Here is a 54,774-nt window from a genome sequence, read left to right on the forward strand (position 1 = left end):
CCGACGAGCAGATCGACCAGGTTCTGGCGGTGTTCAAGCACGTCGGCACGGCCATGGGCCTTATCGAGAGCCCGCTGAAGCGCGTCTCGGCCTAGTTTTCTCGAGTTCAGGGGGCAGCAGCTCGGCGCCGGGCCCTCACCCCTTTTCCGTCTCCCCGGCGAAGGCCGGGGCCCAGGTGAAACCCACGAGCCGCTCCGGCTGAATCTGGGTCCCCTGAGTTCACAAACGAAGTGCAACACTCTCTGACCGAGGTGTTGCGATGGGACAAGCCTATGATCACCTCACGTTTGAGGAGCGGTGCACTTCAAGTGTGAATCCACATCCCGGCGTTCGCCGGGATGAACGGAATTTTACGACACCCGTGCTTTCAAAAACCCCACCATCTCCGCCAGCACCGGCGCCTTGCCGCGCAAGGGCTTGGAGAGGGCCAGCACCGTGTCGGCGTGATTCAGCCCCGCATAGTGACGCTCCTCCACCGCCACGCCCTTGGCCCGAAGACCGGCGGCCAAAGCCACGGTGTTGCCCGGTTTGACGGTGGTGTCGGCGTCGCCGGTGGCCAGGAAGGCCGGCGGCGATCCGGCCTTGGCGTAGCGCGCCGGCTGGGTGGCGGGCAGGTCGCGGGCCTCGCCGAAGGTCTGCCGGGTGATCGGCCCGTCCAGCGGCAGAAAGTCGTAGGGACCAGACAGGCCAGCGAGCGCCTTCACGGCCTTGGGATCGACGCCGGCGGTCTTCAGGTAGCGGTCATCGAGCGCCAGCATGGCGGCGATATAGGCGCCGGCCGAATGGCCGACCAGCACGAGCCGGTCCGGATCGCCGCCCAGCGCCCGGGCATGCTCGATGGCCCAGCGCACGGCCAAGGCCCCGTCCGCGATGAAGCTGGGATAGCGCACGGCCGGATAGAGCCGATAGTCAGGCACGATTGTCAGGAAGCCCTGGGCCGCCAGGGCCCGGCCCACCCAGCCGTAGTCCTGCCGACGTCCGGAATCCCAGGAACCGCCATAGAAGAACACCGCCACCGGGGCCGGGGCCGTCTCGCGCTTGGGCGCATAGACATCCAGCACCTGCCGCTCCAGGGTCCCATAGGCGGCGCCGTGCTCGCTGAGCTTGGCGGCGTCCTTGGGTGTGAAGGTGGCGAACAGCGACAGCGGCGAACAGGCCGAGGCCATAGACCCCGCCAGCGCGATCAGCCCGGCTCTCCGCGTCATCGATCCGACCATGCCCCGCTCCACCTCATGCGCCCCATGCCCACGCCGCTCAAGATACGGCGTTGCACGGAGCCCGGACGCCTACAGCCGGTAACCGCCCGCCAGAATCTTGGCGTGGACCGTCTTGGTCAGCTTCACATAGCCCTTGGCCTGATCGCGGAAATAGAGCGGATCCTTGGTGTTGGCGGGATCGAAGCCCTCCTTGACCAGGTCCATTTTGCGATATTTGAAGGTGCCGGTGGTCTCGATCTCGGGCTGCAGGCGCACGAAGATCGGACGGGCATAGGCCGGCATCTCGCGATCGACATAGTCGGCCAGGGCGTTAATGTCGAACTCCGGCCCGACCACCAAGGCGGCCATGCCGGCCTTGCCGTCCAGGTCGCCGACCGGCACGCCATAGACATTGACCTCCTTGACGCCCTCGACGCCGGACAGGCGCTCGGAGACCTCGCTGGTGGCGACGTTTTCGCCCTTCCAGCGGAAGGTGTCGCCGATCCGGTCGATGAAATAGAGGTAGCCGTCGCTGTCGCCGCGCATCAGGTCGCCGGTGCGGAACCAGGCGTCGCCCTTCTGGAAGGCGTCGTGCAGGATCTTCTTCTCGGTCGCGGCCTTGTCGGCGTAGCCGGTGAAGTTGGAGCGGGCGTCGCTGGCGATGTGGCCGATGCACTCGCCGATCTCGCCGGGCGCCGCCTCGATGCAGCAGCCGTCGGAGCCGCGCACCGGCATCTCGGTCTCGACGTCGAACTTGACGATGCGGATGTTGAACTTGCTGCGCAGATATTTCGGGATCCGGCCGATCGCCCCGCGCCGGCCGTCGAAGTTGAACAACGAGACGTTGCCCTCGGTCGCGCCATAGAACTCCAGCACACCACCCACCTTGAAGCGGTCGAGCATGGTGTCCCAGACGTCGGGGCGCAGGCCATTGCCGAAGATCAGCCGGATCTTGTGGGCCCGCTCGTTGGGGCCTTCGGGGTGGTTGGCCAGATAGCGGCACAGCTCGCCGATATAGACGAACATCGTGCAGCGCTCGTTGACGCAGTCGTCCCAGAACTGGCTGGCTGAAAACTTCTTGCGCAGCAGCACGCTGCCGCCGTTCAGCAGGGCCGCGCCCATGGCGCAGAGGCCGCCGGTGGCGTGATACAGCGGCAGGGTGACGTAGATGCGGTCGGTGGCGCGGGCGTCGGTCGAGCCCGCGAAGCCGCGCATATAGAGTTGAGCGCGCATGTGGGTGATGCGCGCGGCCTTGGGCAGACCCGTGGTGCCGCTGGTGAAGATGTAGAGGGCCGTGTCCTTGGCGGTGATGCCGTTGCGCGCCGTCAGGCGGTCTGGGCGTAGATGGCTGCAGCTCTTCAGGGCGTTGACCAAGTCGCGCTGGTCGCCGTGCGCCGGTCCCATCACCCACTGCTGGACGTGGCGGTCCAGCGCCCCCTTCGCCTGTTCGAAACAGGGCGAGGTCTCGGCGTCGACGATGCAGTGCAGGGCCTGGGAGATGTTCAGGCAGTGGGCCAGGGCGGGCCCGGTCAACTGGTTGTTGATCAGGGCGGTGGCGACCCCGACCTTGGACAGGCCATACCAGATGGCCAGATATTCCAGCCGGTTGGGCATGAACAGCGCCACGGTGGCGCCGCGCGTGATCCCCTGGCCCTTGGCCCAGTGGGCATAGCGGTTGGCGATGGCGTCTAGTTCGCCGTAGTTGACGGTCTTGCCTTCGAAGGTGATGGCCGGGCTGCCCGACCACTTGTCGACGGCGGCTTCCAGGTCATCGCAGATCAGGTTGCCGCTGTCGGGAGCGATGGACTTCACGCGCTTGAGGGTCCGCGTAAGCCCTTTCAGGAACCGCAGTTCACGCTTCAACCTGGCCGGCAAACTCATCGACGCACTCCGTTCAAACAACCATTGGAGAGCGGCGAGCGACCGGTCAAGACATGGCCGAGTCCACCGATGACCGCGACAGTTGAAAATGGACGGCGCCCCGCCGATAGTCGAGCAAAACGGTCTCGAAGATGCTCAAAACGTCCATGCCCAGCAGCAGGGCGGGCCGGTCGGAAGTCCCCCAATAATCGAAGGTATGAACCGGGCCAAAGACCAGGGGCAGGTTGATCAGGCTGATCGGATCCAGCTTCAGACGCTTGAGCGCGGCCAAGCGACCGTCCGGCATTTGTCCCGTCAGACTGACCAGTTGGGTTTCGGTCCAGGCGCTGGTGACGCCCCGTCGCTGAATGGCGATGTCCATCAAAGCCCCGTTGCCGACCGTGGTGGTGGAGCCTGTGTCCAGGAAGGCAAGGGTCGGGACCCCGGCGGCCAGGGCCTTGATCAAGGCCAACCCGCCGCGACGCAGCTTTGTGGGCGCCGTGACGCTGAGCTCATCGGTCTTGGGCAGGCTGGCCCGACGTGCAGCTGCTTGCCCGCCACGTCCAGTGTCAGCCCCCGCTCGCACAGCCAGTCCATGCCCAACAGGCCCGGCGCATTGAGATAGCGTTCCGGAAGGACCGACAGGTTCAGATGCCTGCGCTCGCGGCGGCTCACCCGGATGGTGTCGAGCGCCACGGTGCGCACCCTCTGGGCGCCGGCTATGCCGTGCAGGGTGACGTCCGGCCCTCGCGGCAGGGCCAGGCTGTCGGCCAGCACGGCGGAAATGACCGACGCGCTGGCGCCGGTGTCGACTAGGAAGGGATAGGGTCCCTGGCCATTCAGGAAGACCTGCACCGTCAACCGGCGCGCACCATCCAGCACGCGGGTCGGCGCGCTCGAGGGCGGCGTGGGCGCCTGCTGATCAGCCCAGCCAACGCCGAGCGCGGCAAGGGTGGCGAGCGCCGCCGCCATGTGGCGCCGGGATATCGAGACGTTAGCCATGGCGTCGCCTCCTTCTTGGAAGGACGCCTACACCCGCGAACCACCCATGGCCAAGACTAAGGTAACGCCGTTATCCCGTCGCCAGGCGTCGCTGATCCTCGCGCGCCGACTTCAGCTTTTCGGCCACCAGGAAGGCCAGTTCCAAGGCCTGCTCGCCGTTCAGCCGAGGGTCGCAATGGGTGTGGTAGCGGTCGGCGAGATCGCCCTCCGACACCGCCCGCGCGCCGCCGATGCACTCGGTGACGTTCTGGCCAGTCATTTCCAGATGCACGCCGCCGGGGTGGACCCCCTCGGCGTTGGCGATCTCGACGAACGACTTCACCTCGGCCAGGATTCGGTCGAACGGCCGGGTCTTGTAGCCGGTCGAGGCCTTCAGTGTGTTGCCGTGCATCGGGTCGGTGGCCCAGACGACAGAACGGCCGGCCGCCTTGGTGGCCCTCATCAGGCGCGGCAGGCGGTCGGCGATCTTGTCCGAGCCAAAGCGGCCGTACAGGGTCAGTCGGCCAGGCTCATTATGCGGGTTGAGCACGTCGATCAGCCGCAGCAGGTCGTCGCCCTCCATGGTCGGACCGCACTTCAGGCCGATCGGGTTCTTGACGCCCTTCATGAACTCGATGTGGGCGCCGTCCAGCTGGCGGGTGCGCTCGCCGATCCACAGCAGGTGGGCGCTGGTGTCGTACCAGTCGCCCGAGGTGCTATCGACGCGAGTCATGGCTTCCTCGAAGCCCAGCAGCAGGGCCTCGTGGCTGGTGAAGAACTCCACCTGATGCATACCCGGATGGCTTTCGGGAGTGACCCCGATCGCGGCCATGAAGGTCAGGCTCTCGCTGATCTTGTCCGACAGCTCGCGGTAGCGCGCACCCTGCGGGCTGTCGCCCACGAAGCCCAGGGTCCAGCGGTGGATGTTGTGCAGGTCGGCATAACCGCCGCTGGCGAAGGCGCGCAGCAGGTTCAGGGTCGCGGCCGACTGGCCATAGGCCTTTAGCAGGCGATCCGGATCGGGGATGCGCTCGGCGGCCGTGAAGTCCATGCCATTGATGTTGTCGCCGCGATAGGACGGCAGGGTGACGCCGTCGATCGTCTCGATCGGTTCCGAGCGTGGCTTGGCGAACTGGCCGGCGATGCGCCCAACCTTCACCACGGGCTTGCCGCCGGCGAAGGTCAGCACCACCGCCATCTGCAGGATCAGGCGGAAGGTGTCGCGGATGTTGTCGGCGTGGAATTCCTTGAAGCTCTCGGCGCAGTCGCCGCCCTGCAGCAGGAAGGCGCGGCCCTCGGCCACGTCGCCCAGCAGGCTCTTCAAGCGGCGCGCTTCACCGGCGAAGACCAGCGGCGGCATCTGGCGCAGGGTCTGTTCCACGCGATCGACCGCACCCATGTCCGGGTAGTCGGTCGGGACGTGTTTCGCAGGCATGGCTCTCCACGACGACGGGGTCCAACGGCTGGTCATGACGGTCTCGAACTTCTCAAAAGGGAGCGGCTTCTATCCTGGCCGCGCGGCAAAAGCAAAATTATTGCGACGAAACCCCGTTATTTAGCCCAATGGGGTAAGTTCAACCAAATTCTCGCCATCCGGTTGGCTGCCGAACCGCATCAGGCCGCAGGCGATCAGGGTCAAGGCGCCCAGGGCGAGCCACCATTCCTGCCAGACCCCGAAGCTTAAGGCCCCGATCACCAGATAGCTGACCAGGGCCCCGGCCGCCGCTGCAGCCTCGCCCCGCGAGCGCTCGGCGGTCCGTACGACAGCGTAGGCCAACCAGCAGAAGAACACCCCCGCCAGGGCCGCGCCGATCGCCCCCAGCTCCAGCCACAACTGAAGTTGGGCGTTGTGAGTGTGCAGCGGAATGGCAGCGCCGAAGGTGCGGCTGGCGTCCAGGCCCCAGCCGCGAAACGGATGGGTCTGGATGTGGTCGGCGGCGAAGGTCCAGATGTTGAGCCGGGCGTCCCAGGAAGCCGGAACCAGTTTGTGCAGCCAGGCGATCACGCCGGTCTCCACCCCGACCAGCACGGCAAGGGGCGCGACAACGAACGGCAGGGCCACCAGGCCGACCAGGACCCGTGGTCCCAGCGCGCCGCCATAACGCACCATCAGCCAGGCCACGGAGCCCAGAACCAGCGCGACTAGGCAGGCGTCGGAACTGACGATCTTGGAGGCCACCAAGGTTGCGGCGACCAGCACCCAGATCGCGCGCGGGGCGTTGCGCCGCCACAGGATCAACGTCACCGGCCAGATCAGCAGGGCCAGGGCGTAGGTGGCGGTCGAGACCTTGACCAGGGCCAGGTCGGCGCGGATCGGAACTCCGGTGAGTTGGCGAAACTGCTGATAGATCGTCGCGCCGGCGAAGGCGTCGATCACCACCAGCAGGGCCAGGGCGGTCATGCCATAGGCCAGGATCATGCCGGCCCGCTCGGCCGACCTTTCCGAAAGGCCCCGCAGCGCGACCACGGCCGCGCCGTAGCTGGCCAGTTGCAACAGCAGCTTCAGGGCGGTCAGGGCCTCGATGTCGTCATAGTCCTTCAGCGTCGAAGGATCGATCGCCGCCGGGCTCCAGATCATGCTGGTCGCCGCCCAGAGGGCCAGAGCCACCAGGATCAGCAGAGGCGGGGCGGCGGCGCGGGTCAGCCTCAGGCCCGGCAGGCAAAGAAGGCCGGCCAGCGCCATCAGCGGCGCGAAACCCAGCGGCCCCAGATAGGCCAGCAGTGACGTCATCACGACCACGAAGATCGCCACGCCGCCCAGCCAGGGCGTGGGCCGCTCCGAGGCGCCGCCGACGATCGAGGCCTGTCTGATCATGTGCCGCCCATTTCCGACGGCATGTACTTCTCGCGCATCGTCACCAGCTCCTCGGCCAGGGTGGGGTGGACCGCGCAGGTCGAGTCCCACTGCGCCTTGGTGACACCCATCTTCACGGCGATCGCCGCCATCTGGATGATCTCCGGCGCGTCCGGGCTCACCACGTGTACGCCCACCACCCTCTGGTCGTCCTGCTTGACCACCAGCTTGAACAAACAGCGCTCCTGGCCGCCATAGAAGGTCACCTTCATCGGGCGGAACACGGCGCGATAGATGTCGACCTTGCCGAAGGCGTGGCGGGCCTGCGCCTCCGTCATGCCCACCGTCCCGACGGGTGGTTGCGAGAATACCGCCGAGGCGACCATGTCGTGGTCGAAGCTCGTCGGATTGTCGTGGAATTCGGTCTGGGCGAAGGCCGCGCCCTCGCGGATCGCCACCGGCGTCAGGTTGATGCGATCGGTCACGTCGCCGACGGCCCAGATGTTCTCGGCCGTGGTCTTGGAGAAGTCATCGACGACGATCGCCCCGCGTTCGTTAAGCGTCAAGCCGACCTTCTCCAGGCCCAGCCCCTCGACATAGGGGTCGCGGCCGGTGGCGAACATCACCACGTCGGTCTCGAAGGTCAGGTCGTTGCTGAGCGTGCTGACCAGGCCGGCTTCGGTCTTCTCTATCTTCTGGTGGTCACAGCCCAGCACCACCTTGATCCCGCGCTTCTCCAGCTCGTCGGCCAGGTGCGAGCGCACGTCGTCGTCGAAGCCGCGCAGCACATTGGCGCCGCGATAGAGCAGTGTCGTCTCCACGCCCAGGCCGTTGAAGATCGAGGCGAACTCCACGGCGATATAGCCACCGCCCACCACCATCACCCGCTTGGGCAGTTCGGCCAGGTGGAAGGCCTCGTCCGAGGTGATGCCCAGGTCAGCGCCCGGGAAGTCCGGACGCCAGGGCCTGCCGCCGGTGGCGATCAGGATTTTGTGGGCGGTATAGCGGCCGGCGTCCTCGGAGCCATCCTTGGGCAGCACCTCGACGGTGTGGGCGTCGACGATCAGGGCCCGGCCGTGCAGCAGGTGCGCGCCGGCCTTCTGCAGATTGGTGACATAGATCCCCGACAGCCGGGCGATCTCGACGTCCTTGTCCTGCAGGAAGGTCTTCCAGTCGAACTTGGCGCCCTCAATGGTCCAGCCATAGCCCTTGGCGGTCTTCAGCTGGCTGGTGACCTCGCTGGCATAGACCATGAACTTCTTGGGCACGCAGCCGCGGATCACGCAGGTTCCGCCGACCCGGTATTCCTCGGCCACGGCCACCTTGGCGCCGCTCATCGCCGCCACCCGCGCGGCCCGCACCCCGCCCGAACCGGCGCCGATGACAAAGAGGTCGAAGTCGTACTCAGCCATGACAGGCTCCGGGGTGCGTTCAGATCAGGGCGGCCTCGGCGAGACCGGAAGACGGCGGATATGGGTCTAGGGGACCAGCTTGACCACCCCTTGGTCGGTTCCCAGCAGGGCCTCGTCGGCCAGGTCGAGGAACAGGCCGTGATCGACGACGCCGGTCACGGTCTTCAGGGCGCCGGCCAGGGCCGCCGGCTCGGCGATCACGCCGGGCTGCATGTCGTAGATCACATTGCCGCCGTCGGTGACCACCAAGCCGCGATCGGCCATCCGCAGGCGCGGCGGCAGCAGGTCGAACTCGGCGGCGATGTCGGCCAGGCGCTGGCCGGTATGGAGGTGCCCAAAGCGCACCACCTCGATCGGCAGCGGGAACCGGCCCAGGGTCTTCACGTGTTTGGCGGCGTCGGCGATGACCACGCAGCGCTTGGACGCCTCCCAGACCAGCTTCTCGCGCAGCAGAGCCGCGCCGCCGCCCTTGATCAGGCTGAGGCCAGGACCGATCTCGTCGGCGCCATCGACGGTCAGGTCGATGCTCTTGACGTCGTCCAGCGCCACCAGGGCGATGCCGAGCTCGCGGGCCAGGCTGGCGGTGGCTTCCGAGGTCGGCACGCAGCGGACGTCCAGCTTGCGCGCCGCCAGGGCTTTCACGAACCAGACCGCCGTCGAGCCGGTGCCCAGGCCCACCACCATGCCGCTCTCGACGAGCTGCGCCGCCGCCTCACCCGAAATCCGCTTCTGATCTTCGGCGCTCATGCTTTCCCCCTCTTGGCCAGTTTCAGGGCCCGGAACCTGTCCGCCCAGCCCGGCTTGTCGCTCTGCGGCGCGCGGGCGACGGCCAGGGCGCCGGCCGCGACGTCGCGGGTGATCACCGAGCCGGAGCCCGTCATTGCCCCGTCGCCGACCCTTACGGGCGCCACGAGCGCTGTGTTGGAGCCGATGAAGGCCCCCTCGCCGACATGGGTCTCGAACTTTTCGAAGCCGTCATAGTTACAGAAGATCGTGCCGGCCCCGATATTGGCCTTCGCCCCGATCGAACCGTCGCCCAGATAGCTCAGGTGATTGGCCTTCGCGCCAGCCCCGACCTTGACCTTCTTGACCTCGACGAAATTGCCGATGTGGGCTTCCGGGCCGATCTCTGCGCCAGGCCGCAAGCGAGCATAGGGACCGATCAAGGCGCCCTCCCCCACGGTCGCGCCCTCGACATGGCTGAACGCCTTGATCACCGCGCCGCTCGCGACGCTGACGCCGGGACCGAACACCACGAAGGGCTCGACCGTGACGCCGGCCGCAAGCCTGGTGTCCCAGCTCAGATGCACCGTATCGGGCGCCGGCATGGTCACGCCCTCGACCAGCAGGGCTTGGCGGCGCGCCGCTTGCCAGACCGCCTCGGCGGCGGCCAGCTCGGCCTGGGAGTTGACGCCCTGCACGGCCGGTTCGGGCGCGAAGGCGGCGCGGGTGGCCAACTCCCGCTCATGGGCCAGGCCGACCACGTCGGTCAGGTAATATTCGCCCTTGGCGTTGTCGTTGCCGACCTGGGCCAACAGGTCGAAGAGTGTGGCGCGGTCGGCCGCCAGGACGCCGGAATTGCAGTGCTTGACCTGTTTGACGGTTTCGTCGGCGTCCTTCTCCTCGACGATGCGCAGCAGCACATGGCCGGGGGCCATGATCAACCGCCCGTAGCCGACGGGATTGGCGGCCTCGAAGCCCAGCACCGCGACGTCAGCGCCTCCCCCACGCGAAGAACCGCCGCGCAGAGCGAACAACGGCTCCACCACTGCGGCGGTCAGCAGCGGGCAGTCGGCATAGGTCACCACCACGTCGCCGTCGAAATCGGCCAAGGCGTCTCGCGCGGCCAGCACGGCGTGGCCGGTGCCCAGCGGCGGGTCCTGCAGAACGGTCGCGCCCTCGCCCAGGCGCTTGCGGACGTGCTCGCCAACCGCCGGGCTGTGGGCGCCGACCAACACGACGATCCGCTCACAGCCGAGGGTCTGGGCGGTGTCGATGGCGTGGTCCAGCAAGGTTCTTCCGCCGATCCGGTGCAGCACCTTGGGGGTCGGCGACTTCATCCGCGTGCCCTGGCCGGCGGCGAGAATGACGGCGGCGCGCGGGCGCACTGGAGGCGAAACGGCGTTGGTCATGGGCGAAGCGACTCCGAAGGCGCGGACCAAAGTTGCATTAGCCGCGCGTTTAGCCGAAAGGCCAGAGCCATGCATGCCCAGAACGACATTCTAACGACTGACGTTCTGCGCGGCGCGACGATCGCCTTCGACCTCGACGGCACCCTGGTCGACACCGCCCCCGACCTCGTTGCCTCGCTGAACATCATCCTTGGCGAAGAGGGCCTGCCACCCCTGCCCTTCGACGACGTGCGCAAGATGGTCGGGCGCGGGGCCAAGGCCCTATTGGAACGCGGTTTCGCCGCCGCCGGCGCGCCGCTGGACGCCGAGAGCGCGCCCGCCCTGGTCGAGCGCTTCATCGCCCTCTATTTGGGCCGGATCGCCCAGGAGAGCACGCCCTTTCCGGGCATGGTCGAGACCCTGGTGTCGTTGCGCACGGTCGGCGCCAGGCTGGCGGTCTGCACCAACAAGCTGACCCACCTGTCGATCGCCCTGCTCGACGCCCTGGACCTGACCCAATATTTCGACGCCGTGGTCGGGGCCGACCACGCCCCCGCCCCCAAGCCCGACCCGCGTCACGTGCTGGCGACGATCGCTGCGGTCGGCGGCGATCCGGCCCGCGCCGTGATGGTCGGCGACAGCATCAACGACGTGCTTTCGGCCAAGGCGGCCGGCGTGCCGACCCTGCTGGTGTCGTTCGGCTATACCGAAGCCCCGGTCGAAACCCTAGGCGGAGATCTGTTGATACACGCCTTCTCCGAGGTCCAGGAGGCCTGCGTCCGGCTTTTGACCTCTTGCGGTCGGGGAACGACCGGGCTATAGGCCCGTCCCTCTCGCGGCGAGGACTTCAAACCTCACCGACACGGCGGATGCTTAGCTCAGCGGGAGAGCACCTCGTTCACACCGAGGGGGTCGTAGGTTCAATCCCTACAGCATCCACCAACCCTTCCACCTTCTGCATCTGAACGCCGGTCGCCGGGCCCAGCCCGATTTGACATCGGCGGTCAGGCTCCCCATCTACCCGTTATCCAGCGGGCTTCGCGATCTCTTCGCACCCCGCCGGTCGCCTGATCGCAGGCCTCTGATCCCCAAAGCTCGCGCACCGCGCAAACCACGGCTTCGGCGACCCAGAATAAGCGGGATATCCGTTTTCCGGATCCGCCCGCCTTTCCTCAGAGCTCCGCGTCGCACCAGACGCTCGCGCCATAGGGCGCGCGCTCACCGAGCCTCCGCAGCTGCGCAACCTGAACGTCGCCGGCCGAGGCTCAAGCCACACTCCAGAAAGCCAATATGACTATCCTATCAACTCAAACCTTCTCCCCCCATGCCCTGCCCACGATCTACGTGACGCAGGCCGACCACGAGATCCTCACCAACCTGGCCGACGCCAACGGCGGTCGCGCCCTGGGCGGCCGCGTGCTGGCCGGCGAAATGGACCGCGCCCTTATCGTTGAACCCGGGCAAGCACCCCGCCCTTTTGCCGGCATCGGCTCGACCGTCCATTACCAAGACCTGACCAGCGGCCAGGACCGCACGGTGCGCCTTAGCCTGCCGCGCGACGCCAGCATCGACAACCATCGCGTCTCGGTGGTCGCCCCGGTCGGCGCTGCGCTGATCGGCATGACTGCCGGCGAGACCTTCCGCTGGACCGATGACGAGGGCCGAACGCGCGGCATCCGGGTGCTGGCCGTCGACAACTGATTGCGTGCGATCGCCACTAAATTTTCAATCAAGCGGAGCCATTCGCCGCCGGCCGCGTTTATCAACGGAACGGGGACCTAAGCCATGACTGATCAAACTTCGACCAAGCTGACCTTCGAGCGCGAGCTCGTCGCCCTGATCCCTCACCTGCGCGCCTTTGGCCGCTCGCTGTGCGGCAACGCCACCCACGGCGACGACCTGGCCCAGGACGCCCTGGCCAAGGCGCTGGCGTCGCGCGACTCCTATACGCCGGGCACCAACTTGAAGGCCTGGACCTTCATGATCCTGCGCAACGTCTTCTATTCCGAGAAGCGCCGTTCGTGGCGCTCGTGCTCGCTTGATCCGGAAGTGGCCGAGCGCACCCTGATCTCGGTGTCCAACCCGACCGCCGCGCTGGAGCTCGACGAACTGCGTCGCGCCCTGGACATGCTGCCTGCCGACCAGCGCGAGGCCCTGATCCTGATCGGCGCCGCAGGCATGTCGTATGAAGAAGTCAGCGACATCACCGGCGCGGCCCTGGGCACGATCAAGAGCCGGGTCAGCCGGGCCCGCGATCGCCTGGCCCTGATCTTCGCCGAGGGCGCGATCACCGAGGACCACCTACCGGCCCACACCGCCATGGCCGCGATTTTCCAGCGCATCGACACCTACCGCATGGCCCGCGCGGCTTAGACACCTTCAAGCCGGCCCATCAGAATGGCCGCCTGCCCCGTCCGGGACGGGCGGCCTTCTTGATTCCGGGGTGCGTCCCGCCACGGCGCCTCAACTTCCACTCACCCCGGCGAAAGCCGGGACCCAAACTGGGCGGGCCGTCTGGCACAGCGCAACCACCAGACTAGGCTTGGGTCCCGGCTTTCGCCGGGATGAAGAGAATTTGGGATGGCCTCCACCCCGCCAACCCTTAGCGCGAAGCCGGATCCCAGGCCGCCACCTTGTAGCCGTTCTCATCCAGGCACTTGTCCATCGCCATCTTGTGGGCGTTGTCCTGGGCCATGCGCGCGGCCTTTGACCCGCCCTTGGCCTTGTCATAGGGCACCTTGAGGATCAGTCCGGTCTGCCCGGGCTCGGCGTCACGCGCGGTGGCGCTGGACCGCGAGATCAGGAACCTGTCCGTCTTGCCGGCCCGCACCTGATCGCGACAGGCGGCGAAGGTGGTGGCGAAGGCCTTCTCGTCGGAGGCCTTGGTTTCCAGGCGCGGCGAATAGCCCATGCCGCCGCCGCCGCCCATCATCGAACAGGCGCCCAGCGACGTCACGCAGGCGATCGCTGAGGCGGCGACCAGGATCTTGCTACGCTTCATGTTTTCCACTCCCCAAACCGGGCGACCGGCTCGCCCGAGCTTGAGGAGCGCGCGTCTCAAGGTTCCGGTTCCCCGGCGCCTCAAGCCGCCTTGCAGACCTGCGGCGCGAACTCGGGGTAATATCCGGCCATCATCCGCTCGGCATAGGCCACCAGGTTGGGGAAGCCCTCGGCCCGGCGACGGATGGGCGAGTCGAAGAACGGCGTCAGGATCTGGGCCAGCATGGCGAAGACGATGGCGTCGACGCTGGTCGGGCGGTGACCCATTATGAACGACGTGTGCCCCAGGGTTTCCGACAGGGCGGTCAGCGACCAGGCGGCCAGCTCGACCATCTCGTCGGGCGAATGGCGTCCCATGCCCACGGCGTTGAGATTGCTCCGCACGGCGCCCAGCAAGCCGTCAATCGCGTCGGCCCGCGCCTCGCCCGGCATGCCGTCGAACCAATGGGCCGGGCCCTTGGCGAAGTTGTCGTCGTCGGAGAACCGGAAATGGCAGTTGGCCCAGCCCAGGTGGTTCTCGACCATCCGCTCGATCGCCCAGGCATGGGCGCGCTGGGCCTTGGTGAGGCCGGCGTCCAGATCGACCCCGTAGCTGCGCTCGAGATAGGCGCGGATGAAGGTCGAATCGGCCACCTTGACGCCGTCGTCGTCGATCCACGGCAGCTGGCCCTTGGGCGCGGTTTCGGGCCGGGCCGGAACTTTTTCGTACCAGCGGCCCGCCATCTTCAGGTGGATCTCGGTCTTGGTGACATAGGGGCTGCCCTCGGGAAGACCGTAGGCGGGGCCAGTGGCGTAGAGCGTGATCATCTCGGTATCCCCTGATACTGCGCCCCACCCATTGTCCCTGGAAGGCGCCGTGTTGCGACATTCAGACGCTACCGCCATGCTGCTGCCAGCATGCTGTCAGCATCGACGGATAGGGTGGACCCATGAGACGCGCCGAACGCCTTTTCCAGATCATCCAGATCCTCCGCCGCAACCGGCAGCCGGTGACCGCCGACGCCATGGCGGCCGAGCTGGAGACCTCCAAACGCAGCGTTTATCGCGATATCGCCGCCCTGGTCGGTCAGAGGGCGCCCATTCGCGGCGAAGCGGGCGTCGGCTATGTGCTGGAGGCCGGGTACGACATGCCGCCCCTGATGCTGACTCCCGACGAGATCGAGGCCGCCGTGCTGGGCGCCCAGTGGGTCGCCAGCCGCGGCGACCCCGTTCTGGCCACCGCCGCCCGCGACCTGATCGCCAAGATCGCCTCCGCCGTGCCCGAGGAGCTACGGCCCTATGTGTTGACCCCCGCCACGGGGACCGGCACGAACTGGAAGGCCCTGCCGGACGGCATCGACATCGCCCAGACCCGCGCCTGGATCCATGCCGGCCGCAAGATCCGCCTCGACTATCGCGATGTGGAGGGCGCCGTCAGCCAGCGGGTGATCTGGCCGGTGACGGTGGGGTATCTGGACACCGTGCGGCTGCTGATCGGCTGGTGCGAGCTGCGCGGCGATTTCCGGAATTTCCGGACGGACCGGATCGAGGGGGCCGAGTTCCTGGACGAGAAGCATGGGCAGCGGGCCGGGGTGCTGAGGGCGCGGTGGCAGAGAGCGCTGGAGGAAGAGCGGGCGCGGTGGGTGGAGAAGGGGTGTGGGAGTTAGTTTTCGTTGTCGACCCAAGTTAAACATTCAAAAAGTTTCGGGGCTCGCAGCGCTTGCGCTAGGTTCGAACAGAAATGGCTGCCGGCCTTTCGAGGCATCCGCCAGCGTATATTTATTCAATGCTCCAACGAAGGCTTCGCGACCTTCGTGCAAGATGTGCTTCAACTCGCAAGTCGCGGTTATCTTGCAGGTGTTGGACACCGCATCGAAGCATTCGACAACCTGCATGTGCGGCTCAAGCTTTTGAACTATGTCGCCAATCCGCAGCAGCACCGGATCGTGCGCCAGCCGGATGCCTCCTCCCCGTCCTTTCGACGAGGTGATGTAGCCTAGCTGGGCCAGGCGGTGGACAACCTTAACCAGGTGATTTCGCGAGATGCCGTAGTGCTCCGCGATTTCTCTGACGCTGGACTGGCTCTGCGGCCTTGACGCCAGGAACATCAGGCTTCGAAGTCCGAAATCGGTGAAAACCGTCAGCTGCATAATATGCCTTGTCCGTACATATTAGCCGAGATAACTAAGATGTATCCAGTCTGCATATTAGGAGATCTCCCGTGCCCAGCCAACAGACCATCACCATCGTCAAGGCGACGGCTCCAATTCTGGAAGAACACGGCGAGGCGCTTACCCGGCATTTCTACACCCGGCTCTTCGCAAATAATCCCGAGGTAGCGCCCTACTTCAATTCGGCGAACCAAGCCGGCGGACGCCAGCAGAAGGCCCTGGCGGCTGCGATCACCGCCTACGCCGCCAACATCGACAACCTAGAGGTTTTGGGTAACGCCGTGGAGTTGATTACCCAGAAGCACGCATCGCTGATGATCAAACCCGAGCATTATCCCATCGTCGGGGAGAATCTTCTGGCGTCTATCCGTGAGGTTCTGGGAGAGGCGGCGACCGACGACATCATAGCGGCTTGGGCGGAGGCCTACGGCTTTCTCGCCGAAATCATGATCGGCCGGGAAAAGCAGATTTATGCGGAGAATGTCGCCAGGGCGGGCGGTTGGGAGGGTTTCAAGAAGTTCAAGGTCGTCCGCAAGCAGGCGGAAAGCAGCAATATCGTGTCCTTCTACCTGCAGCCGGCCGACGGTAGCGCCCCCCCTACCTTTAAGCCCGGGCAGTACATAACGCTGCGTGTACCGACGCCTGAGGGCTCGACCACCATGCGAAACTACAGTCTTTCAGACGCGTCCGGCCAAGATTCGCTGCGCATCAGCGTGAAGCGCGAGGAGAGGGGTTATGTTTCGAACCTACTCCACAACGATATACGGGAAGGCGACACCCTCGACCTAGGCCCGCCGTGTGGCGAATTCTTCCTTGATATTACAGAGAACCATGAGCGACCACTCGTCCTTTTAGCTGCCGGTATTGGGGTGACTCCGCTCTTCTCGATCCTGCAAACCGCGTTGGTTCAGATGCCTGGGCGCGAGATCGTGTTCATTCACGGCTGCCTCACGCCCGACGTACAAGCGTTTCGAGAGCCTCTAGAGGATCTTTCGAAGAAGTATCCAAACCTTCGGCTGCACCATCGTTATAATAGCGGATCCTTGGCCATAGACGCTGTCACCAGCACCGGGATGATTGACGCCGAACTGATCGAGGCGTTCGTGCCGCAGAGAGATGCCGATTACTTTTTCTGTGGGCCCCAGCCTTTCATGGTCGGCATCTATCAGGAGCTACTCAAATGGGGTCTGCCACCGGCTCAAATACGGTTTGAGTTCTTTGGACCACGTGAGGTGTTGAAAGCCGCCTGATTACCGTTCTCAGCCAACGGAATGCGCTCCGAAGAGCCCCGCTCACGGAGCGCATGTCCGCTGCCGACCCTAAGCTCGCGCTAAGAAAGTCAGCTTCCAAGTCGGACGCCAACGTCCGCTCTCCACCCCTCGCTGACCTTCGGAACGTTCGCTTCCTGGCGATCGCCAGCATCCGCCCCGGATGCGGCCACGCCTTGAAACCTTGCCGTTGCGGGCGGATTGGGAAGGGGCTGGAGCTGGAGCTGACGCCATGAGCGCTGTGCTTATATAGCTCGCCCAATCGCTTTGGGATCTGGGTGCCGGCATTCGCCGGGATGAGCGGATTTAACCTAGACCCCGTGCCGTTTCGCGAACGTCGCGAACAGCTCCGGCCAGGCCGCCACCGGCTTGCCTGTGATAGACCGCATCCCAAACCCGTGGCCGCCCTCCTCGAAGACGTGCAACTCGGCCGGGACCGCCTTGGCCTTCAGGGCCGTGAACATCATCAGGCTGTTGGCCACCGGCACGGTCTTGTCGTCGGCGGCGTGGACCAGGAACACCGGCGGGACGCGGTCGGTGACGGTCTGGTCGGGCGAATAGAGCGCGATCTGCTCGGGCGTCGGCGAGGGCCCCAGCAGTTGCTTGCGCGAGCCGCCATGGGCCGGGCCGTCGGCCATGGAAACCACGGCGTACATCAGGCACGACAGGTCCGGCCGGGCCGACAGGTCGTCGGCGGCGTCGACCGGGTCATAGACCTTGGCGTCGAAGCGGGTGGTCAGGCTGGCGGCCAGGTGCCCGCCGGCCGAGAAGCCCATGATCGCCACGCGCGCCGGGTCGAACCTCATCGCCGCCGCCTTGGACCGCGCCAGCCGCACGGCGCGCTGGGCGTCCTGCAGCGGCGCGTCGGGCCCCGCGCCCCACCCGTCGCCGGGCAGGCGATAGAGCAGGACGAAACAGGTATAGCCATGGTCGGCCAGCCAGCGGGCGGTCTCGAAGCCCTCCTTGTCGGTCACCACCCGCTCATAGCCGCCGCCGGGCATCAGGATCACCGCTGCGCCATTGGGCTTGGCGGGGCGGATCACGGTCAGGGTCGGCTTGCGGGTGTGGGTCACGGCGCGGTCGCGCAGGCCCTTGGGGTCCCCGCGCTCAATGATCGTCTCGACCACCGTGACGCCGCTCGCGCCGGGCGGATCGCCGGGCCACAGGGACAGGATTTCCGTGGGGTCCATGGGAGGAGCCTGGGTCTTAGGTTTCGCCTTGGCCTGGGCGGCGCCCGCGACGGCCGAGGCCAGCAGGCCGCCGGTCAGGCTGGCCAGGGTTCCCCGACGGTTCAACATGGCGACGTCCCTAAGCAACTTTAGGGAACCGTAGGACCCCCCGTTCGCCACCGCAAGTCACCGGTGTCATTGCCTTGGCGCCTAACCCCCCGCGAACCGCAGGTGGTGCAGCACGATCCCGCTGGTGGTGGCGACGTTCAGCGAGTCGAAACCGCCGGCCATCGGGATGCCCACCGTCCGTACCCGCGCCATCACCTCGGCCGACAGCCCCGGCCCCTCGGCGCCCAGCAGCACCGCCGCGCGCGCCGGCGGGACCAGCGCGGCCAGGGTCTGGTCGGCCGCCGGGCTCAACGCCAAACCCTGGAAGCCGTGACGCTCGAGCAAGGCCACAACGTCCTCCCCCGGCGCCAGCCAGGCGGTGGGCACGCTCATCGTCGCGCCGATCGAGACGCGGATGGCCTTACGGTAGAAGGGATCGCAGCAGTCGCCGTCGAGGATCACCCCGTCCACGCCGAAGGCGGCTGCGTTGCGGAAGATGCCGCCGAGATTGTCGTGATTGGCGATGCCCATCAGGATGAGCACCACCGCCCGCTCGCCGGCTTGCGCCAACAAGGCCTCCGCTCTCAGCGGCTCGGGCTTGCGCCCCACGGCCAGCACGCCGCGGTGCAGGTGGAAGCCGGCGATGGCGTCCAGCACCGCCTGGCCGACGACATAGACCGGCGCGCCGTCGGGCAGGGCCTCGAACACCGCCGCCAGTTTGTCGGCCCGCTTGCCATCGACCAGCAGCGACTGCACTCGATCCGGCCTGTCGCGGACGAAGGCCCGCAGCACGGTCTCGCCCTCGGCGATGAACAGGCCCTGGCGGCCGACCAAATCGCGCTCCTTGATGTCGCGATAGGCTGCCACGCGTGGGTCGTTGGGATCGTCGATGGGGATCAGGTCGGCCACAGGGACCCTCGCGGAAGCGCTAACGCACGCCCCGTATCGGAAGGATCGCCAGGCCGCCAGCCGTCGCAAGGCCCGCGGCGACCAGATAGAGCGCGTGATAGTTCACGTGGGTCGGCCCCAGGAAGTACAGGGCCAGCACCGGGGCCAGGGCCTGGGGGAGGGTGTTGGCCAGGTTGATCACCCCCAGGTCCTTGCCGGCGTTCTTCTGCGAGGGCAGCACCTGGCTGACCAGGGCGATGTCGACGGCGTAATAGCAGCCCGCCCCGCAGCCGAAGATCAGGAAGCCTAGGACGACGATCGGCCACGCCGGCACCAGCGAGAAGGTGATCATCGCCGCCGCCAGGGTCAGGGCCGCGCCGGCCGCGAACAGCTTGCGACGCCGCAGGCGGTCCGAGAGCATGCCGCCCAGCATGCCGCAGGTGACATTGGCGCAGGTGGCCACCGTGGTCAGCAGGGCCAGGCCCTCCTCGGCCCGCCGGCCCGGGAAAAGGCGCGTGTAGTGCAGCGCGTCCTGCAAATAATAGAGCATGTAACACTGGGTCAGAGTGATCGCGACCAGCACCATGAACCGACTGATCCAGGCCAGGGCGAAGTCGGGATACTTCACCGGATTGACCCACAGGTCGGCCAGGAAGGCGCGCCATTTCAGGGTCGGCCGCTCGCTGATCGGCAGGGGCGCGTCGTTGAGGCTGAGCGCGAAGGGCGCGATGGCGATCAGCAGCACGAGCCCGATCGCCAGGTAGCGGGAGCCTTCGGTGAACAGCAGGCCGCCCACCAGCACCGCACCGGCCATGGCGCCGATCGGATGGCCCAGGCTGAGAAAGGCCGCCACCCGGCCCTTCTGGACGTCGGGCACCCGGTCCGGCAGCACCGCCAACAAAGCCGAGAACAGCAGGTTGAAGGCCAACTGGAAACAGACCACGCCCAGCATCAGAGTGGCCGCGCTGTGGGCGCGCATGATCATCAGATAGGAAGCGACCGTTCCCAACGCCCCGGCGATCATCCAGGGCCGGCGACGGCCGAAACGCGAGGTGGTGCGGTCGCTGATCGCTCCGGCCAGCAGGTTGGCGACGCTGGCGACGATCGCGCCCCAGATCGCCACCTGGCTCAGCACCACCGCCTTGTGACCCGGGTCAATGGCCTCGGCCTTCAGCGGCAACAGCACCTGGATCAGGGGCATGAAGCTGACATAGGCCCCGATCTGGGCGATCGTGAAGGCAGCGATGAAGCCCGCCTTGACGGGCACGGTCGGCCTTGCCTTATCGATCGCTTCGACCTCCACCGCCGACATCACGCCCCCCGAAAACGTGCGGTCTATGCCGCGATTGGCGCGACACTGACCTCGCCCGCCGGGTGATACAAGCCAGGACCGCCACCGAAAGCGCCCGTCTCGCCGATTTTTCAAAAGCGAACGTCGCCTTATGCCGCCCAGTTGCTCTAGGCTGACGCCATGGAGATGAGTCCTATCAAACCAGACTTGGCGGGCCCATGGCGTCGGTGACGATCTACGACGTGGCGGCGCGGGCGGAAGTGTCGATCAAGACGGTCTCCCGAGTCATGAACAAGGAACCCAATGTCCGCCCGGCGATGCGCGACAGGGTGCTCGAGGCGGCCAACGCCCTGGGCTACGCGCCGAACCTGTCGGCCCGCAGCCTGGCCGGGTCGCGCTCGTTCGTGATCGCCGTCTTCGCCGACGCCGCCCTGACCATCGACCACTGGCGCAGCGAGCGCGGTTCGGACTACCTGCAGCGCATTCAATTGGGCGCGACGCTGGAATGCCGGGGCGCGGGCTATCACCTGCTGGTGGAGCTGATCGACCATGACGACCCCAAGGTGCGCCAGGAGGTCGGCGCCCTGCTAGCCGCCCTGAAGCCCGACGGCGTCATCCTCACCCCGCCCAGCTGCGACAACGCCGTGGTGCTGGAACTGCTCGACAAGTCCGGCACGCCCTATGTGCGCCTAGGTCCTGAAAAGCCGGAGGGCCTGGGCGCCCGCGTCCACATGGACGACGTCGCCGCCGCCCGCGAGATGACCGAGCACCTGGCGGACCTTGGTCACGCGCGGATCGGCTTCATCATGGGCGACAAGCGCTACGGCGCCAGCCAGGCCCGGCGCCAGGGCTATCTGGCCGCCATGAAGGCGCGCGGCCTGAAGGTCGACAAGGCCTGGATCCGCCAGGGCGACTTCACGTTCGAGTCCGGTCACGAGGCGGCGACGGCCCTGCTGGCCCTGCCCGTCCGCCCGACGGCGATCTTCGCCAGCTCCGATGAAATGGCGTTAGGAGCACTGGCCGCCGCAGCCGAGGCCGAGATCAGCGTGCCCGGCGAGGTGTCGGTGGCCGGTTTCGACGACAGCCCTGTCTCGCGCCTGAGCCGTCCCCAGTTGAGCACCATCCGCCAGCCGCTGGTCGAGATGTCGACCCTGGCCACCAAGATGCTGATCAACGGCGTGGCCCGCTACAGCGGCGCCGAAACCCAGCCGCCACGGGACGAACTGCTGCCGTTCACCCTGATCCACCGCGCTTCGACGGCGGCGGTGGCGGAAGGGTGAGGCTCCGCGCCTCAGCGGTTGCAGCCCGACCCTCAGCGTCCTGAGCGGGCGAACGCCGAGGCGCGAGCGCGGACCTCTGGCGCTGGCGTGTCGGCCTGAACAAACCCCGCCCCCGTGCGGAAACCGCCGACATGGTTGGATAGGTCCGCCGCATCGGCCCGCAGGGCGTGGGTGGCCTGGGTGGATCGCTGGACCATGGCGGTGTTGCGCTGGGTGACCTGGTCGAGCTGGTTGACGGCCACATTGACCTGCCCCAGGGCGGAAGCCTGCTCGTTGGCCGAGGCTGCGATCTCGTCGACCAAGGCGTCGATCGAGCCCACCTTGTCGACGATGCCACGCAGGGCCTCACCCGTCTGGCCCACCAGGTCGACGCCCTCGCCCACCTTGCGGCTGGAGTCGGCGATCAGGGTCTTGATCTCCTTGGCGGCGTCGGCCGAGCGCTGGGCCAGGGCGCGGACTTCCTGCGCGACGACCGCGAAACCGCGACCGGCGTCGCCGGCCCGCGCCGCTTCGACGCCGGCGTTCAACGCCAACAGGTTGGTCTGGAAGGCGATCTCGTCAATGACGCCGAGGATCTGCGAGACCTTGTCCGAGGAGCTTTCGATCTGCGTCATGGCCTGGGCCGCGCGGGTCACCACCGCGCCCGAGGCTTGGGCGTCGGCGGCGGCTTGCCGGACCTGAACAGAGACCGCCTTGGCGCTCCTGGCGGTGCGGTCGACGGTGGCGGTGAGTTGTTCGACGGCGGCGGCGGTCTGTTGCAGGGTCGCGGCCTGCTGCTCGGTCCGCTGGGCCAGGTCGTCGGCGGCGTGGGCAATGTCGTCGGCCCCGGCGCGGATGCCCGAGGTGGCGCGGGTCACCGCGTTCATGGTCTTGTCGAGCGCTGCGGCGGCGTTGTCGAAGTCGCTCTTCAAGCTCTCGAACTCGGCTGACAGCACGCCCTCAACCCGCGCCGACAGGTCGCCGGCCGCCAGGCGCGACAGGGCCACGCCCAGGGCGGCGATGGCCGCGGCGCGCTGGCGGTCGGAGGCCTGGCGCTCGGCCTCCAGCCGGTCGCGTTCTTCCAGCAGCACCGAGAAATAGGCCGAGACCGACAGATCGATGTCGAGGAACACCGCCTTGGTCAGGGCCACCACCTGATCGGCGCCGTCGGTGTCGGCCTTGCCGCCGCCGAACAGTCCGCCCTTGCGGCGCTTGGCCAGCACGGCGCGGATCAAGCCTTCGACGACCAGGGCGTAGCCGCCGATCGACCAACGCGGCTCAAGGCCCGCGCGGGCGTTGGACTGGCCGACGCGCTCGACCGCCTGCAGGTAGTCGGTGCCTTGATCGCCCGAGGTCATCCGCTTCCAGTGCGCCACCTGGCGGGCCTGGGCGCTTTCACCGCGCCCGCCCTGGAAGAGACCGCTAGTCTCGGCGAAGCCTTTCAGCTGGACGTAGAAGCTGTCCAACGCCGAGGGGATCGCGGCGTCGAGGGCCGGCTTGGCCGCCTGCAAAGCCGTCCTCGACCGATGATCGAAACGCATGAAGGCCATGCGCTGGTCGAGTTGCGGGTTGGCGCTCATGCGAGGAGTTCCGATTCACTTCGTGCGTTCAAGCAACGAGCCGTGACGGGAATTCATTAACCAAGATTGAAGCGGGGCTGTCGGGTGCAGATAAGACGCGGTTAGATGCTCCTCGCGAACCAGACAATGAAGGCGGCGACGCAGAGCAGGCCGAGCCAGAGGATCACCCTTACCCACAGGGGGTCAGGCGGCGCGACCTGGGCGGGCCATGGCACGGTCAAGGCGCGAAGCGCCGCGACGAACGCGGCGCTGGCGCCGACGACTCTGACCCAGTCGAGCTGAATCCAATGCCGAGCCATGACGATGGATTCCGCGTCCGTGATCGTATTCTTGGGCGAGCCCAGGCCATGGTACCAGAGCGCGGCGTTCATCGGCCAAAACGCGGTAACCGTGAGGATCAGCAGAGCGAGAATGCCGATCGATGGGAGGCATAGGAGCCAGCGATAACGCCATGGCGTCTTCCAGCCCGCAATCAGGGCCCCGAACGCCGCGATGAGCATGGCTGCTGAGAAGGGGATAAAGAAGGCCCCCGTATCGACCGGCCATGCCTTGCCATAGGGCATCATCGCCAAGGACTGCGGCGGGTGGGCGCTCCAAGCGCCTGCCAAGACAACGAGATCGAAGAGCTTTGCGCCAACCAAAGGGCCGCCGACCAGCACCGCCAGCCACAAGAAGGCTCTGGTTGCAACTTCACGACGCGGCATGTCCGACCCCTAGCTTGGCTTGAGAAAGTGCCCGATGTCGAGCCAAGTGTCTATTTCAGCATAACCCGACCGGCAGGTCCGTTTCGCACCACGTCTTCGGCGCTCGATCCCTGCGTTCAGACCTTCCAGCCTGCTATCCTCTATGCCGTCCACAGATAGCGCCATGTCTCCGAAATCGGCGCCCCGCCGCGTAGCAGCCGCAGCGACAATTCCACGTTCGTGGCCGCCGGCTTCAGCCCGAACGCCGCCCGCGCCGAGGCGTCTTCCGGATAGGGCGACAGGGCCCGCCAGGCGATCTCGCCGCCCGTCGCCTCGACCTCCAGGGCCACCCCATCCAAGCCCTCGGCGAGCGCCCCGCCCTGCAGGTCGACGGTGAACAGCCGCAGGCCCGCCTGGGCGTCGGCGCCTGTGCGCGTGCGGAACACCCGCGCGCCGGGGGTGGCGAAGCGCTCCTGGCCCCAGTGCAGGCGGTAGCGCAGATCGACCTGCGAGCCCGCCGCCCACGGCTGTTCTGGCCGCCAGAAGATGGCGATGTTGTCGTCGCTCTCCTTGGTGGTCGCCAGCTCGGCCAGATGGATGGCGCCCTTGCCCCAGGGGTCCAGGGGCTCGACCCACAGGCTGGGCCGCAGGTCGTAGCGGGCCTGCAAGTCACCGAAGTCTTCCAAGGCGCGGGCTCGCTGCACTAGGCCAAAGCCCTTGGGGTTCTCGTCGGGGAAATTGCTGAGCCGGTGGGCCTTGGGGTTCTGCAGTGGCCGCCACAGATGCTCGTCGGCCCCGGTCCAGATCGCCAGGCCGTCGCTGTCATGCACGGCGGTGCGGAAGTCATCGACCGGCGAGGCGGCGGCCACGTTGAACAGGAACATGCTGCTCATCCCCGCTGCGCCGGCCTTGGCCATGGCCACGCGCGGGAAGATGGACGCCGTCACGTCAAACACCACGTCCTCGCCCGGGCGGATCGTGAAGCTGTAGGCGCCGGCGCAGCTGGGACTGTCCATCAGGGCGTGGACGACCACTGCCTCGCCTTGGTGGGCCTCACTGGTGTTTTGGGGCCGCTCGAGCCAGAAGGCGATGAAGTCGGGAAACTCCTCGTTGGGCTCACCCGCCCCAATCGCGAGGCCGCGCGCCGAGAGGCCGTAGCGCTGGCCGCGGCCCAGGCTGCGGAAATAGCTGGCGCCCTGGAACACCGCGATCTCGTCCAGCTTGTCGGCGTCGTTCAGCGGATAGAGCAGGCGGAAGCCCGAAAAGCCGTTCCAGGCCTTGGCGACATCAGCATGCTCGCCGGGAATGTCGAACATCGCCGGGTCGAAGGCGATCGGCCGGGCCAGCCCTGCGGCGACCTCGTGGATCGGCAGCGGGAGGGAATAGAGATAGGCGGGCGGGAAGAACTCCGCGCGGAAGGAGGGACGGCGGTCCTTCCACAGGTCCGCCTCGGGCCGGAAGCGGATGCGGAAATAGTCGTCGTAGGACAGACCCGAGAGGGCCGGCTGGCGCGCGGGCTGGATATAGGAAGTCACGGCCAGGCGCCGGGCGCGTTCGCGCAGCAGTCCGACGGAAAAGGGCTCGGCGGCGTCCTCGACCTCGGCTTCCTCCCCGGCCCGCGCCATCGCCAGCCGGGGGGCCAGGGCCAGCACGGCCGATAGCGAAAGCTTGCCGAGCGCCGCGCGCCGGTTCACGGAACTCGAATACATGCTGGCCTTCTAAAGCAACCCGACGTCACCGCGCTACCGAACGCGGCCTGGACGGCGCCGATTGGCCTTTTCGCCTTGGAACAGGGCGCCGATAGGGCGATCGGCGACGAGGCTGCTGGCGTGACGTGGCAGGCGCGTCTATCACGGCGCGCAACAAGCGCGACCTTGGTGCGTTTGGGCTTTGGTCGACCTCTTTGCTAGGGTTGCGACGTCTGGAAAGAGAGACCTAAGGGCTTCATGGGCGCGCCGGCTGATTTTACCTTCGAGGACATCGACGGCCATCGCACAGCCGTGCTTTCCGGCGACTGGACCGCGCGCGGCATGGTCGACGCCGGCGAGCGTCTTGTCGGCGCCTTGGATGGCTCGGACGCCGTCGATCTGGACCTAACCAACCTCACTCGCTGCGACACAGCCGGGGCCTATGCGATCATCCGCGCCGCTGACGGCCGGGTCACAGCCGGTCACATCAAGGCCAGCAGCCAGACCGAGCGCCTGCTGAAACTGGTCGGCGACGCCGTCCAGGTCGAGCCGGAGGCCGCCCCGCCCCGTCGCGGCTTCCAGGCCCTGCTTGAACGCGTTGGCCGCGGCGTGTATGGCCTGGGCGACGATCTCTACAGCACCCTCGCCTTCCTGGGCCACTTGCTGGTGGCCATCGGCCGCTGCATTGCCAAGCCCAGCCGCATTCGCTGGGCCCCGGTCTTCTCGCTGGCCGAGCGCGCCGGGCTTGACGCCATTCCGATCGTGGCCACCACCACCTTCTTCATCGGCGCGGTCGTGGCCCTGCTGGGCGCCAACCTGCTGACCCAGTTCGGGGCCCAGGTGTTCGCGGTCGAGCTGGTCAGCATTTCGGTGCTGCGCGAGTTCAACATCCTGATTACCGCCATCCTGCTGGCCGGGCGTTCGGCCTCCAGCTTCGCGGCCGAGATCGGCTCGATGAAGATGAACCAGGAAATCGACGCCATGCAGGTGATGGGCGTTGACCCCTACGAAGCCCTGGTCCTGCCGCGCTTCACCGCCCTGCTGATCACGATTCCCCTGCTGACGTTCGTGGCCACCCTGGCCGGCCTCGCGGGCGGCATCGCGGTGACCTGGGCGGTGCTGGACTTGTCGCCGGGCTTCTTCCTGCAGCGCATGAACGACAGCGTCGGCGTGCAGCACTTCTGGATCGGCATGTCCAAGGCGCCGGTGATGGCCATGGTCATCGCCGCCATTGGCTGTCGCCAGGGCATGGAAGTCGGCAATGACGTCGAATCTCTCGGCCGCCGCGTGACCTCCGCCGTCGTCCAGGCCATCTTCGCGATCATCGCCATCGATGCGATCTTCGCCCTGGTCTACATGGAGATAAACGTATGACTTCGGTCATCGCCGCTCCCGCCGAAGACCAAGCCCAATCGACCGCCGAGGCGCCGCCGGTCCGGGTCACGGGCTTGGTCTCGCGGTTTGGCGACAACATCATCCACGAGAACCTGGACCTGACCGCCAATCGCGGCGAGGTGCTGGGCGTGGTCGGCGGTTCGGGCTCCGGCAAGTCGGTGCTGCTCAACACCATCATCGGCCTGAAGGTCCCCGACGGCGGCACGGTCAAGCTGTTTGGCCAGGACATGGCCGACGCCTCGCGCAAGCGCTGGAACGTCATCGAGCGGCGCTGGGGCGTGCTGTTCCAGCAGGGCGCGCTGTTCTCGAACCTGACCGTGCGGGAGAATGTCTCCGCGCCACTGCACGAGCATACCCGCCTGCCAAGGCGCGAGATCGACCACCTGGCTGACCTGAAGATCGCCCTGGTTGGCCTGCCCGCCCGGGCCGGCAATCTGAAGCCCGCCGAGCTGTCGGGCGGCATGCGCAAGCGCGCGGGCCTGGCACGGGCCCTGGCCATGGACCCCGAGCTGCTGTTCCTCGACGAGCCGACGGCCGGCCTGGATCCGATCAGCGCCGCAGCCTTCGACACCCTGATCAAGGACCTGTCCGACAGCCTGGACCTGACCGTGTTCATGATCACCCACGACCTGGACACCCTCTACGAGATCACCGACCGCATCGCGGTGATCGCCGACAAGCATGTGGTCGCCACCGGCTCCGCCCAGGAGCTGGAGAAGAACGACCACCCCTGGATTCAAGAGTATTTCATGGGACCGCGCGGTCGCGCGGCCGCCGGCAAGGCGACGCCTCAACCCGCGCCGCAGGCGACACCAAGGACGAGTTAATGGAAAGAAACGCCAACTACGCCCTGGTCGGGGGAGCGACGCTGATCCTGTTCATGGGTCTGCTGATCTTCGGCGTCTGGCTGGCAAAGCTCAGCTTCAACCAGGAGTATGACCTGTACGACGTGTTGTTCGTCGGGCCCGTTCGCGGCCTGCAGGACGGCGGCGAGGTGCATTTCAACGGCATCAAGGTCGGCGAGGTCACCAAGATCGCGCTGGACAAGAGTGACCCCAACCGGGTCATCGCCCGGGTGCGCGTCACCTCGGACGTGCCGATCAAGACGGACAGCTTCGCCACTTTGGAGCCCCAGGGCATCACGGGCGTCAACTACATCCAGATCACCGCCGGCGCGCCCGCCAAGCCCTTGCTGAAGAGCACGGTCAAGAAGGACGAGGTGGCGGTAATCCGTAGCCAGCGCAGCGCGCTTTCGGACCTGCTGGAGGGCGGCGGCACGGTGCTGACCCGCACCATCGAGGCGCTGGACCGCATCAACCGCGTGCTGTCGGATGACAACGTCAAGACGGTCAGCGCCGCGATCAGCGACGTGCAGTCCGTCACCGCCGAGCTGCGCGAGCGCAAGGAGATCATCGCCGACGCCCAGCAGGCCCTGCAGAGCATCGAAGCCACCTCGACGCGGATCGGCCAGCTGTCCGACTCGGCCAATGGCCTGGTCAATGGCGACGCCAAGCGGACCCTGGCCAATCTGGGCGACGCCGCCGACGAGCTGAAGGCCACCGCCAAGGACGTGCGCGGCATGGTCGGCAAGCTGGAAGGCCCGACCAGCGACTTCGCCACCACCGGCCTGCCCCAGCTGTCGGCCGCCGTCGTCACCCTGCAATCGGCCGCCGAGTCGCTCGACCGCCTGGTCGGCGAGGTTGAACAGAACCCGCGCGCCCTGGTCAGCAAGGCGCCGGCCAAGGAACTGGAGGTCCAGCCGTGAGCACTCTTTCCATGAGCGTTGGGCGCGTCGCCCTGCGATCCCTGGCGGTCGCCGCTACGGCCCTGGCCCTCACCGGCTGCATCAGCCTGTTCCCCAAGGCGGATCCGTCGGGCCTCTACCGCTTCGGCACGGCGGCCCCGGCCGCGACCAGCGCGCCGGTGGAGAAGTCGTTCGGGGTGTTCAAGACCCCGACCGTCTTCACCCGCGCGGCCATGGGCGACCGGCTGCTGACCTTCACCAATGGCGAGGCCGCCTATATCGCCGGCGCCCGCTGGGTGTCGCCGGCCATCGTGCTGTTCGACGAAGCCGCCGCCCGGGCCTTCGAGGCCGAGAGCAGCCCCGCCCGCCTGGTCACCCGCGGCGAAACCGGCAAGGCCGCCATGGCCCTGCGCCTCGAGGTCCGCGCCTTCGAGACCGACTATGTCGACGGCCCCAAGGCGGCGCCCGAGGTGCTGGTCGAGATCCGGGCCGTCATGACCCGCAACGGCGACCGCGCCCTGCTCGGCGACAAGGTGTTCCAGACGCGGGTCAAGGCGTCGGACAACCGGGTCGGCGCGATCGTCCAGGCCTATGACCAGGCCAACAGCAAGACACTGGCGGACATCATCACCTGGGTGGGCGCTGCGGGCGCGAAGCTGCCGGCGGCGTAGATCCGCCGCTCATTCCAGCGCCGCGATTTCCTTCTCCCCTTGCGGGAGAAGGAACGCGCTGGAAAGGTCGATGACCTCTCTCCGAGATGTGACGCCCCCTACCCCCGCACAAAAATGTTCTTCAACCAGTGCGAGCCGGCCTTGGCGGCCTGGCCCCAGTCCTCGTCTTCGCTGGCGGCGTCGGGGGCGTAGCCCCAAGCGTTGAACAGCTTGACCTTCGTGGCCTTGAAGGCCGCGATGTTGCGCGTCACCAGGGTCAGGCCGTGCTCAAGGGCCGTGGCGGCCAGCAGGGCGTCGCGCCCTCCCCCGTGCGGCAGCTGGGCGCAGCGGCGAACCACCGCCGCATCGACGGGCAGGATGCGGCCGTCAAAGGCCGGCGCGACCTGGACGTCCAGCCAGGCTCGCAGGGCCAAGCCGTGGGTCTTGTCTCGACGCTCGGCGCGCCCTACCCCAGTCTCCAGCTCCAGCAAGGTGAGCGCCGAGATGAAAAGGCTGGCCCGCGCCACCCCGCCCGCCCAGCCGGCCAGCCCCGGGTCGGTCCCGCCCGACTTGGCGTTGCGCAGCTCGAAGACGATGTCGGTGTCGAGCAGGTACATCAGCCGCCGCTCCGGCGGTCCCAGGCGTCATCCGAACGCGCGGCGTCGAGGTCGATGGCCGGAAGTCCTGGCATGGCCAACAGGTCAACTATGGTCTCGGTCTGGCCGGTCAGCCGGCGATAGGTCTCCACGCTCATCAGCACGTGAGTCGCCTTGCCGCGATCGGTGACGAACACCGGCTCGATCCGCGCGGCGCGCTTGGCCTGGCTGACATCCTGGTTGAAGTCGCGGCTGGAGATGACTTTCACGGATCCAAATACCTACATTGACAAGGCTGTCTTGTAGGTACGTTACTACATTGTGACCTTCCGGCAACAGGGAATAAGCCAGCAAAAACAATCTTCTGTACAACCTCGTCAAAAACGGAATTTCAACTTGCGAGCCAAAGCCAAGTCTGCGCGGCTTGGCGCCAACGGCGGTCAACGCCGAGGGGTTTTCACAAGGGGGGACAGTACGTGTCCGACATCATCGCCAGTCTTGTCAGCACCGTCAGCGGCATTCTCGCGCCGCACGGGCCGGCAACCGCCTCCGCCGCGCACAGCTATGCGCCGGGCGATTTCAGCGTTCACTTCTTCCTGCAGCTCGCGGTGATCCTGCTGGCCTGCCGCGTGGTCGGCTGGCTAGGTCAGAAGCTTCTGGGTCAGCCCCAGGTCGTGGGCGAGATGATCGCCGGCGTGGTCCTGGGCCCGTCCTTGCTGGGCCTTGTGTTCCCGCACTTCCAGGGCATGCTGTTTCCCAAGGAAACCAAGAACGTCCTCTATGTCGGCGCCCAGTTGGGCGTGGGCCTGTACATGTTCATGGTCGGCACCAGCTTCCAGGCCGCGCACTTCAAGGCCAAGGCCAAGAGCGCCGCCAGCGTCTCTCTGGCCGGCATCATCGCGCCGTTCCTGATCGCCGTCGCCATCACCCCCTTCCTGCTGAAGGTGCCTGGCCTGTTCGCCGAGGGCATCTCGCGCGCCAACGCCACCCTCTTCCTGGGCGCCTGCATCGCCCTGACCGCCTTCCCGATGTTGGCTCGGATCATCAATGAGCGTGGTTTGGCGAAGACCTCGCTGGGCACCCTGTCGCTGACGGCCGGCGCCTTTGACGACGCGGTGTCGTGGTGCGTGCTGGCCGTGGTGCTGGCCACCTTCGGCGGCGGCCCTGGCGTGGCGGTCCTGGCGATCGGCGGCGGCGTGACCTACGCCCTGTTCCTGGCCTTTTTCGGTCCGCGCCTGCTGGCCCCCCTGGGCCGGATCGTTGAGCGCGAAGGCAAGATGAGCCCGACGATCCTGGCCATCACCCTGATGCTGTTCTGCCTGTCGGCCTTCCTGATGGACGCCGTCGGCATCCACGCCATCTTCGGAGGCTTCATGCTGGGCGCCGTCATGCCGCGCGGCCTGTTCGTCGAGGAACTTAAGAAGAAGGTCGAGCCGCTGGCCGTCGTCCTGCTGCTGCCGATGTTCTTCACCTATTCGGGCCTCAACACCCGGATGGACATGGTCAACTCGCCCCAGCTGTTGCTGATCGCGATCGGCATCCTGGCCGCCTCCATCCTGGCCAAGGGCGTGGCCTGCTACGCCGCCGCCCGCCTGTCGGGCGAGGACAACCGAACGGCCCTGGGCATCGGCGCCCTGATGAACTCGCGCGGCCTGATGGAATTGATCATCATCAATATCGGCCTGCAGAAGGGCATCATCGGCCCGACCCTGTTCTCGATGCTGGTGCTGATGGCCATCGTCACCACGGTGATGGCCAGCCCCCTGTTCGAGGTGGTCTACGGCAAGAAGGCGCGGGAGAGCGGCGAGCTCGAAGCGCTGGACGGAGCCGCGGCCAAAGCCGCCTAGAGCAAGCCGCGCGATATAGAAATCGCACGGCTTGCTCTAGATTTTTGTTTTCGCATCGCTTTTGCGCAAAACCGGTGGCCGCTTTTCCGCGCGATGCTCTAGGCAAGGTCTTGAAAGCCGCTTGCCTTAGCCCCGCTCCTCTGGAGCGGGGCCCTTCTTATGCGTCCGCTTCCGAGGCCAGGTCCCGCAGTGGCGCGCGAGGTGCCTGTTTGAGCCCGACGAGCCCTTCGAAGGCGAGCGTTTTGACGCCTGTCCAGAACTCGCAATAGTCGCGCCACAGGTCCGGCACGAACCAGGCCCCATGGCGGTAGGGCGCCGGCGTCCCGATCCGCATGGCTTCCCGCGGGGCGTCGCGCCACGTCCCGAACAGACGATCCCAGATGGGCAGGAGGGCGAGGTTGATCGGCATCCGGTTGAGGCTGTGATGCAGGCGGTGGTGCAGCGGCGACTGCACGACCCAACGGCCGACCCAGCCGAAGTTGGACTCGATCCGCGAGTGAATCAGAAGCCGAATGATGATGATCACGATGCCGGTTTGGGCCAGGGCCGCGGGGTCCGAACCCAGCAGAACGCCCGGCAGGATGGCGCCGACCACGGCAGTGAACATCGCTGGGTGCACGCGGGCGGCGGTCAGGACCGAGAATGACTCCGCGGCGTGATGGAACCGGTGCAGCGGCCAGAACACGCGCGAGTGGTCCAGGCGATGGCTCCAATAGTCGAGCAGCGTGTAAAGCAGGAACAGGATCGCGGTTTGAAGCAACAGGGGGGCGCCGGCGATGCTGATATCGATCCCGGTCGCGTCGGCGAAAAGGCATCGCAGCCCTGCGCCCGAAACGTACACGACGCCGAAACTCATGATCCCGGCGACCATGGTCGAAACCGGCGCCAGCTGGAAAAAGTAACAGGCCAAGTCGGACCAGCCCGAAGCGGTGCGCTCGACCAGCAGGTGCCGCACCGAGCTCTTCCGCCACCCCACCCACAAGTACTCGACCAGGAAGACGGCGGGCAGCAGGGCGCCGAGTTCCAGCGTGCGGTCGATCACGCGCCGGTGCACCTCATGCACCAGCTGGACGTGTCCGAAGAGATGCAGAACCACGGTGTCGGGAACGAGATGGCGCAGGGTCCACCAGCCCAAAGCCAGCAGGGCCAGGTGGGTGGCGACGAGCGACAACGCGACGGGATGAAACAGCCGGCGAATCGTCACGAAGAAAGGACCCAGCGCTCTCGCTGCTGGGATTGGTCCGCTATGATCCACTCGCCTATCCCTCGCCCCCAAAGCGTTCGGCACTCGCACAACGAGAGCAAGAGTTGAGCCAATAGCCCTAAGGAGCCGTTCACGGCGCAGCTTCGCTTGAGACAAAAGATGTCGAGCCCGTCGTCCGCCTCGTTTCAGGCGCTCTCCAGAGCCCGATCGAACCCGAACCGGTTGATCTGCGCGATCAGGTCGCGGTGGCTGGGCAGGTCCTGGGTGGCGCGTTCGCCAAAGCCGCGGATCTTGCGAAACAGGGTTTCGGCCGCCGCGACGTTGGGGAACTCCGCCCGTCCCGGCGACAGGTCGGTTTTGAAGCCCATGCCGTAGAGGATGTACTGGTAGTTGAAGAAGGCGAAGGTCTCGAGATCCAGGATGAAGTCAAACCGCGTCGGCGGGCGATAGCGCCATTGCTCCAGTAGATCGGCCAGCCGGTCGGGGATCGAGGCCGGATTTCTGTTGTCGCGCCAGAATGGCTCGGCGCGCTGGCTGATGCAGTAGTGCAGCTTGAGAAAGGTGATGATGTTGTCGTAGCGGGCCGTCATCAGTTCGTTGAAGCGGAAGGCGGGGGCTCCGATCGGCCCGTTATGGGGGAAGAGCTCGGCGATCATCGCCACCGCCGCCTCGATCAAGACCACGCCGGTCGATTCCAAGGGCTCCAGAAAACCAGCCGACAGGCCCACGGCGACGCAGTTCTTCACCCACTGCTTCTGACGATAGCCGGCATCGAAGGCGATGCTGCGCGGGGCGATCTCGGCGGCGGTGTCGCCGATGTAGCCGCGCAGAATCGCCTCGGCCTGGTCGTCGTCCATGTGGCCACTGGAATAGACGCAGCCGATTCCCCGGGCTCCGTTCAGGCCGATGTCCCAGGTCCAACCCGCCTCGTGCGCAGTGGCGATCGTAAAGCTCTGGATCGGCGCGTCGGGACGATCATAGGGGATCTTGCAGGCGATGGCCCGGTCGGCGAACAGAATATCGCGCACCGACTTGAAGGGCGACTGCATGGCCTTGCCGATCAGCTCGGCGTGGAAGCCCGTGCAGTCGATATAGAGATCGGCCTCCAGCCGGCCATGCTCGACAGAGATCACGTGGTCAATCGCGCCGGTTGCGTCCAGTTCCACCGTTTGCAGCGCGCCCTTCAGATGACGCACGCCCAGCTCGACGGCGCGTTCGGCCAGAACCTCGGCCAGCCGCGCCGAGTCGAAATGGTAGGCATAGTTCAGCGGACCGGCGAAATTGCCCTCGTGCGGACGCTTAGGCGCCCGCTGGGCGTCGGCGACCCGCGACTGGATGGTCATGGCCTCGGCGAACGGCGCGCGCGTCGCCTCGTCCTGCAGCAACCAGTACGGCGCCAGGCTGGAGCCGTCGGTCGAGAACGGCGCCTCAAAGGGATGGAAGAAGTGGTGGCGGGCGCCGTCCTTAGGCGTCTGCGCCCAGTCGTTGAAGCGGATGCCCTGCTTGAAGGTGGCCGAGGTCTCGCGGATGAAACGCGCCTCGTCGATGCCCAGGAATTGCAGGGTGTTGCGGATGGTCGGGAAGGTGGCCTCGCCAACACCGATGATACCGATGTCGGGCGACTCCAGCACGGTGATGTCCAGGCGCGCGTGCTCGGCCACTTGCAGATGCTTGGCCAGGTAGGCCGCCGTCAGCCAACCCGCTGTCCCGCCGCCGACGATGAGGAGGCTACGTCTACGATCCATGTCGTCTGATTAGCGGTTTTGATCGGTTTCGGCCCGCGAAATCGGGCGCCGTCGGCCTCGAAGCGAGGCCCTACAGCGCCGACAGCGGCTCGGCCGCCGCGCCATAGCCGGCGTCGGGCTGGATGCGAAGCGACGCCCCCTCGACCCACGGCTCGACCGTGACCAGCGGTCGGCTTCGCGCGGTGCCGATGGCGGCGGTCGGGCTCGCGCTTTCGGCAAGCAATTGCAGGTTCATCCGGGTGGGGAAGATCACCTTCCGTTCGCCGGACGCCGCCAAGGCCAGGGCCTCGCCGGGCGCGATCCACTCGGCGTCGACCGCCTCGTGGCCGTCGCAGATCGCCAGTTGGGCCAGGGGCGCGTGGGCGACGTAGAACCAGGTGTCGAAGCGCTTGGTCATCAGCGGCGGGGTGATCCAGCGGGCGAAGATGGTCAGGGCGGCCAGGTCCAGCTTCAGCCCCAGATCACGCACGACGTCGAGGAAGGTCACGCGGTCGTCGGCGACGGCGGCCCGCACGTCGATCGCCGCCTCGCCCACATAGGTCTCGCCTTCGGCGTCGCGGGCCAGCAGCACGCCGGCCTCCTCATAGGCCTCGCGGATCGCGGCGATGCGCAGGGCCGGGCCGTCCTCCCCGACGCTGTCCCAGCCGGTGGCGTGGTCGGTCCAGGCGGGATCATGGTCGCCGGCGTGGCTCTTGCCGCCCGGAAAGACCAGTGCGCCCGCCGCGAAGTCGATCTGGTGGTGTCGCTTGACCATCAGCACCTCGAACGGCGAGTCGCGGAGAAGCAGGATGGTGGCGGCGGGCCTTATCGGCTCTTCGGGGCGCTCTGACATGGCGTCAGCTTGTCGGAAATGCGCGCGGTTGCCCAGAGGGTTCGAACGGATGTTCGGGTTAGCCCGCCGCGGCCGCTCCCTGGGCCTGTTCACCCAGCCGGTCCACCCGCGCCAGCAGATAGTCGGTATCCTCGCGCGACATCGCCGTGGACGAGGTGAGAAACCGCTGGATCATGTGCTCCTGGAAACGCTCGCGGTCGCCGGGACGGCCGTCATAATCCATGGCGTGGAAGGCGTCGACGCCGGCCCGCAGGGCGGGGAACAGGCGCGGCGGCAGGCCAGCCCGCTCGCAGATCGCCTTCAGGCCCAGGTCGCCAGCGTCGTGGATCATCAGCCAGGTGCGGTGATGCGGTACGCCAGCCAGCTCGGCCACGCCCCACTCGAAGAAGCTCATGTGGCCATGGGCCAGGGCCCGCAGCAGCAGCGACGGGGTCAGGCGCTTGACGCTGTTGAGGTGGGCGGCGAAGCCCTTGGCGTCGGCGGCGCGGCCGGCCTGATCGACGAGATCGATCGTGGCCCGCTCCTTGGCGCCCAGAATCAGTTCCAGCGTGCGCTCGGCCGACAGGGCATGGTGGTCTAGGATGTAGTCGCGCAGCTGGTCGCCGACCATGTCGATCAGGCGCTCGGTCACGGCCAGCGGCAGGCTCGTGCGATAGGCGACGGCGGTCAGCACCTTCTCCGAGGTGGAGAACCGGTTCAGCGCCTTTTGCAGCGCGGTCTCGGACATCCGGGCGTTGTCGTTGGCGCAGATGGTGGCGACCATCTCCTCCGACCCTTGCTCGACCAGCAGGGCGGTGACCTTGCTCGACAGCCTGGGACGCTTGGCCACCGCCATCTGCCGCATGGGGCCGCCGAGACGGACGATTTCGGCGAGATCGGCGTCGCTGAACACCGGCGAGAAGCTGATGATCGGCAGCGACACGCTCTCGACGTCGCGGGCAAGCTTGTTGGCGATGTCCGGCGGCAGCACCGGTGAGTTGCGCAGGGTCACGGCCAGGGCGCGGCGCACCAGCTCGGCGGCGTCTCCCGCCATCACCCGCAGGATTTCGTCCGCCAGCGTGCGTTGATCCTCGTCCAGCTCGGCGCGGTCGATGGTTCGACACAGCTTGTGGGCCGCCAGGGCGCGCTCGTCAGGGGTCGCGCCCTTCACCAGCATGCGGATATCTTGGTCGGTGAGGGCGGCGCGGGTGGTGGCCATGGGTGTCTCCCCTATCCCCCGGGGAACAGCGTGGAATCAGATCATCTCGCGTTAAGCTTAACGATTGTTTGTGCTCGAAGGGCTGTGGATTAACGATAAGCCGTAACGGGACGCAAACCGCGACCGCCTTAGGCTTCTCGGATACCCCGAGGAATCCGACCGTTGTTCGCCGAGCGCCGATCTCACGACCCCGCCTCGAGCGGCGCCGACGTCCGCATGGCGCTTGACGCCCAGGCCGCGCTTTTGCCTTACGCTCTGGCGGTATTCGCGGTCAGCCTGCCGATCTATGTCTGGGCCGGATCCTTCGCCGCCAATGCCGGCTGGCTGGCGATGAGCTTTAGCGTGTTCGCCATCAACTGGGGCATCTTCTACGGCGTCGTCGCCTGGCTGCGGACGCCAGCGGCCCAGGACGTGGCGCGGCGCTCCCGGGTGCAGGTGCTGTCGGGCCTGCTGTGGGCCGTGGCGGTCAGCCAGATGGCCGCCTTTGCCGATGGCGCGGGCGCGGCGCGCGAGACCCTGCTGCTGCTGGCTGTCGGCGCTTCGGTAGTCTGCATCTTCTTCTCCGCACCCAACCTCATCGCCCTGCTGATTACCGCACCGATCGCAGCCATTGGCCCGCTGGCCCTGCTGTTCTCACGCGCCGAGAGCCAGAGGGCCGGAACCATGGCCTGGGGCGCCATCGCCCTGGCCATGGCGCTGTCGCTGGTGCTCAACCGCATGCTGCGCCGCCAGCACGCCCTGGCCCTGGCCCACGAGGCCCTGCTTGAGGAGCGGCTGAGGGTGCTGGAGCACGCCGAGCGCGTCGCTCGCTCCAAGTCCGACATCGTCGCCACTCTCAGCCACGAGATCCGCAACGGCCTGACTGGCGTCACCCACGTTCTGGCCGCCGCCGCCGGCAAGGGCGGTCGCGCCGCCCCGTCGCGCGAACAGCTGAACGCCGCCCTCGACGCCGCCCAGGACCTGGTCGCCGTGCTCAACGCCACCCTGGACTCCGAAATCGCCGAGTCCGGCCGCCTCGCGGTCGAGGCGGTGGCCTTCGAACCCGTGCGCCTGATCCGCGACCTGGTCCTGCTCGACCGCCCGCACGCCATGGCCAAGGGTCTGGAGCTGAGCGTCCATATCGAGCCAGACCTGGAACACCGCCAACAGGGCGCCGCCATCGGCGACGCGCTCCGCACTCGCCAGATCGTCGCCAACATCGTCGGCAACGCCGTCAAGTACACCGTTCGCGGCCGTATTGAGGTGCGGGTCGAGCGGCGTGGCGACCAGATCGCCATCGCGGTGGCCGACACCGGTCCGGGTCTGTCGCCCGAGGAGATGGAGCAGGCGTTCCAGGCCTTCCAGCGCATCGAGCGCACCGGCGCCGGCGTCAACGGCGCGGGCCTGGGCCTGTCGCTGTCGCGGCAGCTGGCTCGGCTGATGGGCGGCGCGCTGGAGGCCTCCAGCGCCGTGGGCGTGGGCAGTTGCTTCACCCTGACCCTGCCCTTCGACGAGTCCGTTGTCTGCGCGATCGAGACCGACCGCGAGGCCGCCCAGGCCGCTGAACCGGCTGGCGCCCCTCCGCGCAACCTGCGCATCCTGGTGGCCGAGGACGACGCCCTCAACGCCGCCATGCTGCGGGCCATCCTGGAGCAGCTGGGCCACCAGGTGGTGCACGCCCAGAACGGGCGCCGAGCCCTGGACCTGGCCAAGATCTGCGACTTCGACCTGGTGATGCTGGACGGCCGGATGCCGATCATGGACGGTCCCCAGACCGCCCGCGCCCTGCGCGACCTGGACGGCGCCAATCGCCATGTGGCGATCATCGCGGTGATCGGCGGCGACGCCGACGAGGCCCGCGAGTGCCTGGACGCCGGGGCCGACACCGTGCTGCGCAAGCCGGTCAGCGTCGCCGCCGTAGCCCGCGCCGTCGCCGACGCCGCCACCCTGGGCCGCAAGAGCGCCAACCAGGCGGCGGTCGCCTAGCCTCTTCCCAACAGACGTTTAAGTCGTCCACACTCCTCCCAACGATAAAACGGGAGGATGCGATGCTGCGCGATCTGCGGGTCATAGAGTTGGCCACCTATATCGCCGCCCCAGGCGCGGCCGGGATCATGGCCGACTGGGGCGCCGACGTGATCAAGATCGAGTCGCCCGACGGCGACCCGATGCGCGGCTTCTTCGAGAGCCTGGGCTCGGACCAGGACGCCAACCCGATCTTCGAACTCGACAACCGCGGCAAGCGCTCGGTGGTGCTCGACATCCGCTCGCCGGGCGGAAGCTTGGCGGCGAAGGCCCTGGTCAAGGACGCCGACATCTTCCTGACCAATGTGCGCCCCGCCGCTCTGGCGCGCGCCGGCCTCGACTACGAGACCTTGAAGGCGGTCAATCCGCGCCTGATCTATTGCAGCCTGACCGGCTATGGCCTGGAAGGCCCCGACGCCGACAAGCCGGGCATGGACGTGGCGGCCTTCTGGTCACGGGCGGGGGTGGGCGCGATCACCGCCCCCAAGGGTCAGGAGCCGTTCCCGATCCGCACCGGCATGGGCGACCACGTCACATCCTTGGCGACGGTGTCGGCGATCCTGGCGGCCGTGCACGAGCGCCAGCGCACCGGAGTCGGGCGGTTGGTCGAGACCTCGCTGCTGCGCACCGGCGTCTATGCGATCGGCTCGGACATGGCGATTCAGCTGCGGTTCGGGAAGCTGGCCTCGACCCGGCCTCGCAAGGAGGCCGTGCAGCCCCTGGCCAATTTCTTCAAGACCCGCGACGGGCGGTGGATATGCCTGCTGGCCCGGCAAGGCTCCACCGACTGGCGCCAGATCGCCGCCGCCGCCGGCCGCCCCGACCTGCCCGACGATCCGCGCTTCACGACGGCCCGCCTGCGCCGCGACAATACCTCGGCCCTGGTGGAGATCCTCGACCAGGCCTTCGCCGCCATGGACTACGAAGAGGCCAAGGCCGCCCTCGACGCCGGCGACATCACCTGGGCGCCCTGGCAGACGCCGCGCGATCTGGTCAGCGACCCGCAGGCGGCCGCGGCGGGGTGTTTCGTGGAGACCCCGGATGGGAAGGGCGGGACCTTCCCCGCCCCGGCGGGTCCGGCGCGGTTTCCGGGGTCGGAAGATGGGCCGAGGGGGCCGGCGCCTAAGCTTGGCGAGCATACGGCGGCGGTGTTGGCGGAGGCGGGTTATTCGGAGGACGAGATTGCAGGGCTGGCAAGCCCCTGAAACTTTCCCTCTCCTTTACGGGAAGGGAGAGGAAGATTTGCTACCGATTGCTCTTCGTCCCGTCGCCGGCGTCGGACAGCATGCGCAGCATCTCGGACGAGAACATCGAGCTGGTCATCCGCTGGGCGGACGAGCCGCCGCCGGCCGACGACAGGCCAAAGCCGTCATCGACCCCTTGCGAGCCGCGCAGGATCAGGTCCACCAGTTGCTGCTCTTGCTGGATGCGCTCCAGCCGGCGGCCCGTGGCATATTGCACGAAGCCTGTCTCTGCGGCGGGCGTCGGATCGGAGTCGGGGGTGACGCGCGTGGCGCCGCCGGTCCGGGTCAGGTTGGCATAGACCTCGCTGACCGTGGCGGAGCGGCCCTCGCGATAGAAGATCGAGCGGTTGGCGGCCGCCGCGTCGGGGAACATCGCGGCGGCGCTGGCCCCGGGGCTGGCGCCCACGGCCTCGATCAGCCGCGCCGAGCCCTGGGGTCCCAGGAAGTGGGCGGCGTAGAGCTCGCCGGCCGTCGGCGAGCGCCCGACCCGGCCGCGCAGGTAGGAGGCATGGTCGGAGGTCAGTTCGCCGGCCATCAGCGAGGCGGCGTGCGGATCCAACTTCAGGCTCAGCACCGCCTTGCGCGCCTCGTCGCCGGCCACCCGGTACTTGCCGTCCGAACCCTGCTGGATCAGGTCGGCATAGCGGGCGTAGCCGTATTTGGAGCCGTGTTTTTTCAGCGTCGACAGCCAGGTCTGATCGACGAACTGGAACAGGCCCGACGCCGAGGAGGTGCCGGCCTTGGCGTTGGGGTTGAAGCCGCTCTCTCGCTTGGCCGCGCCCATCAGGAAGGTGAAGTCCACGCCCGTCGCGCTGGAGGCGCGCTGGATCGCCGACTCGACGACGCTGCGGATGGAGGTGACGTTGGCCATGCCCCGAATGTCTGACCGCACGTGGTTAATCGTGGATTAACCACGCCGCTCCGCCAGGCAGATTTTGCCTGTGGCGGGATGTCACAGTTACGTCTGTAATAAATTTAAGTTCGTAATATTTACAACCGTAATTCTTTGTGGAACGGTGGGGCGTCGGCCAGGAGCGGCCGGCCCCAGGAGGTTCCCATGGTCACCCAAACCGCCGCGATCGGTTCCTATATCCCAGGCGTCGACGCCTCGCCCGCCAAGCCCTCGAAGGCGATGCTGGCGGCGCTGGTCGTCGTGTCGATCGGCCATGCAGGACTGTTCGCCTATCTGGCTTACCAGAAGTATGGGCCGCCGATCGACATCGGGGGCGAGCCGCGCGTCTTCGAACTGCCGCTCTATAGGCCTCCGCCCAAGGAAGAGGTTCGAGACAAGCCGACTCCGCCGAGAGCGGCCAACCCTCCCCCGCTGCACAAGGCCGTCCCGCCGCCGGTGATCCCCGAACTGCTCAGTCCCTTCAAGCCGCCCGAGGAGCCGGTCGGCCCCGTCCGGGACGGTCCGGTGGACCCTGGCGCGCCCAAGTCGGAAGTTGGCCCGGTCGGCCCTCCCGCCCTGCCGCCCGCTCCGGTCATCGGCCGGCCCAACTGGCTAAAGAAGCCGGGCGCCTCGGAGTTCAGCCGCTTCTATCCCGACAGCGCCATGCGGCGCGGGGTCTCGGGCTCGGCGACCCTGAGCTGCACGGTGGCCGCCAATGGCGCGATCCGCATGTGCACGGTGCTGGCCGAGACGCCATCCGAAGAAGGCTTCGGCAGCGCCGCCATCAAGCTGTCGCGCTATTTCAAGATGAGCCCCCAGACCGAAGACGGCCGCCCCGTCGACGGCGCCAGCGTCCGCATCCCGATCAAGTTCGCGGCGGACTAGCTCGGGGCGCGGGATCATACCCACTTGCCCCCACCTGACCGCTTCGCGGTCTGTCCGCCCCCATAGGAGGCAGAGCTCAGGCGCGCGGGGCTCCGCCCCCTATGGGGGCGGACAGGCGACGAAGTCGCCAGGTGGGGGCAAGTGGGTGAGCTGCGAAAGGACTGTGACCTCAATAGCTCTTGGGCAGACCCAGCACCCGTTCGGCGATGAAGTTCAGGATCATCTCGCGGCTGACCGGCGCGATGCGGGCGATCATCGCCTCGCGGAAATAGCGCTCGACGTCATACTCCTTGGCATAGCCCATGCCGCCATGGGCCAGGACCGAGGTTTCGCAGGCGGTGAAGCCCGCCTCGGCGCCCAGATATTTGGCCGCGTTGGCCTCGGCCCCGCAATCTTGGCCGCGGTCGTAGAGGGCGGCGGCCTTGAAGGCCATCAGGTTGGCGGCTTCCAGCTCGGCCCAGGACTTGGCCAGGGGATGCTGGATGCCCTGGTTCTGGCCGATCGGCCGGCCAAACACCACGCGCTCCTTGGCGTAGGTCACCGCCTTGGACAGGGCCACTCGTCCCAGGCCCACCGCCTCGGCGGCGAACAGCACGCGCTCGGGATTGAGGCCGTGCAGGAGGTAGGCGAAACCCTTGCCCTCCTCGCCCACTAGGTCCTCCTGGGGCACGAACAGGTCCTCGATGAACAGCATGTTACACTCGACCGCCTTGCGCCCCATCTTGGGGATCGGCTTGGCCTCGATCTTCTCGCGGTCGGTGTAGAACAGGGAGAGCCCCTGGGTCGGCTTGGCGCACTGGTCCTTGGGGGTGGTGCGGGCGATGATCAGGATCTTGTTGGCGCGCTGGGCGCCCGTCGTCCAGATCTTGCGACCGTTCAGGCGGTAGCCACCGTCGACCGGCTCGGCCCGCGTCTCCAGGCTGGAGGTATCGAGGCCCGAATTGGGCTCGGTCACCGCGAAGCACATCTTGTCCTCGCCGGAAATCAGGCGCGGCAGATGCTTCTGGCGCTGTTCCTCAGTCCCAAACTTCACGATCGGCATCGGACCAAAGATGTTCAGATGGATGGCGCTGGCGCCGGAAAAGCCCGCCCCGGACTGGGCCACGGTCTGCATCATCACCGCCGCCTCGGTCAGGCCCAGGCCGGCGCCACCGACGCTCTCGGGCATGGCAACGCCCAGCCAGCCGCCCTCGGCGATGGCGGCGACGAACGCCTCGGGGAAAATCCCGGTCTCGTCGGTGCGCCGCCAGTACTCGTCGTCAAAGCCGGCGCACAGCTTGGCGACGCCCTCGCGGATGGCTTCCTGTTCCTCGGTCAACCAGAATCCGGCCATGCGCTCCTGCCCTTGCCTTGTTATCGTGGGTCCTCAGGTTCGCGAGAACCGCCGCGCGTCGAAGCTCGCGGCGTCCGGACCTGGGTTATCACCCATCAGATACGCGGCGACGAGATCGGCCACAAGCGGCGCCAGCAGCCAGCCGTTGCGGCGGGCTCCGACCGCCAGCATTACCTTGGGCGTCGCACTCCAGCCGACGAGGGGCAGGCCGTCGGGCGTGGTGGCGCGAACGCCGACCTCGGTGGCGAAGACCGCTTGCGCCAGTTGGGGGCGCAAACGGATCGCCGCCCGGCGAAGATCCTCCGTAGCCGTGGTGTCGACGGCCAGGTCATAACGACCAAATTCCATGGTCGCGCCGACGGCCGGGCGCGGACCCGGGCAGATATAGACGCCCTCACCCCGCAGAACCGGACCGTCGGCCGGCCCGCGATCAGCTCGCAAAATCTGGCCCCTGATCGGCGTCAAGACCGATAGCTCCGGCGCCAGGCCCGCGCCGTCCGCCGCGCCGGTCGCCAGCACCACGGCCGAGAAGGCGGCCAGGTCATCGGCGGTGAAGGCGCGGGGCTCGAACCGCGCGCCCAGGGCCTGGGCGGCGTCATGCAGGGCCTTCAGGGCCGGGCGGGCTTCGATCCGCCAGTCCTCGTAGCTCGTCAGGGCGCGTTCGCCGTCAGCGGGGTTCAGGGGCGCGCCCAGGGCCTCGGCGCGCGCCGCGACGGCGCAAAGCCAGGCGGTGTCGCCCTCAACCCTCAGGCCGCCCCTCTGGATCAAAACGCCGAGCGGGGCGGCGAAGGCGGGCCACAGGTCGCGCGTCCGGCGAAGGAGATCCAGGTGCGAAGCCGAAGCCGGGTCAAACAGCGCTTCGGCCACGGGCGCCAGCATGCCGGCCGCGACGCCCGAGGCGTTGTCGCCCAAGGGACGCGGATCGAACACCGTGACCGCCAGGCCGGCGCGCGCCAGGGCCAGGGCCACCGCCGATCCGATCGCGCCGGCGCCCGCCACGGCAACGGCCGTAGCCCCTTGGGCGCCTGCCTTCGTCTCCATGGCCGGCAGACACCCCTACCCGCCAAAAAGGTCAAGTCCGGTTCGCGCGTTTCCGGCGAAAGCGGTGATGTGTCAGAGGCGTGATGTGTCAAACGCGTGATGTGTCAGAGGCGTGACTATGACGGGCTCCTGGGTCTATCCTGTCTTCAGCAAGCTGGGCCGCGCGCCTCGCATCGACAGGCGATCAACGGCGGCTGGAGGGACGTGAAGCGGATGGCAGCAAAAACCACCGCGGATGCAGCTCATCCGGTCGACTTCTATGTCGGCGCGCGCCTGAGGATCCGGCGCAAGGTGCTGGGCCTGAGCCAGACCCAACTGGCCGACGCCCTGGGCATCACCTTCCAGCAGATCCAGAAATACGAGCGGGGGCAAATCGCATCAGCGCCTCGAAGCTCTACGAGGCCGCGCGCCTGCTGGAGTCGCAGATAGCCTACTTCTTCGACGGTCTGGACGAAACATCAGGCGCCAGTGACGACGGCTTCTCACAGCGTATGACCCAGTTCGTGGCCACGGCCGGGGGGCTGGAACTGGCCGACCTGTTCCCGCGCCTGAAGGACCGCCGGCTGCGTCGCCGCGTGGTTGATCTGGTCAAGGCGATGGTCGATGACGAGCCCGCCGCGGCGGTCTCCGAGACGCCCCTCGCCACGATGGCGCGACGACAGATCGAGAGCAGGGTCCGCGCGTTCTGGCCGGCGACCCCTTCCGTCGCCACGCATCGGTCTCCATGCTTCTCATCCTGTCGCTGTTCCTGGTCTGCACCGTCCTCGTCCCGTTGATCGGCGAAGTGGTCCGCCGTCACAACCGCATGATCCTCAAGCGCAAGCAGTTGGAAATCCTTCTGCGCGAGGGCGATGTCGCTGAATATCGGCTCGACTGAACGTCCGATCATAGCGTCGCTGTGACGCGGCCCCAGGCCCTATCGCGGGACGTCGTTCTGGCGCAGCATCCTTGGCAAGTCGAGCAGGCGCGGCGAGGTCCGCGCAGGGGAGCGTAGAGTGACCGTGTCTTCGGGGGCCGCTTTTGGCCGTGTCCGCTATTGGTGGCAGACCCGGCCTTTGGCCGGCTTGATGGTGGGTTGGATCGTGATCGCCCTGATCGCCTGGCGCGTCTGGGCGGCGCTCTTTTGCCCCCATGGCGAGGCCTGACACAGACGGCGACGAAAAAGGCCCGCCTGCGAAGCCGGGCCTTTTTGCGTTCCGCGATGGTACCGCCTCTCAGGCTTGAACTGAGGACCTCCGGTTCCACAAACCGGCGCTCTAACCAACTGAGCTAAGGCGGCGCATCGCGAGGGAGTGTGTTTAGTCGGACGCGGAGGCTGGATCAAGCGCCGAACAGCCTCCGCCATACGAAAACGCCCCGAAGCTTTGCAGCTTCGGGGCGCTCGTTTCTTGACCGGTCGCCGGGATCCCTAGCGGGGAACCTGGAAGACGATCGGGATCGAGATCTGTCCACCATCCACCGGGGCGCCATCGAGCGTCTTCGGCTTCATCTTGAACAGTCGCGACAGCTTCATCGCCGCGTCGCCGAAGCCGTAGTCCGCCGGATTTTCCGACGTGACCGAGCAACCTTCGAGCGTACCCCTGGCGTTCACGGTGCACGAGATCGTCGCGCGGCCGTTCACCTCCATCCGCTGGGCGCGGTCGGGATAGTAGCGCGCCATGTCGTCCCCCGTGGGCTTGCGGGCCCAATCAGGACGCGTGACCACCGAAGCCCGAGCCGGCGGGTTCGAAGGAACCGGCGGCACGGCGGAGATCACGGGCGGCGCCGTTTGCTCGACCCGTACCTTCACAGGCGGGATCGGCAGAGGCGGCGGCGGCGTCACGTCCGGCGGCGGCGCGATCGGCGGCCTCGGCTGCACCACCGCAGGAGGCGGAGGCGGAGCGTTGGTCGGCGGCGGCGGCGGCGGAGGCGGCGGCGGCGGCGGCGGGGGCGGCGGAGGCAACTCCACGTCCACGGCGTCGTCGCTGTATTCCTTCATCACCGCTTCGAACTTCTGCTTCGCCATATAGACGCCGAGAAGAACGTGAACGCCAAGGACGATCAGGGTCGCAATACCAAAAGTGCCCAGACCCTTTTTCTTTCGGGGTCCTTCCGAGGTCAGCGGATCATAGTGGCGATGCTCGGGCGTTTGTTCGTCAGCCATGCAGCACCCCCTTAGCTATTGTCATCCCGGCCAATGAGCGCCACGCTATAGAAACCTGCATCCTGAAGTGAATTCATCACCTCCATGAAGGCTCCATAACGGGTCTTTTCATCGGCCCGGATGTAGATGCGCTCCTTGGTGGGATCGCGCTTACCGATGCTCTTGGCCAGGTCATCACCCAACGTCTGAGCATCCGTACGATTGTCGCCGATGAACACCTGACCTGAAGACTTGATCGAGATGTAGACCGGCTTTGGCGGGGTCGTTGACGGCTTCGCGACCGCTGGCGGCAGTTTCACTTCGACCGATGGGGCGGCGAGAGGCGCCGCCACCATGAAGATGATCAGTAGGACCAGCATGACGTCCACGAAGGGCGTGACGTTGATCTCGCTGTTCTGTTCGACGTTGAACCTGTCGCCCCCGCCGCCTGAGAGTTTGGCGGCCATCGGTGTTAGGCTCCCTTGTCGAGCTGACGCGAAATTGCGTTCATCAGTTCAGCGACGAAACCTTCCGAGCGGGTGCCGTAGGCCGAAATGCGGGTCTGGAAGTAGTTGTAGAAGATAACCGCCGGGATAGCGGCGAACAGACCAATACCGGTGGCGAGCAGCGCTTCGGCGATACCGGGAGCGACGACGGCCAGGTTGGTGGTGTTGGTGTTCGCGATGTTGATGAACGAGCTCATGATCCCGTAAACGGTACCAAACAGACCGATGAACGGACCGGCCGAACCGACCGAGGCCAGGAACACCATGCCGCCCGACAGGCGCTTGGCCAACGAGGCTTGGACCGCGTTGATGGCGTAGGTGGCGCGGGTGATCACCGAGTCACGGTGCTCGCCCGAGATGGCCAGGCCAGCTTGGCGCGACAGTTCAACTTCTTGGGCGGCCGCGGCGGCCATGTCGGCCATCGGGTTGCCTTCGAATTCCTCCGACGAACCGATACGGGCGATGTCGGCGATCGAACGAGCGCCCCGGAAGGCTTCCAGGAACTTGTCCGATTGACGGTTCAGGGCGCCAAACTCGAGGAGCTTGGTGATCAGCAACACCCAGGAGAAGACCGAGGCGAGGATCAGGCCGATCATCACGACCTTAACGACGATCTTCGCTTCCATGAACATGGTGAAGGGCGTCAGCTGGTGCGACTTCATCTTTTCAGTCGCTGCGACGCCAGCATCGACTTCCTCAGCCGGGGCCGGGGTAACGGCCGGGGCGGGAGCCGGGGCGGCGGCTGTGGTGGTGGCCGGCGCAGGAGCAGCAGCATCCTGGGCGAAAGCCGGGGCGCTCGCCATCAGCGCGAGAGCGCCGACGAGAGCGATGAGGGGGGTCTTCCGTTTAATGTCGAGCATCTTTCGCCAGTTCCTGGTTGGTCTAGCACGTTTGGACCGAGGGTCGTCGCGCGAGAGCGTCTCCACCCTAACTTGAATAGCCCCCGAGGCGACCGATAACTCGGACGTCCCGCGGACCCGCTTCGCTGCGCTCGACCCGTTACGCCCCCCTAGCCAGGCTTGCGCCCTTCAGAAGGATCGTTTCGAAGCGCGTGTGACCACCGCCCTGTGAGGCAGTGATCTTACAGCAATGTTAGAATTGCGGCAGGGGTCCTTTGGCAACCCCTTTTCGCACCGTCAAGGGGTGACGGGCGGCATAAATTTACCGTCCCTTTGAAGCACCCACTACCGTTGCCGCATCGCACAAAAGAGAAATCAGGATTTAGGGGCGGTTTTTCCCCATCAAAGGGAATACCCATGTTGCGGTGCAGCAACTCAACAAAACGCCGGTCTCACAAGCCTGACCGAGACGCGCATCGCATCAAAGAACAATCTGACCGCGAGCGGCCGCCGGCGGGGGGCCAGGACCATTGAACGAGGCCGCCGCCCAAGACACCGCAATTTTTGCCTATTTTACTGCGGGAAACCAGCTTGGCGGAAACGAGCTGGAGCCTGCTGGGCCTTCCTTGGCGACGGATTGCCCCGCCTTCGTCCGCCCCACGGGCGCCGGCCAATACGCGGCCTCTTTGTCGGCAAGCGGTCCTCTTGGCTCTCAGACCTGTCGACAAGACGCCGCGATCTTCCCGATGGGAGAGTCAACGCCTTGGAGGTCGGCTCAGCGAAACAGGCTTTGCGAGCCTCGCCAGGCGGTAGGTAAAATTTTACATCTGCACCCCCCAGACGCGCCGGTGCTGAAAGTCGGGGCGCCGGAACACCCAAAGTCCACGTCGGCTTCGGCTGGGGGTCGAGGGAGGAAGTGGTGCCTGGAGCCGGATTCGAACCAGCGACACGCGGATTTTCAATCCGCTGCTCTACCAACTGAGCTATCCAGGCGCCGGGTCCGTCGGGGCCTAAAGGCGATCGAAACCGCCCTGACGCCCGCCTGACGGCGAGGAGCCGCGTCTATAGGTGAGGCGAAAAACGAAGTCCAGTCCCTCGTCGATGATCGCGGACTATTCCCGGCCGAAGTCTGTGGCCAAGTCCGTTGAAGGCGGGTTTTCCTCATCCTCGTCGGCGCCGGGCACGACATAGCGGTCCGACAGCCAGCGGTTTAGATCCACGTCGGCGCAGCGCTTGCAGCAAAAGGGCCGGAAGTCCGGGATCGCTGGCTTCTTGCAGATCGGGCAGACGCTCATGACGTCGAGACCTCCAGGCGGTCATTGCCCCAATCGACAACCGGCGAAACGGTGAAGCGACGACCGATCTTGTCGGCCAGGGCGACGTCTAGGGCGGCGAAGGTCTCGGCGACGGCCACGCTACAGCGCCCGACCAGCCTGCCCCCGGGGTCGGCCCGGCCTTCGCGCTCGAAGGCCCTGACGAGCCGCAAGGCCCCGGCACGGGCCGAAAGGCCGCCGGTCTCGTCCAGCAGGCGGTCGAGAATCGGCTTGGTCCGTCGCGGCACGATCATCTCCAGCGCGCCAAACTTGCTGATCGGACCGATACCGACGCCGGGATTGTCGATGGCGAAGGCGTTGCGGGCCGCCGTGGTCAGGGCTGGGCCGTCGTGGCCGCGCCCGACCAGGTCAAACACCACAAGCCCCGCCAGGCCCTTCAGGCGCAGGACACGGGCCGCCGTGGTGAAAGCGGCCATGTTGGCGGCGCGGGCCGCCTTCTTGGAATCCCCATCGCGATTTCCGAGATCGACGTCGATGGCCACCAGGGCGCGGGTCGATTCGATGCTGATGTCGCCGCCGCCCGGCAGGGCGAAGACTGTCATCAGCGCCTCGGCCTCGGCCGCCTCGACCGCCTCCAGCGCGGCGAGGCCCTGGGTCGGCGAGCCTGACTTGACCCAGAGGCGCAGCAGCTCCTCCACGGTCGGAGCGTGAGCCGTCACGCGCGGGTCGCCGTCGCCCGGTCCGATGAAGCGGGCCACGGCGGACTTGTCGCGGCGCGAGGGGGTCTTGATCTCGATCTCGACCAATTGTCCCTCGACCAGCTTGGGCATGTCCTGGCGCATGGGCAGCAGGAGGTCGGCGCTGCCTGGGAGGGCGACGAAGGCCGAGTTGAAAACGCGCTCGATCTTCTTGACCCGGGCCACGCCGCGCACGCCCTCAGCGTCGAGAGCATCGTCGCCGTCCCACTCGGCGACCAGTCGCTCGGGACGCCCGTCCAGGGTGACGACCCCGACGGTCTCGCCGATGCCGGTATAGAGATAGGCGCGACGCTCGCTCATGAGGGCCTCCTCCAGCCGAGACCCGTCAGCAGGTTCAGGGTCTCATAGAGCGGCAGGCCGACCACGGAGGTGTAGGAGCCGTGCAGGTCGATGATGAAACCGCCGGCCACGCCTTGCACGCCATAGCCGCCGGCCTTGCCGTTCCATTCGCCGCCGGCCAGATAGTCGGCCCTTTCGGCGTCGGACAGATGCTTGAACTGCACGCGGGTCTCGACCAGCCGCGAGGCCTCGCGGCCATCGGGGGCGATCACGGCCACGCCGGTCAGGACCATGTGGTTGCGGCCCGACAGCAGCTTGAGGCAATGGGCCGCCTGCTCCGGCGTTTCGGCCTTGGGCAGGATTCGGCGACCCACGGCGACCACGGTGTCGGCGGCCAGCACCAGGCAGCCTGGAGAGCGGGGCGCGACCGCCCTCGCCTTCTCGATCGCCAGGCGCAAGGCATGGCGCCGCGGGGTCTCGTCCCGCAGCGGCGTTTCATCAATGTCGGCGGGATCGACCCGATCCGGGGCGACGCCGACCTGCGCGAGCAGGTCCAGGCGCCGGGGGCTCGCACTGGCCAGGACCAGCGGCGTCCGCTGGACGACCATCGCCAGCCCTACTTGAAGCGGTAGGTGATGCGGCCCTTGGTCAGGTCGTAGGGCGTCATTTCCACGAGCACCTTGTCGCCGGCCAGAACCCGGATGCGGTTCTTGCGCATCTTGCCGGCGGTGTGGGCGATGATCTCGTGATCGTTTTCCAGCGTGACGCGGAACGTCGCGTTCGGCAGCAATTCGCTGACCGTACCGGGAAACTCGAGTAGTTCTTCCTTAGCCATCAGGCCTCTCAAAACGGGTGACGCCATGCCGGCGAGGCCCCCGCGACCATTGAGTCGAGGAGCCGGTGACGGCTGCGAGGCGGGGGGTATAGCGCATTCACCCCCCGAACGTCGATGGCGCGCCGAAACGTTGTCGAATTGCGTTGGCCAGGGCGTCGCGAACCTCGCGGTACGAGGCCAGCATGGCCTCGCGAGAACCGTCCGCGAGGGTCGGATCGTGGGTCGGCCAATATTCGATGTCGGTGGCCCGGTCGCGGGCCAGCTCGACGGCCCGGTGCTGGGCCTCGGGAGTCAGGGAGATGACCACGTCGAAACTGTCGTCCTCCAGTTGGGCGAAGCTCTTGGGGCGGTGGGCGGTGACGTCGAGCCCCATCTCGTCCATGACCACCGCCACGAAGGGGTCGATCCCCTCCTCGGCGGGGTCGGGCTTGAGGCCGCACGAATCGACGAACGCTCTCGTTCCATAGAAGTGCTTGAACAGCGCCTCGGCCATCGGCGAGCGCACGCGGTTGAAATTGCAGGCGAAGAGCACCGCGCCCGGAAGCTCGCCCGACACGCCCTAGAGCCTCGCCCTGAAAAAAAGTGTCAGCCGCTCTGCACGCTTTTCATCCGTCTCCCCGGCGAAGGCCGGGGCCCACGTGAAACCCACGAGCCGCTCAGGATGAATCTGGGTCCCGGCCTTCGCCGGGAAAACGGTGGTGGGTAGGTTTGGAAAAGTTCTCATTGTGGGACCGCGCCCACTTTCACTGAGCACTCTAGCCTCGCCAGTGCAGGGCGCAGATCAGGGTGAACAGCCGCCGGGCGGTGTCGAGGTCGGTCTTGACCTTGCCTTCCAACCGCTCGCGCAGCAGGTTCGAGCCCTCGTTGTGCAGGCCGCGCCGGCCCATGTCCAAGGCCTCGATCTGCTGCGGCGTCGAATTGCGGATCGCCGAATAGTAGCTGTCGCAGATCATGAAATAGTCCTTGATCACCCCCCGGAAGGGCGACAGGGACAGCAGGTGGCGGCGCTCGTAGCCCCCCCTTTCGGTACGGGGGCCGGCGATGTCGAAGGCCAGGCGGTTCTCGATCAGCGACAGCTTCAGGTCATAGGGCCCGCCCTGCGCCTCGGCCGGCTCGAAATAGTTGCCGTCGAGCAAGTCAAAGATCGCCACCTGCCGCTCTTGCTCCTGGTCCCGCGACGCCGCCGCGAGGCTGTCCTCGTCGATGAGGATGGACTTCAGGGACTCGGTGGACTGGGCGTCGGACATCGAATGGAGACTTGTCCCTTACGGCTTGGAAGGCAACCGGTTGGACGAAAGCCGAACGGACGCCGAAAGCGCGTGGGCCGGCAAGCCCTCGGCCTTCGCCAAGGCCACGGTGTGCGGCCCCAGGATGCCGAATGACGCCGCGTCGCACTTGACGATCGAGGTGCGTTTCAGAAAGTCGTAGATCGACAGGCCCGACTGGAAGCGCGCCGCCCGGCTGGTGGGCAGCACGTGGTTGGAGCCGGCCACATAGTCGCCGATGGCTTCGGGCGTCAGCCGACCCAGGAAGATCGCCCCGGCGTGACGCACGCGGTCGGCCAGGCGTTCGGGCTCATCGATGGCGAACTCGACGTGCTCGGGGGCCAGCAGATCGACCAGCCGTGGGCTGTCGTCGAGCGGGCACAGGATGATCGCCCCGTGGTCGCGCCAGGACTCGGCGGCGTCGACGCCGGTGGTCAGGGTCTTGAGCAGGGCATCGACAGCGTCCGACACCGCCTGAGCGAAAGCTTCGTCGTCGGTGATCAGGATCGCCTGGGCGGCCGGGTCGTGCTCGGCTTGGCTGAGCAGGTCGGCGGCGATCCAGTCGGGATTGTTGTTGGCGTCGGCGACCACGACGATCTCGGACGGGCCAGCCAGGGCGTCGATGCCAACCACGCCATAGAGACGCCGCTTGGCGGCGGTGACATAGGCGTTGCCGGGGCCGACGATCTTGTCGACCGGCTGGATCGGTCCGGCGCCGTAGGCCAGGGCGGCGACGGCTTGGGCCCCGCCGATCCGCCAGATCTCGGTGACCCCGGCCTCCTTGGCGGCGGCCAGCACCGCCGGCTCCAGCTTGCCGGGCGGGGTGACCATGGCGATACGGTCCACCCCGGCCACCTGGGCGGGCACGGCGTTCATCAGCACGGTCGAGGGATAGGCCGCGCGGCCGCCGGGCACATAGACGCCCACAGCCTCCAGCGGCGTCCAGCGCCAGCCCAACTGCACGCCGGCCTCGTCGATCCAGCTCTGGTCGGTCGGGCGCTGGCGGGTGTGGAAGGCGCGGATGCGGGCGGCTGCAAAGGCGATGGCTTCGCGCACCTCGGCCGAAACGGCGGCGGCCCCGGCCTCGATCTCCTCGGGCGTGACCCGGATGGTGTGCTCGGTCAGCTCGACGCCATCGAAGCGGCTGGTGAAGCTGAGCACGGCCGCCAAGCCATCGGCCTGCACGGCCTCCAGCACGTTGCGGGCGGCCGCATCGACATTCTCGGGCGCGCCCCGACGCTCGTCGAGAAAGGCCTTGAAGGCGGCGGGAAAGGACGGGTCGGTGGAATTGAAGCGACGCATGCGGCCTAGATGCGGGTTTTTGGGGATGGTGCAAGGGGGGATCGCCCAGAGACACCCTCCGGCCGTCCGGACCACCCGCGCCCATCGCCTACGCACCGTCATCAGAGTGACGGGAATGGAGCGGCGTCTACCCCACCATTACCTTCCCGGCAAAGGCCGGGACCCATATTGAACCCAGGGCGCTCAACATCTTGAGCGCCAGAGAAGGGCGCGTCGTCCCCAAACGCTCAGGCTAAATCTGGGCCCCGGCCTTTGCCGGCTAGACGAGGTTAAACCGCAAACGCGCAGCCGCAGAAACGGACTGTTCGAGTGTCTGCGAAGGTGGATATCCGCCTTGAGCCCTAGTGAAATTTGGCGCGTAGAATCTTAGAAGTGCAGGGCTGTACTGTAAAAGTGGCCCGAAATACCGGATCGTTCGGTGGCGGCGGCAGCACATGATAAGTCGCTTGGACGCTTAGGTTGCCGTGGTTGTCCGGCTTACTATCAAACTCTATGTGTTCAAGTCCCTTGACCTCTGGACGGGCTTTCTCAATTTCCGCATACGCGGACCGACTCAGCTCGATTTCCTGGTCTTCCTGTGAAAGCACACAGGCTTGTGGAGCGACAGGACGGGTTGCACACCCTCCCACGAAGACAAGAGCGGCTGCGAACAGAATACGACTAGCAAGTCGCATGATCACTCATCCCTCTCGGCAAGTCCGCAACGCTTTATGCATCCTGGGGTTGGCGGCGCCCTTTTGCAATCGATCTGCCAAGATCCGTTCGGGTCCAGATCGCCTATCCCCATCCGATCAGGCGTTCGCCGGGATGACAGTCTTGGGCATGGTTACCCCATGCCCGCATAGGCCAGGGTCGCCAGTCCGGCCCCGAACATCAGGACCATGGCGACCAGCCCCATCCGGCCCCACTGGATGCAGGGGCCGGCATGCCGAAGCTCGGCGGCCTCGGGCTTGTTGATATCGCATTTGTTGAAGAACACTGGACGCGCACGGGCGCGCGTCGCGAACACGGCGTCAGCCATGGCGTTAACTCCCTAAGTTTCCCGCCCCTCTGACGGGAGCGCGAAAACAGGGTTAACACGAAAACTCGCCAAAAGCGCGAGTTTTCGTGTGCATTCCGCCTAAAGCGGCGCAGAAATGCGCGTTTTTGTCGTCGAAATGACGCCAAACGATCGAAAACGCGCGAATTTCTGAAACGACCTATTTGACGATGGTGTCCACCGTCTGCCGCGTGACGGCGTGATAGAGCGGCCGGGTCTTGGCGTAGAGCGCCTTGGCGATGGGCTGGCCCCAGTCGCCCTGGGCCATCAGGTCCTTGAACAGAGGCGCCACGAACTTGCGGCGGCCCTGCTCGGTGAGAAAGGTCTGCAGCGACGGCACGGCCGGGTCGTAGCGGTTGGCGACGGCCAGCTCCAGCCAGACAAAGCGGATCTCGCTGTTACCCTGGGCCGATAGACCGAAGGCCTTGTCCAGATCGGCCAGGCGTTCCTTCGACAAGGCGCGCGGCAGGCTGGTGATGAAGCGGGTGCGCTCGGGCGTGCTCCAGC

At 66.8% G+C, this 54,774-nt stretch carries 56 protein-coding genes, 3 tRNA genes and 1 pseudogene (2 of these 60 only partly in view); 19 read left to right on the forward strand and 41 right to left on the reverse strand.

The genetic code is table 11. The features are described from left to right. A protein-coding gene (gene spt / locus ACP696_RS03070; protein WP_426012796.1) for a serine palmitoyltransferase crosses the window boundary here: on the forward strand, window positions 1-95 show its end. The gene continues 1,123 nt to the left of window position 1, outside the view; only the last 95 of its 1,218 coding nucleotides appear in the window; its start codon lies beyond the left edge, outside the window; its stop codon occupies window positions 93-95. A gap of 255 nt (window positions 96-350) precedes the next feature. Here the strand turns inward: spt and ACP696_RS03075 are convergent, their stop codons facing one another. The 9 genes from ACP696_RS03075 to glmU form a co-directional block, all read right to left on the reverse strand. Then, on the reverse strand, window positions 351-1,217 hold the full coding sequence (locus ACP696_RS03075) for an alpha/beta hydrolase (RefSeq protein WP_426043440.1): 867 nt from the start codon (window positions 1,215-1,217) through the stop codon (window positions 351-353). 69 nt (window positions 1,218-1,286) lie between these two features. Next, window positions 1,287-3,077, reverse strand: coding sequence for a long-chain-acyl-CoA synthetase (locus ACP696_RS03080; RefSeq protein WP_426012800.1), 1,791 nt, complete (start codon window positions 3,075-3,077; stop codon window positions 1,287-1,289). 46 nt (window positions 3,078-3,123) lie between these two features. Beyond that, window positions 3,124-3,522, reverse strand: a complete 399-nt coding sequence (locus tag ACP696_RS03085) for an aspartyl protease family protein (RefSeq protein ID WP_426043441.1) — start codon at window positions 3,520-3,522, stop codon at window positions 3,124-3,126. Beyond that, on the reverse strand, window positions 3,519-4,058 hold the full coding sequence (locus ACP696_RS03090; protein WP_426043442.1) for a retropepsin-like aspartic protease: 540 nt from the start codon (window positions 4,056-4,058) through the stop codon (window positions 3,519-3,521). Before ACP696_RS03090 ends, ACP696_RS03085 begins: the two co-directional genes overlap by 4 nt. A gap of 70 nt (window positions 4,059-4,128) precedes the next feature. After that, a complete protein-coding gene (locus tag ACP696_RS03095) occupies window positions 4,129-5,508 on the reverse strand; it encodes a class II 3-deoxy-7-phosphoheptulonate synthase (protein ID WP_426012802.1) in 1,380 nt (459 codons plus the stop codon). A gap of 84 nt (window positions 5,509-5,592) precedes the next feature. Beyond that, window positions 5,593-6,852 carry an O-antigen ligase family protein gene (locus tag ACP696_RS03100; protein WP_426012804.1) on the reverse strand — a complete coding sequence of 420 codons (1,260 nt, stop codon included), beginning with the start codon at window positions 6,850-6,852 and terminating at the stop codon, window positions 5,593-5,595. Then, the gene (gor, locus tag ACP696_RS03105; protein ID WP_426012806.1) at window positions 6,849-8,243 is read right to left on the reverse strand and encodes a glutathione-disulfide reductase; all 1,395 of its coding nucleotides are present in this window, start codon (window positions 8,241-8,243) and stop codon (window positions 6,849-6,851) included. Before gor ends, ACP696_RS03100 begins: the two co-directional genes overlap by 4 nt. A gap of 66 nt (window positions 8,244-8,309) precedes the next feature. Continuing rightward, window positions 8,310-8,990, reverse strand: a complete 681-nt coding sequence (gene rpiA / locus ACP696_RS03110) for a ribose-5-phosphate isomerase RpiA (RefSeq protein ID WP_426012808.1) — start codon at window positions 8,988-8,990, stop codon at window positions 8,310-8,312. Beyond that, a complete protein-coding gene (gene glmU / locus ACP696_RS03115; RefSeq protein ID WP_426043443.1) occupies window positions 8,987-10,375 on the reverse strand; it encodes a bifunctional UDP-N-acetylglucosamine diphosphorylase/glucosamine-1-phosphate N-acetyltransferase GlmU in 1,389 nt (462 codons plus the stop codon). The genes rpiA and glmU overlap by 4 nt, the downstream gene beginning before the upstream one ends. 69 nt (window positions 10,376-10,444) lie before the next feature. On the opposite strand from glmU, the gene gph reads away from it, so the two are divergent. From gph to ACP696_RS03135, 4 genes are all read left to right on the forward strand, one after another. After that, on the forward strand, window positions 10,445-11,176 hold the full coding sequence (gene gph, locus ACP696_RS03120; RefSeq protein WP_426012812.1) for a phosphoglycolate phosphatase: 732 nt from the start codon (window positions 10,445-10,447) through the stop codon (window positions 11,174-11,176). A gap of 45 nt (window positions 11,177-11,221) precedes the next feature. Next, window positions 11,222-11,296 (forward strand) — tRNA-Val (locus ACP696_RS03125). Window positions 11,297-11,644: 348 nt separating this feature from the next. Further along, on the forward strand, window positions 11,645-12,055 hold the full coding sequence (locus ACP696_RS03130; RefSeq protein WP_426043444.1) for a GreA/GreB family elongation factor: 411 nt from the start codon (window positions 11,645-11,647) through the stop codon (window positions 12,053-12,055). 84 nt (window positions 12,056-12,139) lie between these two features. Continuing rightward, the gene (locus ACP696_RS03135) at window positions 12,140-12,727 is read left to right on the forward strand and encodes a sigma-70 family RNA polymerase sigma factor (RefSeq protein WP_426012815.1); all 588 of its coding nucleotides are present in this window, start codon (window positions 12,140-12,142) and stop codon (window positions 12,725-12,727) included. Between the two features lie 229 nt (window positions 12,728-12,956). Here ACP696_RS03135 and ACP696_RS03140 read toward each other — a convergent pair whose 3' ends face one another. Then, window positions 12,957-13,355 carry a hypothetical protein gene (locus ACP696_RS03140; protein ID WP_426043445.1) on the reverse strand — a complete coding sequence of 133 codons (399 nt, stop codon included), beginning with the start codon at window positions 13,353-13,355 and terminating at the stop codon, window positions 12,957-12,959. Between the two features lie 80 nt (window positions 13,356-13,435). After that, complete coding sequence (locus ACP696_RS03145; RefSeq protein ID WP_426043446.1) at window positions 13,436-14,161, reverse strand: glutathione S-transferase family protein; 726 nt, start codon at window positions 14,159-14,161, stop codon at window positions 13,436-13,438. Between the two features lie 122 nt (window positions 14,162-14,283). Here ACP696_RS03145 and ACP696_RS03150 point away from each other — a divergent pair, with 122 nt between their 5' ends. Then, window positions 14,284-15,000, forward strand: a complete 717-nt coding sequence (locus ACP696_RS03150; protein WP_426043447.1) for a helix-turn-helix transcriptional regulator — start codon at window positions 14,284-14,286, stop codon at window positions 14,998-15,000. Window positions 15,001-15,027: 27 nt separating this feature from the next. Here ACP696_RS03150 and ACP696_RS03155 read toward each other — a convergent pair whose 3' ends face one another. Then, window positions 15,028-15,483: an Rrf2 family transcriptional regulator gene (locus tag ACP696_RS03155; RefSeq protein ID WP_426043448.1), complete on the reverse strand. Its 456-nt coding sequence runs from the start codon at window positions 15,481-15,483 to the stop codon at window positions 15,028-15,030. Between the two features lie 71 nt (window positions 15,484-15,554). Between ACP696_RS03155 and hmpA the strand changes: the two genes are divergently transcribed. Next, on the forward strand, window positions 15,555-16,754 hold the full coding sequence (hmpA, locus tag ACP696_RS03160; protein ID WP_426043449.1) for an NO-inducible flavohemoprotein: 1,200 nt from the start codon (window positions 15,555-15,557) through the stop codon (window positions 16,752-16,754). A 329-nt stretch (window positions 16,755-17,083) separates the two neighbouring features. Here the strand turns inward: hmpA and ACP696_RS03165 are convergent, their stop codons facing one another. From ACP696_RS03165 to ACP696_RS03175, 3 genes are all read right to left on the reverse strand, one after another. Then, window positions 17,084-18,070, reverse strand: coding sequence for an alpha/beta hydrolase (locus tag ACP696_RS03165; protein ID WP_426043450.1), 987 nt, complete (start codon window positions 18,068-18,070; stop codon window positions 17,084-17,086). Window positions 18,071-18,151: 81 nt separating this feature from the next. Continuing rightward, on the reverse strand, window positions 18,152-18,958 hold the full coding sequence (locus ACP696_RS03170) for a TrmH family RNA methyltransferase (protein ID WP_426012823.1): 807 nt from the start codon (window positions 18,956-18,958) through the stop codon (window positions 18,152-18,154). A gap of 19 nt (window positions 18,959-18,977) precedes the next feature. Continuing rightward, window positions 18,978-20,249, reverse strand: a complete 1,272-nt coding sequence (locus ACP696_RS03175; protein ID WP_426012824.1) for an MFS transporter — start codon at window positions 20,247-20,249, stop codon at window positions 18,978-18,980. Window positions 20,250-20,446: 197 nt separating this feature from the next. Between ACP696_RS03175 and ACP696_RS03180 the strand changes: the two genes are divergently transcribed. Next, window positions 20,447-21,508, forward strand: a complete 1,062-nt coding sequence (locus ACP696_RS03180; RefSeq protein WP_426012826.1) for a LacI family DNA-binding transcriptional regulator — start codon at window positions 20,447-20,449, stop codon at window positions 21,506-21,508. Window positions 21,509-21,540: 32 nt separating this feature from the next. Here the strand turns inward: ACP696_RS03180 and ACP696_RS03185 are convergent, their stop codons facing one another. The 3 genes from ACP696_RS03185 to ACP696_RS03195 all read right to left on the reverse strand — a co-directional run bounded on the left by ACP696_RS03185 (window position 21,541) and on the right by ACP696_RS03195 (window position 25,459). Continuing rightward, on the reverse strand, window positions 21,541-23,067 hold the full coding sequence (locus tag ACP696_RS03185; protein ID WP_426043451.1) for a methyl-accepting chemotaxis protein: 1,527 nt from the start codon (window positions 23,065-23,067) through the stop codon (window positions 21,541-21,543). A 101-nt stretch (window positions 23,068-23,168) separates the two neighbouring features. After that, window positions 23,169-23,771 (reverse strand): anthrone oxygenase family protein, encoded by a 603-nt coding sequence (locus tag ACP696_RS03190; RefSeq protein ID WP_426012829.1) that lies wholly within the window; start codon window positions 23,769-23,771, stop codon window positions 23,169-23,171. A gap of 140 nt (window positions 23,772-23,911) precedes the next feature. Next, complete coding sequence (locus tag ACP696_RS03195) at window positions 23,912-25,459, reverse strand: glucan biosynthesis protein G (RefSeq protein ID WP_426012831.1); 1,548 nt, start codon at window positions 25,457-25,459, stop codon at window positions 23,912-23,914. Between the two features lie 237 nt (window positions 25,460-25,696). On the opposite strand from ACP696_RS03195, the gene ACP696_RS03200 reads away from it, so the two are divergent. Genes ACP696_RS03200 through ACP696_RS03215 form a run of 4 tightly spaced genes read left to right on the forward strand, consistent with a single transcriptional unit; the run spans window position 25,697 to window position 29,248 of the window. Continuing rightward, window positions 25,697-26,812, forward strand: a complete 1,116-nt coding sequence (locus tag ACP696_RS03200) for an ABC transporter permease (protein WP_426012832.1) — start codon at window positions 25,697-25,699, stop codon at window positions 26,810-26,812. Between the two features lie 8 nt (window positions 26,813-26,820). After that, complete coding sequence (locus tag ACP696_RS03205) at window positions 26,821-27,660, forward strand: ABC transporter ATP-binding protein (protein ID WP_426013254.1); 840 nt, start codon at window positions 26,821-26,823, stop codon at window positions 27,658-27,660. Continuing rightward, window positions 27,660-28,598, forward strand: a complete 939-nt coding sequence (locus ACP696_RS03210) for an MlaD family protein (RefSeq protein ID WP_426012834.1) — start codon at window positions 27,660-27,662, stop codon at window positions 28,596-28,598. Before ACP696_RS03205 ends, ACP696_RS03210 begins: the two co-directional genes overlap by 1 nt. Then, window positions 28,595-29,248, forward strand: a complete 654-nt coding sequence (locus tag ACP696_RS03215) for an ABC-type transport auxiliary lipoprotein family protein (protein ID WP_426012836.1) — start codon at window positions 28,595-28,597, stop codon at window positions 29,246-29,248. The genes ACP696_RS03210 and ACP696_RS03215 overlap by 4 nt, the downstream gene beginning before the upstream one ends. 98 nt (window positions 29,249-29,346) lie before the next feature. Here the strand turns inward: ACP696_RS03215 and ACP696_RS03220 are convergent, their stop codons facing one another. Continuing rightward, window positions 29,347-29,844 carry a type II toxin-antitoxin system VapC family toxin gene (locus ACP696_RS03220; protein ID WP_426043452.1) on the reverse strand — a complete coding sequence of 166 codons (498 nt, stop codon included), beginning with the start codon at window positions 29,842-29,844 and terminating at the stop codon, window positions 29,347-29,349. Beyond that, window positions 29,844-30,092 carry a type II toxin-antitoxin system Phd/YefM family antitoxin gene (locus ACP696_RS03225; protein ID WP_426012840.1) on the reverse strand — a complete coding sequence of 83 codons (249 nt, stop codon included), beginning with the start codon at window positions 30,090-30,092 and terminating at the stop codon, window positions 29,844-29,846. Before ACP696_RS03225 ends, ACP696_RS03220 begins: the two co-directional genes overlap by 1 nt. A 207-nt stretch (window positions 30,093-30,299) precedes the next feature. On the opposite strand from ACP696_RS03225, the gene ACP696_RS03230 reads away from it, so the two are divergent. Continuing rightward, on the forward strand, window positions 30,300-31,670 hold the full coding sequence (locus ACP696_RS03230; protein WP_426012842.1) for a cation:proton antiporter: 1,371 nt from the start codon (window positions 30,300-30,302) through the stop codon (window positions 31,668-31,670). Window positions 31,671-31,827: 157 nt separating this feature from the next. Here the strand turns inward: ACP696_RS03230 and ACP696_RS03235 are convergent, their stop codons facing one another. The 4 genes from ACP696_RS03235 to spbR form a co-directional block, all read right to left on the reverse strand. Beyond that, window positions 31,828-32,874: a sterol desaturase family protein gene (locus ACP696_RS03235; protein ID WP_426012844.1), complete on the reverse strand. Its 1,047-nt coding sequence runs from the start codon at window positions 32,872-32,874 to the stop codon at window positions 31,828-31,830. Window positions 32,875-33,059: 185 nt separating this feature from the next. Next, on the reverse strand, window positions 33,060-34,619 hold the full coding sequence (locus ACP696_RS03240) for a tryptophan halogenase family protein (protein WP_426043453.1): 1,560 nt from the start codon (window positions 34,617-34,619) through the stop codon (window positions 33,060-33,062). A gap of 70 nt (window positions 34,620-34,689) precedes the next feature. Continuing rightward, entirely contained in the window at window positions 34,690-35,451 is a 762-nt protein-coding gene (locus tag ACP696_RS03245; protein WP_426043454.1) for an NUDIX hydrolase, read from the reverse strand. Between the two features lie 58 nt (window positions 35,452-35,509). After that, a complete protein-coding gene (gene spbR / locus ACP696_RS03250; protein WP_426043455.1) occupies window positions 35,510-36,649 on the reverse strand; it encodes a pole-localized protein SpbR in 1,140 nt (379 codons plus the stop codon). A gap of 162 nt (window positions 36,650-36,811) precedes the next feature. Here spbR and ACP696_RS03255 point away from each other — a divergent pair, with 162 nt between their 5' ends. Both ACP696_RS03255 and ACP696_RS03260 read left to right on the forward strand, forming a co-directional pair. Then, window positions 36,812-38,614 (forward strand): hybrid sensor histidine kinase/response regulator, encoded by a 1,803-nt coding sequence (locus ACP696_RS03255; RefSeq protein ID WP_426043456.1) that lies wholly within the window; start codon window positions 36,812-36,814, stop codon window positions 38,612-38,614. A gap of 62 nt (window positions 38,615-38,676) precedes the next feature. Then, window positions 38,677-39,858 (forward strand): CaiB/BaiF CoA transferase family protein, encoded by a 1,182-nt coding sequence (locus tag ACP696_RS03260; RefSeq protein WP_426012853.1) that lies wholly within the window; start codon window positions 38,677-38,679, stop codon window positions 39,856-39,858. 40 nt (window positions 39,859-39,898) lie between these two features. Here ACP696_RS03260 and ACP696_RS03265 read toward each other — a convergent pair whose 3' ends face one another. Continuing rightward, window positions 39,899-40,768 carry a transglycosylase SLT domain-containing protein gene (locus ACP696_RS03265; RefSeq protein ID WP_426012854.1) on the reverse strand — a complete coding sequence of 290 codons (870 nt, stop codon included), beginning with the start codon at window positions 40,766-40,768 and terminating at the stop codon, window positions 39,899-39,901. A 186-nt stretch (window positions 40,769-40,954) separates the two neighbouring features. On the opposite strand from ACP696_RS03265, the gene ACP696_RS03270 reads away from it, so the two are divergent. Then, the gene (locus ACP696_RS03270; RefSeq protein WP_426012856.1) at window positions 40,955-41,674 is read left to right on the forward strand and encodes a TonB family protein; all 720 of its coding nucleotides are present in this window, start codon (window positions 40,955-40,957) and stop codon (window positions 41,672-41,674) included. A gap of 169 nt (window positions 41,675-41,843) precedes the next feature. Here the strand turns inward: ACP696_RS03270 and ACP696_RS03275 are convergent, their stop codons facing one another. Both ACP696_RS03275 and ACP696_RS03280 read right to left on the reverse strand, forming a co-directional pair. Continuing rightward, window positions 41,844-43,007 (reverse strand): acyl-CoA dehydrogenase family protein, encoded by a 1,164-nt coding sequence (locus ACP696_RS03275; RefSeq protein ID WP_426012858.1) that lies wholly within the window; start codon window positions 43,005-43,007, stop codon window positions 41,844-41,846. Between the two features lie 33 nt (window positions 43,008-43,040). After that, the gene (locus ACP696_RS03280) at window positions 43,041-44,048 is read right to left on the reverse strand and encodes an FAD-dependent oxidoreductase (RefSeq protein ID WP_426043457.1); all 1,008 of its coding nucleotides are present in this window, start codon (window positions 44,046-44,048) and stop codon (window positions 43,041-43,043) included. Window positions 44,049-44,261: 213 nt separating this feature from the next. On the opposite strand from ACP696_RS03280, the pseudogene ACP696_RS03285 reads away from it, so the two are divergent. From ACP696_RS03285 to ACP696_RS03295, 3 genes and pseudogenes are all read left to right on the forward strand, one after another. Continuing rightward, a pseudogene (locus tag ACP696_RS03285) lies at window positions 44,262-44,659 on the forward strand (helix-turn-helix domain-containing protein); the annotation flags it as partial. A 113-nt stretch (window positions 44,660-44,772) separates the two neighbouring features. Then, window positions 44,773-44,925, forward strand: coding sequence for a hypothetical protein (locus tag ACP696_RS03290; protein WP_426043458.1), 153 nt, complete (start codon window positions 44,773-44,775; stop codon window positions 44,923-44,925). A 118-nt stretch (window positions 44,926-45,043) separates the two neighbouring features. Further along, window positions 45,044-45,193, forward strand: a complete 150-nt coding sequence (locus tag ACP696_RS03295) for a hypothetical protein (protein WP_426012863.1) — start codon at window positions 45,044-45,046, stop codon at window positions 45,191-45,193. A 57-nt stretch (window positions 45,194-45,250) separates the two neighbouring features. Here the strand turns inward: ACP696_RS03295 and ACP696_RS03300 are convergent. The 14 genes from ACP696_RS03300 to ACP696_RS03365 form a co-directional block, all read right to left on the reverse strand. After that, a tRNA-His gene (locus tag ACP696_RS03300) sits at window positions 45,251-45,327 on the reverse strand. Window positions 45,328-45,456: 129 nt separating this feature from the next. After that, entirely contained in the window at window positions 45,457-46,191 is a 735-nt protein-coding gene (locus tag ACP696_RS03305; protein ID WP_426031689.1) for an energy transducer TonB, read from the reverse strand. Window positions 46,192-46,202: 11 nt separating this feature from the next. After that, window positions 46,203-46,637: a biopolymer transporter ExbD gene (locus ACP696_RS03310; protein ID WP_426012866.1), complete on the reverse strand. Its 435-nt coding sequence runs from the start codon at window positions 46,635-46,637 to the stop codon at window positions 46,203-46,205. 5 nt (window positions 46,638-46,642) lie between these two features. Beyond that, window positions 46,643-47,536 (reverse strand): MotA/TolQ/ExbB proton channel family protein, encoded by an 894-nt coding sequence (locus ACP696_RS03315; protein ID WP_426013255.1) that lies wholly within the window; start codon window positions 47,534-47,536, stop codon window positions 46,643-46,645. Window positions 47,537-48,432: 896 nt separating this feature from the next. Next, window positions 48,433-48,508, reverse strand: a tRNA-Phe gene (locus ACP696_RS03320). 119 nt (window positions 48,509-48,627) lie between these two features. Continuing rightward, on the reverse strand, window positions 48,628-48,810 hold the full coding sequence (locus tag ACP696_RS03325) for a DNA gyrase inhibitor YacG (protein WP_426043459.1): 183 nt from the start codon (window positions 48,808-48,810) through the stop codon (window positions 48,628-48,630). Further along, complete coding sequence (locus ACP696_RS03330; RefSeq protein WP_426012869.1) at window positions 48,807-49,847, reverse strand: ribonuclease E/G; 1,041 nt, start codon at window positions 49,845-49,847, stop codon at window positions 48,807-48,809. Before ACP696_RS03330 ends, ACP696_RS03325 begins: the two co-directional genes overlap by 4 nt. Continuing rightward, window positions 49,844-50,434: a Maf family protein gene (locus ACP696_RS03335; RefSeq protein ID WP_426012871.1), complete on the reverse strand. Its 591-nt coding sequence runs from the start codon at window positions 50,432-50,434 to the stop codon at window positions 49,844-49,846. Before ACP696_RS03335 ends, ACP696_RS03330 begins: the two co-directional genes overlap by 4 nt. 8 nt (window positions 50,435-50,442) lie before the next feature. Then, window positions 50,443-50,661: a translation initiation factor IF-1 gene (infA, locus tag ACP696_RS03340; protein ID WP_008261544.1), complete on the reverse strand. Its 219-nt coding sequence runs from the start codon at window positions 50,659-50,661 to the stop codon at window positions 50,443-50,445. Window positions 50,662-50,758: 97 nt separating this feature from the next. After that, window positions 50,759-51,217 (reverse strand): low molecular weight phosphatase family protein, encoded by a 459-nt coding sequence (locus ACP696_RS03345; protein WP_426012873.1) that lies wholly within the window; start codon window positions 51,215-51,217, stop codon window positions 50,759-50,761. 199 nt (window positions 51,218-51,416) lie between these two features. Beyond that, window positions 51,417-51,908, reverse strand: coding sequence for a UPF0262 family protein (locus ACP696_RS03350; RefSeq protein WP_426012875.1), 492 nt, complete (start codon window positions 51,906-51,908; stop codon window positions 51,417-51,419). Window positions 51,909-51,926: 18 nt separating this feature from the next. Next, on the reverse strand, window positions 51,927-53,228 hold the full coding sequence (gene hisD, locus ACP696_RS03355) for a histidinol dehydrogenase (RefSeq protein ID WP_426012876.1): 1,302 nt from the start codon (window positions 53,226-53,228) through the stop codon (window positions 51,927-51,929). An 826-nt stretch (window positions 53,229-54,054) separates the two neighbouring features. Then, window positions 54,055-54,249: a hypothetical protein gene (locus tag ACP696_RS03360; protein WP_426012878.1), complete on the reverse strand. Its 195-nt coding sequence runs from the start codon at window positions 54,247-54,249 to the stop codon at window positions 54,055-54,057. A 178-nt stretch (window positions 54,250-54,427) separates the two neighbouring features. Beyond that, window positions 54,428-54,774: the final stretch of a M1 family metallopeptidase gene (locus tag ACP696_RS03365; RefSeq protein ID WP_426012880.1), read on the reverse strand. Its footprint extends 1,585 nt past the window's final position; 347 of the gene's 1,932 nt are visible here — the last part of the coding sequence; its start codon lies beyond the right edge, outside the window — the gene reads right to left on this strand; its stop codon occupies window positions 54,428-54,430.

The organism is Caulobacter sp. DWR3-1-2 (assembly GCF_049896225.1).
Taxonomy (GTDB): Bacteria; Pseudomonadota; Alphaproteobacteria; order Caulobacterales; family Caulobacteraceae; genus Caulobacter.

Bases quoted from the DNA above. Each gene is read 5' to 3' on its own strand.
- ACP696_RS03075 (WP_426043440.1), bottom strand. From the start codon at position 1,217: ATGGTCGGATCGATGACGCGGAGAGCCGGGCTGATCGCGCTGGCGGGG.
- ACP696_RS03080 (WP_426012800.1), bottom strand. From the start codon at position 3,077: ATGAGTTTGCCGGCCAGGTTGAAGCGTGAACTGCGGTTCCTGAAAGGG.
- ACP696_RS03090 (WP_426043442.1), bottom strand. From the start codon at position 4,058: ATGGCTAACGTCTCGATATCCCGGCGCCACATGGCGGCGGCGCTCGCC.
- ACP696_RS03095 (WP_426012802.1), bottom strand. From the start codon at position 5,508: ATGACCAGCCGTTGGACCCCGTCGTCGTGGAGAGCCATGCCTGCGAAA.
- ACP696_RS03100 (WP_426012804.1), bottom strand. From the start codon at position 6,852: ATGATCAGACAGGCCTCGATCGTCGGCGGCGCCTCGGAGCGGCCCACG.
- gor (WP_426012806.1), bottom strand. From the start codon at position 8,243: ATGGCTGAGTACGACTTCGACCTCTTTGTCATCGGCGCCGGTTCGGGC.
- rpiA (WP_426012808.1), bottom strand. From the start codon at position 8,990: ATGAGCGCCGAAGATCAGAAGCGGATTTCGGGTGAGGCGGCGGCGCAG.
- glmU (WP_426043443.1), bottom strand. From the start codon at position 10,375: ATGACCAACGCCGTTTCGCCTCCAGTGCGCCCGCGCGCCGCCGTCATT.
- gph (WP_426012812.1), top strand. From the start codon at position 10,445: ATGCATGCCCAGAACGACATTCTAACGACTGACGTTCTGCGCGGCGCG.
- ACP696_RS03130 (WP_426043444.1), top strand. From the start codon at position 11,645: ATGACTATCCTATCAACTCAAACCTTCTCCCCCCATGCCCTGCCCACG.
- ACP696_RS03135 (WP_426012815.1), top strand. From the start codon at position 12,140: ATGACTGATCAAACTTCGACCAAGCTGACCTTCGAGCGCGAGCTCGTC.
- ACP696_RS03140 (WP_426043445.1), bottom strand. From the start codon at position 13,355: ATGAAGCGTAGCAAGATCCTGGTCGCCGCCTCAGCGATCGCCTGCGTG.
- ACP696_RS03145 (WP_426043446.1), bottom strand. From the start codon at position 14,161: ATGATCACGCTCTACGCCACTGGCCCCGCCTACGGTCTTCCCGAGGGC.
- ACP696_RS03150 (WP_426043447.1), top strand. From the start codon at position 14,284: ATGAGACGCGCCGAACGCCTTTTCCAGATCATCCAGATCCTCCGCCGC.
- ACP696_RS03155 (WP_426043448.1), bottom strand. From the start codon at position 15,483: ATGCAGCTGACGGTTTTCACCGATTTCGGACTTCGAAGCCTGATGTTC.
- ACP696_RS03165 (WP_426043450.1), bottom strand. From the start codon at position 18,070: ATGTTGAACCGTCGGGGAACCCTGGCCAGCCTGACCGGCGGCCTGCTG.
- ACP696_RS03175 (WP_426012824.1), bottom strand. From the start codon at position 20,249: ATGTCGGCGGTGGAGGTCGAAGCGATCGATAAGGCAAGGCCGACCGTG.
- ACP696_RS03180 (WP_426012826.1), top strand. From the start codon at position 20,447: ATGGCGTCGGTGACGATCTACGACGTGGCGGCGCGGGCGGAAGTGTCG.
- ACP696_RS03185 (WP_426043451.1), bottom strand. From the start codon at position 23,067: ATGAGCGCCAACCCGCAACTCGACCAGCGCATGGCCTTCATGCGTTTC.
- ACP696_RS03190 (WP_426012829.1), bottom strand. From the start codon at position 23,771: ATGCCGCGTCGTGAAGTTGCAACCAGAGCCTTCTTGTGGCTGGCGGTG.
- ACP696_RS03195 (WP_426012831.1), bottom strand. From the start codon at position 25,459: ATGTATTCGAGTTCCGTGAACCGGCGCGCGGCGCTCGGCAAGCTTTCG.
- ACP696_RS03200 (WP_426012832.1), top strand. From the start codon at position 25,697: ATGGGCGCGCCGGCTGATTTTACCTTCGAGGACATCGACGGCCATCGC.
- ACP696_RS03210 (WP_426012834.1), top strand. From the start codon at position 27,660: ATGGAAAGAAACGCCAACTACGCCCTGGTCGGGGGAGCGACGCTGATC.
- ACP696_RS03220 (WP_426043452.1), bottom strand. From the start codon at position 29,844: ATGTACCTGCTCGACACCGACATCGTCTTCGAGCTGCGCAACGCCAAG.
- ACP696_RS03240 (WP_426043453.1), bottom strand. From the start codon at position 34,619: ATGGATCGTAGACGTAGCCTCCTCATCGTCGGCGGCGGGACAGCGGGT.
- ACP696_RS03245 (WP_426043454.1), bottom strand. From the start codon at position 35,451: ATGTCAGAGCGCCCCGAAGAGCCGATAAGGCCCGCCGCCACCATCCTG.
- spbR (WP_426043455.1), bottom strand. From the start codon at position 36,649: ATGGCCACCACCCGCGCCGCCCTCACCGACCAAGATATCCGCATGCTG.
- ACP696_RS03260 (WP_426012853.1), top strand. From the start codon at position 38,677: ATGCTGCGCGATCTGCGGGTCATAGAGTTGGCCACCTATATCGCCGCC.
- ACP696_RS03265 (WP_426012854.1), bottom strand. From the start codon at position 40,768: ATGGCCAACGTCACCTCCATCCGCAGCGTCGTCGAGTCGGCGATCCAG.
- ACP696_RS03270 (WP_426012856.1), top strand. From the start codon at position 40,955: ATGGTCACCCAAACCGCCGCGATCGGTTCCTATATCCCAGGCGTCGAC.
- ACP696_RS03275 (WP_426012858.1), bottom strand. From the start codon at position 43,007: ATGGCCGGATTCTGGTTGACCGAGGAACAGGAAGCCATCCGCGAGGGC.
- ACP696_RS03280 (WP_426043457.1), bottom strand. From the start codon at position 44,048: ATGGAGACGAAGGCAGGCGCCCAAGGGGCTACGGCCGTTGCCGTGGCG.
- ACP696_RS03290 (WP_426043458.1), top strand. From the start codon at position 44,773: ATGCTTCTCATCCTGTCGCTGTTCCTGGTCTGCACCGTCCTCGTCCCG.
- ACP696_RS03305 (WP_426031689.1), bottom strand. From the start codon at position 46,191: ATGGCTGACGAACAAACGCCCGAGCATCGCCACTATGATCCGCTGACC.
- ACP696_RS03310 (WP_426012866.1), bottom strand. From the start codon at position 46,637: ATGGCCGCCAAACTCTCAGGCGGCGGGGGCGACAGGTTCAACGTCGAA.
- ACP696_RS03315 (WP_426013255.1), bottom strand. From the start codon at position 47,536: ATGCTCGACATTAAACGGAAGACCCCCCTCATCGCTCTCGTCGGCGCT.
- ACP696_RS03325 (WP_426043459.1), bottom strand. From the start codon at position 48,810: ATGAGCGTCTGCCCGATCTGCAAGAAGCCAGCGATCCCGGACTTCCGG.
- ACP696_RS03330 (WP_426012869.1), bottom strand. From the start codon at position 49,847: ATGAGCGAGCGTCGCGCCTATCTCTATACCGGCATCGGCGAGACCGTC.
- ACP696_RS03335 (WP_426012871.1), bottom strand. From the start codon at position 50,434: ATGGTCGTCCAGCGGACGCCGCTGGTCCTGGCCAGTGCGAGCCCCCGG.
- infA (WP_008261544.1), bottom strand. From the start codon at position 50,661: ATGGCTAAGGAAGAACTACTCGAGTTTCCCGGTACGGTCAGCGAATTG.
- ACP696_RS03350 (WP_426012875.1), bottom strand. From the start codon at position 51,908: ATGTCCGACGCCCAGTCCACCGAGTCCCTGAAGTCCATCCTCATCGAC.
- hisD (WP_426012876.1), bottom strand. From the start codon at position 53,228: ATGCGTCGCTTCAATTCCACCGACCCGTCCTTTCCCGCCGCCTTCAAG.
- ACP696_RS03360 (WP_426012878.1), bottom strand. From the start codon at position 54,249: ATGGCTGACGCCGTGTTCGCGACGCGCGCCCGTGCGCGTCCAGTGTTC.